Annotated in this window: 53 protein-coding genes and 1 tRNA gene (2 of these 54 cut by a window edge); 42 read left to right on the top strand and 12 right to left on the bottom strand. The window is 64.2% G+C overall.

The genetic code is table 11. The features are described from left to right. The 5 genes from CVM73_RS20960 to CVM73_RS20940 all read left to right on the top strand — a co-directional run. Window positions 1-110, top strand: the end of a protein-coding gene (locus tag CVM73_RS20960) for a lytic murein transglycosylase (protein ID WP_100233768.1). Its footprint begins 697 nt before the window's first position; only the last 110 of its 807 coding nucleotides appear in the window; its start codon lies off the left edge, out of view; the stop codon is at window positions 108-110. Window positions 111-503: 393 nt separating this feature from the next. Continuing rightward, on the top strand, window positions 504-878 hold the full coding sequence (locus CVM73_RS20955; protein ID WP_100233767.1) for a response regulator: 375 nt from the start codon (window positions 504-506) through the stop codon (window positions 876-878). Window positions 879-933: 55 nt separating this feature from the next. Next, the gene (locus CVM73_RS20950; RefSeq protein ID WP_100233766.1) at window positions 934-1545 is read left to right on the top strand and encodes a LysE family translocator; all 612 of its coding nucleotides are present in this window, start codon (window positions 934-936) and stop codon (window positions 1543-1545) included. Between the two features lie 793 nt (window positions 1546-2338). Then, entirely contained in the window at window positions 2339-3541 is a 1203-nt protein-coding gene (locus CVM73_RS20945; protein ID WP_167406962.1) for a GGDEF domain-containing protein, read from the top strand. Between the two features lie 33 nt (window positions 3542-3574). After that, the gene (locus CVM73_RS20940) at window positions 3575-4201 is read left to right on the top strand and encodes a peptidoglycan recognition protein family protein (protein WP_100233765.1); all 627 of its coding nucleotides are present in this window, start codon (window positions 3575-3577) and stop codon (window positions 4199-4201) included. 382 nt (window positions 4202-4583) lie between these two features. Here CVM73_RS20940 and rpoH read toward each other — a convergent pair whose 3' ends face one another. Together rpoH and CVM73_RS20925 are read right to left on the bottom strand one after the other, a co-directional pair. After that, on the bottom strand, window positions 4584-5483 hold the full coding sequence (gene rpoH / locus CVM73_RS20930; protein WP_100233763.1) for an RNA polymerase sigma factor RpoH: 900 nt from the start codon (window positions 5481-5483) through the stop codon (window positions 4584-4586). A gap of 218 nt (window positions 5484-5701) precedes the next feature. Further along, window positions 5702-6709 carry an RluA family pseudouridine synthase gene (locus CVM73_RS20925; protein ID WP_100233762.1) on the bottom strand — a complete coding sequence of 336 codons (1008 nt, stop codon included), beginning with the start codon at window positions 6707-6709 and terminating at the stop codon, window positions 5702-5704. Between CVM73_RS20925 and CVM73_RS20920 the strand changes: the two genes are divergently transcribed. Then, the gene (locus CVM73_RS20920; RefSeq protein ID WP_100233761.1) at window positions 6708-7052 is read left to right on the top strand and encodes a hypothetical protein; all 345 of its coding nucleotides are present in this window, start codon (window positions 6708-6710) and stop codon (window positions 7050-7052) included. The genes CVM73_RS20925 and CVM73_RS20920 overlap by 2 nt on opposite strands. Before the next feature lie 161 nt (window positions 7053-7213). Continuing rightward, window positions 7214-7288, top strand: a tRNA-Glu gene (locus CVM73_RS20915). 170 nt (window positions 7289-7458) lie between these two features. On the opposite strand, the gene CVM73_RS20910 is transcribed toward CVM73_RS20915, so the two are convergent. Together CVM73_RS20910 and CVM73_RS20905 are read right to left on the bottom strand one after the other, a co-directional pair. Next, entirely contained in the window at window positions 7459-8388 is a 930-nt protein-coding gene (locus CVM73_RS20910; RefSeq protein WP_245452384.1) for a hypothetical protein, read from the bottom strand. 99 nt (window positions 8389-8487) lie between these two features. Then, window positions 8488-11349: a penicillin-binding protein 1A gene (locus CVM73_RS20905; RefSeq protein ID WP_100233759.1), complete on the bottom strand. Its 2862-nt coding sequence runs from the start codon at window positions 11347-11349 to the stop codon at window positions 8488-8490. Between the two features lie 195 nt (window positions 11350-11544). Between CVM73_RS20905 and CVM73_RS20900 the strand changes: the two genes are divergently transcribed. Further along, window positions 11545-12123, top strand: coding sequence for a hypothetical protein (locus tag CVM73_RS20900; RefSeq protein WP_100233758.1), 579 nt, complete (start codon window positions 11545-11547; stop codon window positions 12121-12123). A 330-nt stretch (window positions 12124-12453) separates the two neighbouring features. Here CVM73_RS20900 and CVM73_RS20895 read toward each other — a convergent pair whose 3' ends face one another. From CVM73_RS20895 to CVM73_RS20870, 6 genes are all read right to left on the bottom strand, one after another. Then, a complete protein-coding gene (locus CVM73_RS20895) occupies window positions 12454-12711 on the bottom strand; it encodes a hypothetical protein (protein WP_100233757.1) in 258 nt (85 codons plus the stop codon). 58 nt (window positions 12712-12769) lie between these two features. Continuing rightward, window positions 12770-14800, bottom strand: coding sequence for an acetate--CoA ligase (acs, locus tag CVM73_RS20890; protein ID WP_100233756.1), 2031 nt, complete (start codon window positions 14798-14800; stop codon window positions 12770-12772). A gap of 768 nt (window positions 14801-15568) precedes the next feature. Beyond that, on the bottom strand, window positions 15569-16384 hold the full coding sequence (locus tag CVM73_RS20885; protein ID WP_100233755.1) for an IclR family transcriptional regulator: 816 nt from the start codon (window positions 16382-16384) through the stop codon (window positions 15569-15571). Window positions 16385-16498: 114 nt separating this feature from the next. After that, a complete protein-coding gene (locus CVM73_RS20880; protein WP_100233754.1) occupies window positions 16499-17587 on the bottom strand; it encodes an extracellular solute-binding protein in 1089 nt (362 codons plus the stop codon). Between the two features lie 32 nt (window positions 17588-17619). Beyond that, window positions 17620-19410, bottom strand: coding sequence for an ABC transporter permease subunit (locus CVM73_RS20875; RefSeq protein ID WP_100233753.1), 1791 nt, complete (start codon window positions 19408-19410; stop codon window positions 17620-17622). Beyond that, on the bottom strand, window positions 19407-20561 hold the full coding sequence (locus CVM73_RS20870) for an ABC transporter ATP-binding protein (protein ID WP_100233752.1): 1155 nt from the start codon (window positions 20559-20561) through the stop codon (window positions 19407-19409). Before CVM73_RS20870 ends, CVM73_RS20875 begins: the two co-directional genes overlap by 4 nt. 246 nt (window positions 20562-20807) lie before the next feature. Here CVM73_RS20870 and CVM73_RS20865 point away from each other — a divergent pair, with 246 nt between their 5' ends. Genes CVM73_RS20865 through CVM73_RS20830 form a run of 8 tightly spaced genes read left to right on the top strand, consistent with a single transcriptional unit; the run spans window position 20808 to window position 28560 of the window. Continuing rightward, a complete protein-coding gene (locus CVM73_RS20865; RefSeq protein ID WP_208639232.1) occupies window positions 20808-21617 on the top strand; it encodes a CoA transferase subunit A in 810 nt (269 codons plus the stop codon). Further along, the gene (locus CVM73_RS20860; protein ID WP_100233751.1) at window positions 21617-22375 is read left to right on the top strand and encodes a CoA transferase; all 759 of its coding nucleotides are present in this window, start codon (window positions 21617-21619) and stop codon (window positions 22373-22375) included. Before CVM73_RS20865 ends, CVM73_RS20860 begins: the two co-directional genes overlap by 1 nt. Beyond that, entirely contained in the window at window positions 22372-24684 is a 2313-nt protein-coding gene (locus CVM73_RS20855) for a molybdopterin-dependent oxidoreductase (protein WP_100233750.1), read from the top strand. The genes CVM73_RS20860 and CVM73_RS20855 overlap by 4 nt, the downstream gene beginning before the upstream one ends. 14 nt (window positions 24685-24698) lie before the next feature. Continuing rightward, window positions 24699-25268, top strand: a complete 570-nt coding sequence (locus CVM73_RS20850) for a peroxidase-related enzyme (RefSeq protein ID WP_100233749.1) — start codon at window positions 24699-24701, stop codon at window positions 25266-25268. A 21-nt stretch (window positions 25269-25289) separates the two neighbouring features. After that, window positions 25290-26054 carry a hotdog family protein gene (locus CVM73_RS20845; RefSeq protein WP_100233748.1) on the top strand — a complete coding sequence of 255 codons (765 nt, stop codon included), beginning with the start codon at window positions 25290-25292 and terminating at the stop codon, window positions 26052-26054. A 19-nt stretch (window positions 26055-26073) separates the two neighbouring features. Next, on the top strand, window positions 26074-26766 hold the full coding sequence (locus CVM73_RS20840) for an L-fuculose-phosphate aldolase (protein ID WP_100233747.1): 693 nt from the start codon (window positions 26074-26076) through the stop codon (window positions 26764-26766). A gap of 32 nt (window positions 26767-26798) precedes the next feature. Further along, window positions 26799-27761, top strand: a complete 963-nt coding sequence (locus tag CVM73_RS20835; protein WP_100233746.1) for a carbohydrate kinase family protein — start codon at window positions 26799-26801, stop codon at window positions 27759-27761. A 52-nt stretch (window positions 27762-27813) separates the two neighbouring features. After that, entirely contained in the window at window positions 27814-28560 is a 747-nt protein-coding gene (locus tag CVM73_RS20830) for an SDR family NAD(P)-dependent oxidoreductase (protein WP_100233745.1), read from the top strand. Between the two features lie 470 nt (window positions 28561-29030). On the opposite strand, the gene CVM73_RS20825 is transcribed toward CVM73_RS20830, so the two are convergent. Continuing rightward, the gene (locus CVM73_RS20825) at window positions 29031-29867 is read right to left on the bottom strand and encodes a xanthine dehydrogenase (RefSeq protein WP_100233744.1); all 837 of its coding nucleotides are present in this window, start codon (window positions 29865-29867) and stop codon (window positions 29031-29033) included. A 323-nt stretch (window positions 29868-30190) separates the two neighbouring features. Here CVM73_RS20825 and CVM73_RS20820 point away from each other — a divergent pair, with 323 nt between their 5' ends. Further along, a complete protein-coding gene (locus tag CVM73_RS20820) occupies window positions 30191-31030 on the top strand; it encodes an SDR family NAD(P)-dependent oxidoreductase (protein WP_100233743.1) in 840 nt (279 codons plus the stop codon). An 86-nt stretch (window positions 31031-31116) separates the two neighbouring features. Here CVM73_RS20820 and CVM73_RS40715 read toward each other — a convergent pair whose 3' ends face one another. After that, window positions 31117-31356 (bottom strand): hypothetical protein, encoded by a 240-nt coding sequence (locus CVM73_RS40715; protein WP_208639230.1) that lies wholly within the window; start codon window positions 31354-31356, stop codon window positions 31117-31119. Between the two features lie 234 nt (window positions 31357-31590). On the opposite strand from CVM73_RS40715, the gene modD reads away from it, so the two are divergent. From modD to CVM73_RS20690, 25 genes are all read left to right on the top strand, one after another. After that, complete coding sequence (modD, locus tag CVM73_RS20810) at window positions 31591-32505, top strand: ModD protein (RefSeq protein WP_167406955.1); 915 nt, start codon at window positions 31591-31593, stop codon at window positions 32503-32505. A 250-nt stretch (window positions 32506-32755) separates the two neighbouring features. Next, on the top strand, window positions 32756-33859 hold the full coding sequence (locus CVM73_RS20805) for a HoxN/HupN/NixA family nickel/cobalt transporter (protein ID WP_245452387.1): 1104 nt from the start codon (window positions 32756-32758) through the stop codon (window positions 33857-33859). A 238-nt stretch (window positions 33860-34097) separates the two neighbouring features. Then, complete coding sequence (locus CVM73_RS20800; protein WP_100233740.1) at window positions 34098-35420, top strand: DUF3422 domain-containing protein; 1323 nt, start codon at window positions 34098-34100, stop codon at window positions 35418-35420. A 66-nt stretch (window positions 35421-35486) separates the two neighbouring features. Then, on the top strand, window positions 35487-36503 hold the full coding sequence (locus CVM73_RS20795; protein ID WP_100233739.1) for an NADH-quinone oxidoreductase subunit B family protein: 1017 nt from the start codon (window positions 35487-35489) through the stop codon (window positions 36501-36503). After that, the gene (locus CVM73_RS20790; protein WP_100233738.1) at window positions 36500-37939 is read left to right on the top strand and encodes a nickel-dependent hydrogenase large subunit; all 1440 of its coding nucleotides are present in this window, start codon (window positions 36500-36502) and stop codon (window positions 37937-37939) included. Before CVM73_RS20795 ends, CVM73_RS20790 begins: the two co-directional genes overlap by 4 nt. A gap of 196 nt (window positions 37940-38135) precedes the next feature. After that, window positions 38136-39227 carry a hydrogenase small subunit gene (locus CVM73_RS20785; protein WP_100233737.1) on the top strand — a complete coding sequence of 364 codons (1092 nt, stop codon included), beginning with the start codon at window positions 38136-38138 and terminating at the stop codon, window positions 39225-39227. Between the two features lie 29 nt (window positions 39228-39256). Next, a complete protein-coding gene (locus tag CVM73_RS20780) occupies window positions 39257-41047 on the top strand; it encodes a nickel-dependent hydrogenase large subunit (RefSeq protein WP_100233736.1) in 1791 nt (596 codons plus the stop codon). Window positions 41048-41056: 9 nt separating this feature from the next. After that, window positions 41057-41800 (top strand): Ni/Fe-hydrogenase, b-type cytochrome subunit, encoded by a 744-nt coding sequence (gene cybH / locus CVM73_RS20775; RefSeq protein WP_100233735.1) that lies wholly within the window; start codon window positions 41057-41059, stop codon window positions 41798-41800. Between the two features lie 14 nt (window positions 41801-41814). After that, a complete protein-coding gene (locus CVM73_RS20770; RefSeq protein ID WP_100233734.1) occupies window positions 41815-42393 on the top strand; it encodes a HyaD/HybD family hydrogenase maturation endopeptidase in 579 nt (192 codons plus the stop codon). Window positions 42394-42420: 27 nt separating this feature from the next. Next, window positions 42421-42717 (top strand): HypC/HybG/HupF family hydrogenase formation chaperone, encoded by a 297-nt coding sequence (locus tag CVM73_RS20765; protein WP_100233733.1) that lies wholly within the window; start codon window positions 42421-42423, stop codon window positions 42715-42717. Window positions 42718-42989: 272 nt separating this feature from the next. Continuing rightward, window positions 42990-43436, top strand: a complete 447-nt coding sequence (locus CVM73_RS20760; RefSeq protein WP_100233732.1) for a thioredoxin domain-containing protein — start codon at window positions 42990-42992, stop codon at window positions 43434-43436. Next, window positions 43433-44296, top strand: coding sequence for a hydrogenase expression/formation protein (locus CVM73_RS20755; protein WP_100233731.1), 864 nt, complete (start codon window positions 43433-43435; stop codon window positions 44294-44296). The genes CVM73_RS20760 and CVM73_RS20755 overlap by 4 nt, the downstream gene beginning before the upstream one ends. After that, window positions 44293-44502, top strand: coding sequence for a rubredoxin (locus tag CVM73_RS20750; RefSeq protein WP_100233730.1), 210 nt, complete (start codon window positions 44293-44295; stop codon window positions 44500-44502). Before CVM73_RS20755 ends, CVM73_RS20750 begins: the two co-directional genes overlap by 4 nt. Then, window positions 44499-45011: a [NiFe]-hydrogenase assembly chaperone HybE gene (hybE, locus tag CVM73_RS20745; RefSeq protein WP_100233729.1), complete on the top strand. Its 513-nt coding sequence runs from the start codon at window positions 44499-44501 to the stop codon at window positions 45009-45011. Before CVM73_RS20750 ends, hybE begins: the two co-directional genes overlap by 4 nt. Beyond that, a complete protein-coding gene (locus tag CVM73_RS20740) occupies window positions 45008-46090 on the top strand; it encodes a nickel-dependent hydrogenase large subunit (protein ID WP_100233728.1) in 1083 nt (360 codons plus the stop codon). The genes hybE and CVM73_RS20740 overlap by 4 nt, the downstream gene beginning before the upstream one ends. Next, window positions 46083-46424: a hydrogenase maturation nickel metallochaperone HypA gene (hypA, locus tag CVM73_RS20735; RefSeq protein WP_100233727.1), complete on the top strand. Its 342-nt coding sequence runs from the start codon at window positions 46083-46085 to the stop codon at window positions 46422-46424. The genes CVM73_RS20740 and hypA overlap by 8 nt, the downstream gene beginning before the upstream one ends. Beyond that, a complete protein-coding gene (hypB, locus tag CVM73_RS20730; protein ID WP_100233726.1) occupies window positions 46424-47305 on the top strand; it encodes a hydrogenase nickel incorporation protein HypB in 882 nt (293 codons plus the stop codon). The genes hypA and hypB overlap by 1 nt, the downstream gene beginning before the upstream one ends. Window positions 47306-47307: 2 nt before the next feature. After that, window positions 47308-49563 carry a carbamoyltransferase HypF gene (gene hypF, locus CVM73_RS20725; protein ID WP_167406954.1) on the top strand — a complete coding sequence of 752 codons (2256 nt, stop codon included), beginning with the start codon at window positions 47308-47310 and terminating at the stop codon, window positions 49561-49563. Further along, on the top strand, window positions 49563-49799 hold the full coding sequence (locus CVM73_RS20720; protein WP_100233724.1) for a HypC/HybG/HupF family hydrogenase formation chaperone: 237 nt from the start codon (window positions 49563-49565) through the stop codon (window positions 49797-49799). Before hypF ends, CVM73_RS20720 begins: the two co-directional genes overlap by 1 nt. Continuing rightward, complete coding sequence (gene hypD, locus CVM73_RS20715) at window positions 49796-50938, top strand: hydrogenase formation protein HypD (RefSeq protein WP_100233723.1); 1143 nt, start codon at window positions 49796-49798, stop codon at window positions 50936-50938. The genes CVM73_RS20720 and hypD overlap by 4 nt, the downstream gene beginning before the upstream one ends. Beyond that, on the top strand, window positions 50935-51975 hold the full coding sequence (gene hypE / locus CVM73_RS20710; RefSeq protein WP_100233722.1) for a hydrogenase expression/formation protein HypE: 1041 nt from the start codon (window positions 50935-50937) through the stop codon (window positions 51973-51975). Before hypD ends, hypE begins: the two co-directional genes overlap by 4 nt. 5 nt (window positions 51976-51980) lie before the next feature. After that, complete coding sequence (locus CVM73_RS20705; RefSeq protein ID WP_347338466.1) at window positions 51981-53684, top strand: hydrogenase maturation protein; 1704 nt, start codon at window positions 51981-51983, stop codon at window positions 53682-53684. Continuing rightward, on the top strand, window positions 53681-55135 hold the full coding sequence (locus CVM73_RS20700) for a sigma-54-dependent transcriptional regulator (RefSeq protein ID WP_100233721.1): 1455 nt from the start codon (window positions 53681-53683) through the stop codon (window positions 55133-55135). Before CVM73_RS20705 ends, CVM73_RS20700 begins: the two co-directional genes overlap by 4 nt. Next, window positions 55110-56477: a sensor histidine kinase gene (locus CVM73_RS20695; protein WP_100233720.1), complete on the top strand. Its 1368-nt coding sequence runs from the start codon at window positions 55110-55112 to the stop codon at window positions 56475-56477. Before CVM73_RS20700 ends, CVM73_RS20695 begins: the two co-directional genes overlap by 26 nt. Before the next feature lie 275 nt (window positions 56478-56752). After that, window positions 56753-57134, top strand: the 5' end (the start) of a protein-coding gene (locus CVM73_RS20690; RefSeq protein ID WP_100233719.1) for a UvrD-helicase domain-containing protein. It continues 1436 nt past the right edge of the window; 382 of the gene's 1818 nt are visible here — the first part of the coding sequence; the start codon lies at window positions 56753-56755; the stop codon falls past the right edge of the window.

Raw genomic sequence — 57134 nt, 5'->3', positions numbered from 1 at the left:
AGCCCTATGGCGAGGGCACCGCCAATTTCGAGGCGATGCGCGAGTGGAACAGGGCGGTGGTCTATCGCAAGACGATCGGGTATTTCGCGGATCGGCTGATGGGGCAGTGACTTCACCCTCCCCTGGAGGGCAGGGCGATCGCATATGCTTTCGCGGGGACTGTCCGCGGGCTTGCTCCGCCTCTCCCGCTTGCGGGAGAGGCCGACGCGCTCGCAGAGCGCGGCGGGTGAGGGCTCTCACCGCGCAGGGACATCCTCGGCAAATTCTCAGCAACTCCAACCGCAAGCGGGGGAGGGAGCCCGGTGCCGATGCCGCCGCATCGTGCACGCCATATGCGATCGCCAGGCGCAGCGCGACATCCGTTGGCGAGGCCTTCGCCGCGTTATCGAACCGCTCGACCTCCAATCGTGGAACCATGGATTACATTTTTTTGAAATGAAACCGAACCGTTGCCGGCCTCGGTTTTTAACATGTGTTAGGGAGCCATGCATTGGGAACCGCCGATGGGACAAGCAAAGCCATTTCGCGCGACGGCGCTGATCGTTGAGGACGACGTCATGCAGCGGGAGATGCTTTGCGTCCTCTTGGAAGAGAGCGGCTACCAAGTGTTCCAGTGCGAAAGTGCCGAGGCGGCCGAGCGCATCCTCGACGAGATTGCCGGCATGCTCTGTCTGATGTTGACCGACGTCCAGCTCGCCGGCCCCATGAACGGCGTCGAGCTCGCCCACGTCGCCAAGCACCGCAACCCGAAGCTCGACGTCGTCGTCACCTCCGGCCGTCCCTTGAAGCAGCCCTTGCCGGATGGTGTGAAATTCTGGGCCAAGCCCTGGGCGCCGCTCGACGTGCTGCGCGAGGCCGAGCTCGCGCAGATATCCTGACGGGTATCCGGCGGGCACGGTTTCTCGGCGCGAGCGGCGGTGATAAGGTCCGCCCATGACCTGGTCCTTCCTGCTCACCTCGCTCATCGTCGTCGCATCGCCCGGCACCGGCGTGCTTTACACGCTGGCGGCGGCGCTGACCCGCGGCTCGCGGGCCAGCATGGCCGCCGCCTTCGGCTGCACGCTCGGAATCCTGCCGCACATGGTGGCGGCGATGCTCGGCCTTGCCGCCGTGCTCCACACCAGTGCACTTGCCTTCGCCGTGCTGAAATGGTGCGGGGTCGCCTATCTGCTCTACATGTCCTGGCAGGCGCTGCGCGAGCGAGGTGCATTGGCGGTCGAGGGCGAGATCCGCGAGCGATCGAGCGGCCGCGTCATCGTCACCGGCTTCCTGATCAACATCCTCAATCCAAAGCTGTCGATCTTCTTCCTCGCCTTCCTGCCGCAGTTCATCGCGGCGGACGAGGCCCATGTGATGGCGCGCATGCTGGAATTGAGCGGCGCTTTCATGGCGATGACCTTCGCTGTGTTCGTCCTCTACGGCCTCTGCGCCGCCGCGGTGCGCGAGCGCGTCATCTCGCAGCCCGGCGTCATGGCCTGGCTGCGCCGCAGCTTTGCCGCCGGCTTCGCCGCACTCGGCGCCAAGCTGGCGTTTGCAGAGCGGTAGCTTCTTCCTCACCTCTCCCCGCTTGCGGGGAGAGGTCGGATCGCCCTTGCGATCCGGGTGAGGGGGTACAGGTCCATCGACAGTCGCACGTGAGAAAAGAGGCCCCTCACCCCGACCCTCTCCCCACATCCGCCTTCGCCAGAAGGCGGGCTTCGGCGGACAAGAGAGCGGGGCGAGGGAGCGATAGAGCGGAGCGAATTCAACCCAATAAAAAAGCGGGCCCGTTGCCCGCCATCGTCAAACCCGATCGATGCTACCCGACGCCCGGGCGGAGCGAGACCCCACCCGGGCAAAGAAACAGAAGTCTCGTTACTTCTTCTTCGCCTTCTTGGCCTTTTTCGCCTTCTTCTTCGCCGCCTTCTTCGCTTTCTTAGCCATAGTATCCTCTTAGGGGTTAATGGTGGAACGCGACACGAGGGATGCTCGGCGGAGGGCCAGCCTCGCAACATCCTCGACGACAAACTCAGCAGATTCGGAGCCGGCTGCCCCGCGCTGTCATATCTCCGTCATCGCGTTATCCACAGCTCAGATGCATTTTCGGGTGATTTTGCGTCGCGAATCCGCATCGAGCGCGTCGCGACACGGGTGCGCGGGACGGTGGCGACATGCCTAACGATCCGACAACGCGCAAGCGCCGTTCATGAATCCAAAACCAAAGGCGCGCTTTGAAGGATCGCAGTGAGATTCCGTTAAGCGCAGCCCGCGCATGGTGCCCCGTAAGAAGACGGGGATGGGTCATGGACGGACGGCTGCCAGGAATGGGGGACGCGACGCTGCGCGCGCCGCGCTCGCCATGCTGAGCGTACCGACACTCTGGACGGTCTTCGTCGTCAACTTCCTCGCGCTCGGCCTGATCTGGGCGTACGTGACGCGCTCCTATCCGAAATTCGCGGCCGCGCGGTTCTGGATGGCATCGGCCTTCGTCGGTGCGGCAGGCGCGGTCGCGGCTCTGATCGGCCTGTTCGTGATGTCTGCCGTGCCGCTCCTGATCGGAGGCGCCGGCATTATCGCGGCGAGCTGCTTCGCCGCGATGGGCATCCAACGCTTCTATGATCGTCCGGTGTCCTGGCGGTTCATGGTCGCAGCGAGCGCCCTGAGCCTGAGCGCAGTCGCTTTCTTCAAGTTCGGCTTCGACCACATGCCGCTGCGGATGCTTTGCTACACGCTCGGGCAGTCCCTGCCGCTGTTGCGCTCGCTGAATCTGTTGCTGTCGCCGCCGGAAGGGCGAGCTAGCCCGGGAGCCCGGCTGTCCGGCATCGTCATCATCGCCATGGTCGCGACGTTCTGCTCGCGCATCGTGGGCAACCTGCTCGGTTATGATCTCTCGGCCGTCGCGGGCGGTCAGAACCATGCCGTCATGGTGCTGGGCCTCCTGTTCCTGTCGATGACGCTCAATTTCGGCTTCCTGCTGATGGCGATGGACCGGCTGCGCAACGAAGTCGCCGACCTTGCGCTGCTCGACGATCTCACCGGTGTCGCCAACCGGCGGCATCTGCTGCAGCGCCTGACCGAAGAGTGTGCCCGTTCGGGGCGTAGCGGCGCGCCGTTCTCGCTGCTGCTGATCGATCTCGACGGCTTCAAGACCATCAACGACACCCATGGCCATGCCGCCGGGGATGCCTGTCTCAAGCACTTCACCCTGATGGCGCAGACGCGGCTCCGGCCCGGCGACATGCTCGCCCGCACCGGCGGCGACGAGTTCTGCATCGTGCTGCCGTCCTCGTCCCTGCGCGAGGCTGCCGCGATCGCCCGCCGCGTGCTCGAGGTCTGCCGTCAGGATGCCGCCGGCTGCACCGGCAGCGACATTCCGATCGCGATCTCGATCGGGGTGGCGCAGTGGGACCGCGACATCGGGGAATTCCCCGACCGCCTGATGGCCAATGCCGACCATGCTCTCTATGCCGCCAAGAAGAACGGCAAGAACGACTTCGCGGTTTATGATCCCGCTCCGCCGCTTTCGCCCGAAACGGTCGAGACGATGCGGAAATTCGCGTAAAGCCGGCTAGGCTTGGGTCGCATGGGGCCTCGCATGATGATGTTTCGCCGGCCGGCGGCCGTTTTCGCCGCTCTCCTTCTGGTCACCCCCGCGGCCGCCACGGACACCGAGCTCGCAAACCTCGCGCGCGCCTCCGGCATGCCCGACATCCCCGGCTTGAAGATGGTCTGGCTGGCGCCATGGGGCGATGTCCGCAACGCAAGACCCTGGCGCAACATCATCGTGCACCAGACCGAGGGACCTGCGGGCTCGGCGCGCGGCGGCGCGCAAGCGCAGGCGAAGAACCCGACGCGGCGCGGCGTCACGGTCTGGGTCGAGACCGACGGCACGGTCTATTGGGCGGTCGCCGAAAACCTGGTGCCGACCCACGGCGACGGCGCCAACCGCAACGACAACAAATACATCGACAACAGGCCGACCTATCGCCAGGTCGTGCGCGACAATTCGATCGGCGTCGAGTTCGCCGGCAACTATCCGGACGTGACGACGGGCCCGACCGAGGCACAGGTCGCGGCGTGGAAGATCCTCGTCAAGGTGCTGCGCGCGCGCTACGACATCCCGGCTGATCGCGTCTTTGCGCACAATTGGATCGACTACAAGGACGCGCGCTATTGCGAAGGCTGCTCGCTCGCGACACTGGCAAGGGAGTGGGGGGAGTAGTTCTCCCTGGCCGGTTTGCGGCGCCGCTATCGCATATGGTTTTGCGCGACTGACGCCTCATCCTTCGAGACGATCGCGTTCCTCGGTCTCCTCGGGATGAGGCTAAGCTGCATGAGCGCCCGTTGATACTGTTTCCTTTCCGCACACTCGGCCCTCATCCTGAGCCCCCAGCGCCGAAAGCGGGCGCTGCACATGGAACCATGAACCACCTGCCAGACGTCGTCTGACAGGTGGTTCATGGAGAGGGCCCGCCAGCGGCGGGCGTCTCGAAGGATGCGCCGCGAAACCCTGTCTCACAGCATCATCGCAACAAAAAAGCCGGCGTTGCCGCCGGCTTTTCGTCTCTTTCGATCCGCCAATCTCTGGTGCTGAACCGCCCCGCTTAGTGCGCGGCTTCCAGCGCAGCCTGTTCCTGCCTTGCGATCGTGCCCTTGACCGCGGACTGCACCTTCTCGAAGGCGCGGACCTCGATCTGGCGGACGCGTTCGCGCGACACGCCGAACTCGGCGGCAAGGTCTTCCAGCGTCATCGGCTCATCGGCGAGGCGGCGGGCCTCGAAGATGCGGCGTTCGCGCGGGTTGAGCACGCCCATGGCGCCGTTCAGCGCGTTACGGCGGTGATCATACTCCTCGTGCTCCGCCATCAAGGCTTCCTGGTTGGGCGTGTTGTCGACCAGCCAGTCCTGCCATTCGCCGGCTTCGCCGTCGTCGCGGATCGGCGCGTTGAGCGACGCGTCGCCACCGAGACGGCGGTTCATGTCGATCACGTCCTGATCGGTGACGCCGAGGCGCTTGGCAATCATCTGCACTTGGTCGGGGCGGAGATCGCCTTCGTCCAGCGCGTTGATCTTGCTCTTCGCCTTGCGCAGGTTGAAGAACAGCTTCTTCTGGTTCGCGGTGGTGCCCATCTTCACGAGCGACCAGGAACGCAGGATGTACTCTTGAATCGACGCCTTGATCCACCACATGGCGTAGGTGGCGAGACGGAACCCCTTCTCGGGTTCGAAACGCTTGACCGCCTGCATCAGGCCGACATTGCCTTCCGAGACGACCTCGGAGATCGGCAGGCCGTAGCCGCGATAGCCCATGGCGATCTTGGCCACGAGACGGAGGTGGCTGGTGACGAGTTGATGTGCCGCGTCGCGATCGTCATGCTCGCGCCAACGCTTGGCGAGCATGTATTCCTGCTGGGGTTCCAGCATCGGAAACTTGCGGATTTCGGCGAGGTAGCGAGAAAGGCCGGATTCTCCATTGAGGACCGGCAAAGCAGCGGTACGGGCCATAGTGCGCCCTCCAAAGGTTCAGGCCCCCGATAGCGGCGGGCCAGGCAGACGACCGCTGTGTTAAAGCCGGCCGTAGCTGCGATGTTCCGCGCTGGTCATTTCCAACGCACGCGCAATATACCCCATCGGGGGTCAAAAAGGGAAGGATTGCTGACGTCACGTCCCCGTGTGGCAGCTATAACTTTTTGTAATGTAACGCTTTTCTCAAAGGGCCTGCGTCATAGCGCCGCTTTGAGGGCGCTTTGAAGGAGAAGCAAATCCTCCGGCAGAGGCGCCTCCCAGTGCAGAAGTTCTCCCGTCCTCGGGTGCTCGAATACCAGCAGGTAAGCATGTAAGGCTTGCCGCCCAAGCGCCGCCAAAACGGCCTGCGCCTCAGGACCGAGCTGGTTGGACTTGGTCTTGAAATGCGGTCCATAGACGGCATCGCCCATCAGCGGGTGGCCGATATGGGCGAGGTGGACGCGGATCTGATGGGTGCGGCCGGTCTCGAGCTCGCAGGCGAGCAGGGCGGCCACCGGCTTGCCGTCGCGCCCGTTAAAACTCTCCAGGATTTCCCAATGCGTCACCGCCTCGCGGCCGCCCTGGCGCACCGCCATCTTCTCCCGCGCATGCGGATGGCGGTCGATCGGCGCGTCCACCGTGCCGCGATGGCGGTTCGGCACGCCCCAGGCAAAGGCCATGTAGCCGCGCCGCATCGCGCCGGTGCGGCCGTGGTCGGCGAATTGGGCGGTCAGCGAGGCATGGGCGAGGTCGTTCTTGGCGACCACCATCAGCCCGGTGGTGTCCTTGTCGAGCCGGTGCACGATGCCGGGCCGGCGCACCCCGCCGATGCCCGAGAGCGAAGCGCCGCAATGGGCGATCAGCGCGTTCACCAGCGTGCCGGTCTCGTGCCCGGCCGCGGGGTGCACCACCAGCCCCTTGGGCTTGTTGAGGACGACGATGTCGTCGTCCTCAAACACGATATCGAGGGCGATATCCTCGCCCTTGGGCTCGGCGGGCGCCGCCTCCGGCACGTCGATTATGATCGTATCGCCGGATGCGACGTGATAAGCGGGGTCGCGGATCTCGGCCGCCTTCAGGTGGACTGCGCCCGCCAAAATCAGGGCTTTGAGCCGCGATCGCGACAGGTCGGTGAGGTGCGCCGCCAGCACGCGGTCGAGCCGGGACGAACCCTCGTCGCCGGCGACCACGACCTCCAACCTTTGCGCTGACCCAGAGCTTTCCATGACGACGTCTGATACCGCTGTTCCCGAACCGACCCCCGAGCAGGCCGCGCTGTTCGCGCGGGTGCGGCGGATGATGCTGATCGCGGGGTTGACCACGGCGCTGGCGATCTGCGCCGTGCTGATCGCGGTGGGCTACCGCCTTTTCAAGTCCGAGGGAAGGGCGCCCGAGGCGGTGGGCGACGTCACCGCCACCCTGCCGAAGGGCGCCAGGATCGTCTCGACCGGGGTCGCCGGCGACCGCCTCGTGATCACGCTGGATGTCGGCGGCGTCATCGAAATCCGCACCTTCGACGCCCACACGCTGAAGCCGGCCGGAAAGCTGAAATTTGCCAATGAGCCGTGAGGTGGTCAATTCGCTCGATTGGCGGCCCCGATTTGCCTTGACCACGACCATTCGGGGGCAATGAGTCCGTTTTCGCGGCGACGACGGCGCAGAAGGGACGTATGAAACCCTCAATCGCAGCTTGCCGCCGGCGGAATTCGCGGCTATGTCCTCTCCCTCACGCTCCCTTCGTCTAGCGGTTAGGACGCGGCCCTCTCAAGGCTGAAACAGGGGTTCGATTCCCCTAGGGAGCGCCAGTTACGATATTCCGCGATATTTTGCGATGGAGTCCCGATCGGGAATGCCATCCCCTTGATCGAGTGATCTTGCACGCGGTGGTGGGTAGGAGTCTTGCCCCTACCTGGGTGACTGTTTGCCAGTTCGCGGGTTTTTCGACGCCTATCGACTGCGAACGCGATCTGTCCATCTAATGGCGTCCATCCCGCTCCATCATGTTGGCGATCGCCTTGATGCGGCTTCTGGCGTATTTCGGCAGGCCGGCACTCAGTGAATCGCCGCTGTTGAAGGAGCTGTTGCCCATGAGCAGTTGCGCGGGCACGAGATTCCGCAGCATGGGTGTATTGCTGTACTCCCTTTGCTTGTTCAGCACGTCGTTCCTGACCGCAACCAGGATGAAGACCGTCGCGATGGCGGCTTCCCGCTCGGTCGGATGCTGTTGCAGAATCGCAAGCAGCTTGCCGAACTGGATAACCTGGTTGACCCAAAAGATGTTCTGCTCGAGTGCGCCGGTGACTGTGGAGTCGAGCCCTGTCAGCATCGGCAGCTCGGCGAGGTGCGGCTGCGTGACCAACGTTATCTCACTCTGGAACTCGATGAAATCCGGAATCGGCTTTTTGGTTTCCTCGCGCAGCTTGTTGGCAAGCTGAATGCCCTGCGGAATTTTCCCTTCGAACCTGTAACGGGACTGCGCGCAGATCGCCTTCGCGTCCTCGCACCAGCGGCGATCCGGCGGACGGTTGTGCGCGGCGCCCGCGTCCTTGTTGGGAACAGCATCGGCCGCCGTGATCGTCCAGTGCTTGATCGCCGGATCGATCTGCTCGAGGAGCGCGATATTCGTATACCGCGACAGATCCAATGCGGCTGCCGGTCTTGGAAGTCGAAACCGCGCTTCCGCCTGGTAGACCGAAAGCTTCAGCTTCGTTTGTTGGTTGAGCGCGGGCTCAACGAAGCCCGGGAAGGGCGAGAGGAAGCGCCGCTGAACCGGGCGTGAGCGGGCCCAATCGTCGAAAGGGATGAGCCCGGTCGAGGGGTCGGCGAGCTTGTCGTTGCGTTGGTCGGCGAAGATGACGGTGCGCGGTTTGATCTGTGCGATCGGAACGCTGGCGGCTGCGGGCACGTCCTCGAGCTGGAATTCCTGCGCGGCCGCGCCCGTGCAAGCGGCCACCCAGGCGGCGATGAGGACAGCGGCACGGTGGAGTCTCATGGACGTCAATGCTCAATTCAGCCGTCGCCAGAAATAATCGGGATCGACTCGGGACGGCGGTCGCGGGAGGCGGTCCTCGTCATCGGGATATCCGCGCCAGGAGGGATATTCGCGCGGACCATGACGCCAAGTCGGGAATGGAAAGGGCGGCCGAGCATCGCCGTAAAGGCGGTTGTCGTTCGACCACTGCTGGAATGGCCCGTCGTCTTCGTCATAACCGCCACGATAGGCGTGGCTTTCTCCACGCGAGACGATCCGAAATTGCGTATCATCGATTCTACCCGACGGATCCCTCTTGAGGTACTCGGTGAAAGCGCGCCCGGAGCCGGCCGGTGCAGGATTGCCGGTATAGGGATCGATCGACAGAGCAACGAGTTGACGCATGGCTTCGCGCGAAGGGCCGTTCAATGCCGTCTTGGGAGCGTGCAGCCCCCAGGCTGCCTGCACGATCGGCTCGAACATCGGCAGCGCCACTTTCGCTCCGGTCTGGCCTTGCCCGAGGGTACGGCGTCCGCCGTCGCCGTTGTCGTAGCCGACCCAGATGGCGACGGTGACGTCATTTGTGAAACCGACGAACCAGGCATCGGCCCAATTATCAGTGGTGCCAGTCTTGCCGCCGACATAGGGCGAGAGATGCTTGACCGCGTGTGCGGTTCCGCGCGCGAGCACGCCCTGCAGCATTGATTTCAATTGGTAAAACGATGCTCGGTCGGCGGAGCCGATCCAGTCCACCGCATGCGGATCGTGCCGGTAGATTGCGCGGCCGTCTTGTTCGATCGTTTCGATCGCATGGGGCTGGGGCCGTGCGCCTTCGTTGGCGATCGCTGCATAGAACGCCGCAAGGTCGACCAGGCGCACAGTTTGGGCGCCGAGCACGAACGGGTAGTAGCGCATGCATTCTTTGTAGAGCTGCGCTTCCATCGCGAGCTCGCAGACCCGGTCGAGGCCTCGCTCGGCGCTGTCGTCGAGACCGGTCGCGAGCAGTTGCGCGGTGGCGAGATTCCGGGAGTTTTCCAGCGCACGCCGCAGCGTAATAGCGCCCGAAGCGCCGCCGTCGTAGTTCCTCGGCGACCAGAAACCGCGCTGCGCGGAGACCGTCGTGCCGATCGGCGCCAGCGTAATGGGTTCATCCATCACCAGCGTGTTGGGCTGCAATCCTTTCCGAAGGGCGGCGAGGTAGGTCAGCGGCTTCAAAGTGGAGCCGGGTTGCCGCAGGCTCTGGGCGACGCGATTGAGCTGGCTTGCCGGATACGAAAACCCGCCCGCCATCGCGAGAACGCGGCCGGTTTCGTTCTCGAGTACGAGCGCCGCTCCCTGCACGGTCGGTCGAACGCGCAGATCGGCACCCGCCGCTTGCTTGCCTTTGGCTTCTCGCACCTGCACGTAGACCACGTCATACGGCTTGAGGCCGCGCCGGATCGTGGCGTTCCAGGTGTTCAGCGGCAGGATGCTTCCGTCGGCCAGACCGACCTTGATCGCATCGCCGCGCTTGCCACGCGTATACTCCAGGACGACCGCCGATTCCCAGTGAACGTCATAGAGAGGTAGCCGCGTCGCCTTCAACGCCACCAACCACACCGGTTCCGTGGCTCTCAGGTCTGCCCCAATTTGACGGACAGCATCGGAAATGTTCGCCTCGGGTCCCTCAAATTTGTAACGACCGGTGTTCAGCTCGTACCGCGCGAGCCCCTCCTGCAATGTTGCCTCGACTACGCGCTGCAAGGCCGAGTTGACGGTCGAGCGCACCGTGTAGGAGGAATCGGTGAGAGTATCGAGGCCGGCGACCGCCTTTGCCTCGCGGGCGATGTGATCGACGAAGTGAAAGCCGAAGTCGCGTCGCGTCGGCCGGTACTCGACGAGTTGCGGCAATACTGCTTGCCCCGCGGCGGCGTCGATCATGGCGCCGTCCTGCATGCGGCCCAGCACGTAGGCAAGGCGCTCGCGCGCGCGCTCAGGGTGGTGGTCGGGGTTGAAGTAGTTCGGTCCCTTGGCGAGCCCGGCGAGCAGCGCGCCCTCGACGGCGGAGAGCGCCTTGGCTGGCTTGCCGAAATAGCTGCGCGCCGCCATCTCGATGCCCCAGGCGCCGCGACCGAGATAAATCGAGTTGAGATAGAGCTCGAGGATTTCCGCCTTGGTCAGGACGCGCTCCATCCGCGAGGCAACGATCATTTCGCGCAGTTTTCTTTCGTAAGTGATGTCGTTTCCCACGAGCAGGTTCTTGGCGACCTGCTGCGTAATGGTCGAGCCGCCCTGCGGCCGGCCAGGATGGGCGAAGTTGCCGATGAAGGCGCGGACCAGCCCGCGCTCGTCAATGCCGGCGTGTTGGAAGAAACGCTTGTCCTCGGCGGCGATGAATGCGTTGCGCACCGCCTCTGGGATATCCGCAAGCTTGACCCAGATGCGGCGATTGTTCGGCAGGTAAATCTCAGCAACACGCTCGCTCTTGCTGTCGAGGACCACGCTGGTGCCAGGAAGCCTGAGGTGCTTAAGCTGCACGGCGTCGGGCAGATCCTTGACCGCGTTGTTGTAGAAGTCGATGACCTGACCAAGATCGACCGGAGATTCTTCGATTTTTTCGACCTTGCAGAACTGCCTGTAGGCCACGTGGAGGTCGGCCAAATTCAGTCCTTTGAGTGCTTTGATCTCGCTGCTCAACGCCTCCTTGTCGTCCATGGCAGTGGCAATCAGATCATCCAGGTTGATGTCCTCAATATCGAAAGCCTTGCGCATGTGGGCGCAGCCCGCACTCAAAAGCTCCGCCACCTCGGAGCGGTCACGCACCGCATCAAACTCCGTCTTAACCCCATCCGGCCGGGTGGTGACCTGGCTGAAGGCAAGTGCCGTGGCGAAGATCTTGATGAAAATCGAGTCCATGACCTGCCGCCGGTCAAAAACCGCTCCGTGAGGTCCCTTCTTGTAAAACAATGTTAAACAAGGCTGTTTCGAGGAAAAAGTTCCCGAGCTGCCCCGTCGCTTCGCCAGGCCTTCAGCACCGCTCCGACCTGGCCGCGCCTCGGAACCAACGCTTCGGTCAGTGCGTTTTGGAAACACCGAATTGGCAGCGCACCCATGAACGCCCCTTTTCCAATTGTGCTTGCCGCGGCGCTCCTCAGCGCCGCCATCGCCACGATGCCTGCGGATGCTGCTTCCCGAAAAAAGAACACCCGGGCACTTGCCGCGGTGCCCCCTGCAGCTAGCGCCGCTCAACCCCCTGCGGACAGATTCCTGACCTGCGACGTCCGGGTGCGAGACTATCTTCGCGAAGGCGGAGCGGCGATACGGGTGACCAAGATCGAAGTGGACGATGCCCGACTGCAGTTGAACATTCATCACGAGTATGGAGAGGCGGGAAAGTCGTCTCGAAAATACCTCCGCGGGGACACTGAAGAAGAAATGCGCAAGAATCTGCGCGGAATATTGGATGAGTTCGCTGCGGCGGCGAAGGCCGCAGCGGCTGGTCGCGCTTGGTATGTGATCGCCGCTCGCAAGGTCATGCCGGAGTTCCGCGACAGTTCGGGCGAGACCACGAGTCCGTGGACGGCCATCGTCCTCGCGGATTTCGACGGAAAATGCAGACCCATCACGTTCTATCAGTCTGTCGATCGGAACAAGCTCAATCCTGAACTGAGCCAGAAATTGGATGAATGAAGTTTTGCGTTTGCAGTCGTAGCGACGGCGCCTGGATGCCATGAGAGGGGCGCGGATCACATGAGGTGGAAGATATCTTCGAAGTTATATAGCAATTTCAATTGCATAAGAGTTCGCAGTTTTATTCTGACTGGCGCGCCATTCTGCGATTTTCCGCGATTTCTTACGACATCGTACGATCCCGCCCCCGGCAGGCAGCGCTATGTTGCTCGATACCCGCGTTGCGGTTTCCCACAACCCGCTTCTCCTGAAGCGTGCCAGCAGCCGTCCGCCGGACACTCAGTCTCGCCGTCCGCGACTGCTGCGCGCTCCGCGCCTCGCAGGAGTCGACTACCGCGGCTGATATCCCTCAACGCGCGTCAGCAGTTCTTCTTCCAGGGCAGCCCGGCGCTTCTCAAGCCACTCAATTTCCGCCTCCTGATCAGCTCCCGCCTGGTAAACCTTGAGGAGATCAGCGACGCGGCCGTATTGGTGGCAAAGTGCGTCGAAGGTTCCATCTGTCGTCACTAAGCGGCGCACGACCTCTTCATCCTCGGAGAACCTTGCGAGCAACGGCCGGATGCACTCAATGATTTCGTTCGTTTCCATCGATCTCCTCCGTGTTCTGTCTGACGCATTTCGCGGGACAAGCCGCGAAGACCGCGTGCTAGGATTTCATCTTTCGAATCTCATCGACGATCTCGGGATTGGCCAGCGTCGAGATGTCGCCCGCATCCTCGTTGTTCGAAATCGCCCCGAGAACGCGGCGCATGATCTTTCCGGAACGGGTCTTCGGCATGTCGGGGACGATCACGACACGGCGCGGGCGAGCGATCGCTCCGATCTCACGGATCACGGAGTCTTCCACTCGCTTGCGGATGTCTTCGCTGGGGGCGAGCCCGGGCTTTAGGGATACGTAGAGATCAGGGACCTTGCCTTTGATTTCGTCCCTGGCGGGAACCACTGCCGCCTCGGCGATCTCCTCGACAAGGAGGCTCGCGGACTCGATCTCCTTGGTCCCAAGCCTATGCCCGGCCACGTTGATGACATCGTCGATTCGACCCAGGATGCGATAATAGCCATCGGCCGCCTGCAGAGCGCCGTCGCCGGCCATGTACGGCCAATCGCGCCAGTCGCGGCTCGTTCGGTCCTTGCAGTAGCGCGCGTAATACTGTTGGACGAAGCGATCGGGGTCTTTCCAGATCGTCTGAAATGAGCCCGGCCAGGGATTCTGGATGCAGATGTTTCCGGCACGGCCGGAGCGCGGTGGAATCTCCGCGCCGGCCTCGTCATAGATGATCGGGTGAATGCCGGGCACGCCCGGCCCCGCGCTTCCCGGCTTCATGAGATGAAGAGCCGGCACCGTGCTGCACAGAAAACCGCCGTTCTCCGTTTGCCACCAGGTGTCGACAATGACCGCCTCGCCCTTGCCAACGACCTCGTGGTACCACTTCCACACTGCCGGTTCGATGGGCTCGCCCACGGTGGTCATATGCTTGAAGTGGTGATTGTACTTCAGCGGCTCGTCCGGCCCGGCGCGCCGAAGCGCGCGTATCGCTGTCGGCGAGGTGTGAAAGATGTTGACGTCGAGCTCTTCGGCGATGCGCCACGGACGCCCCGCGTCGGGATAGGTCGGAAGCCCCTCGTACACCACCGACGACGCGGCGAGCGCCAGCGGCCCATAGACGATGTAGGAATGACCCGTGATCCAGCCAATATCGGCCATGCACCAGTAGACATCCTCCGGATGGATGTCCTGAATGTACTTCGACGTTCCCGCCACGTAAGACAGGTATCCGCCGGTAGAGTGCTGACATCCCTTCGGCCTCCCGGTGGTGCCGCTGGTGTACATCAGGAACAGCGGATCTTCCGCACGCATTTCCACGGGGTCGACCCGGAGCCGCCGATACGCCGACAACATCTCGTTCATGACGAAATCGCGCCCCCCAACCAGCGGCGTTTTGCTTGAATATCGCCCCGGGTATCTCTGCCACACGAGCACCTTCTCGACCTTGACGCCTTCCTTCAACGCCTCGCTGACTGCGACGTCGGCTTTCTCCTTGTGATCGAGAAGCTGGCCGCCACGGCAATAGGCGTCCATTGTGATCAGCAGACGGCTTTCGGAATCGACGATGCGATCTGCCGTGGCCTTCCCGCTGAAGCCGCTAAAGACTTGCGAGTGAATGACCCCGAGCCTGGCGCAGGCGAGCATCGTGATCGGAAGCTCCGGCACCATGGGCATGTGCAACGTCACCCGGTCGCCCGTCTTAAGACCGCAGCCATCTCGCAACAACGCGGCGACCTCGTTCACGCGCACATAGAGTTCCTGGTAGGTGACGTGCTGGATCGCTTCGTGCTCCGGCTCGGGGACGAAGTGGATCGCCGTCTTGTTCTTGTATTTGGCGAGATGGCGGTCGACGCAGTTGTAACTGGCGTTGATCCTGCCGCCGACGAACCATCGCCAGAACGGCGGATTGCTCGTATCAAGCGTGATGTCCCAGGGCCGGTACCAGTGAAGAAGATCGGCGTACTCCTTGAAGCAGTCCGGGACGTTATCGAGACTGAATCGATCGAAGACCGTTTTGTCTTTAAGGTTGGCCTGCGCGACAAATCTCTCTGGCTGGTTGACGTAGTTCTCTTCCTGCCAGTGGACCGCGATCTCGGCTTCCGACACTTCTGCTGTTGTTCTATCTGACATACGCTGTCTCCCAAGTCATCGCGCAGCCTCGAAATCAGGTGGGCCGCGTGGCGCTCTCGCACAGACGCGCACTGGCGGCGCTCGCAGCGCGCGGCCGCCTCAAGAATGCATGTCGAAGAAATTCAATCATCCGGCACTCCCTAAGCCGTGGTGGGAGCGCAATTCATGCCAAACGCCCAGCAGGGGCATTACAGCTGACACCAAGTTTAGATCGTTTCAGTCGCCTTGGCGAGGCTTGCTCCCTCTGTCCTCGCACATGTGAGGTGGGGCTTATTGCGATGCAGCGCCCTCAAAGCCGCAATCAGCGGGCGCAGCAGAGAGCCAGAAGGCATCACGGTGCTGAGGATCTTGGCAAGGATCCTAACCGCGCCCTCGACGGCCTCTCACACAGACCGCTCCCGGCGAATAGCCTAGCTTGTGTGATCGAACCTGCCGGCCCCGCAACGGACCCCCTATGGAAATTCGCGCTGCAGGATTATGTCGGTACTTCAATGACATAGGAGTTCGCAGTTTTGCTCTGAATGGCGCGCCATGCTGCGATGTTCCGCGGTCTTGTACGATCTGCTCTAAGGCGCGGGCCGCGGGTCGCTCCCTCTCAGTCGTCCATTCGCTGCGCGGAGAAAGCATCCTCCTCAACGCAATACTTGATCGCTCGCCTTTCGGCGTTGGACGCTCACCGGTTCGCGCACAACATCTGGTCGGCATTGCCGGCGCCAGCCGCTGAGTCGGTACTGCCGGAGCCTGCCGTGGACGTCGTGGCCGGCCAGATCAAGGGGCGCGCCGCGATTGATGTGAAGGCGCAGGATCGCTTCGCATGGCAGGATATGGCGGCGGTCTGTTGGAATAGCCCAGGGCAGCGCCGATGGTCCGGGCTGCCTCCATGACGTGAACCGAGTACTCCTTGATCTGCTTGCGCTTGACGCGCGTATCGGGCCCGGACATGCCGATCGCTCCAACGAGTTCACCGGAGCGGCCGAGGATCGCGCAGGCGCAGGCTGCAATGCCCTCTCGCCACTCGCCATGCAGCACGGAGGAGTAGCCCTGCGCGCGTGCCAGCTCGATGTCCTCGCGCAGCTCCTCTATCGTTGTCCGCGTCGTTTCCGTGTAGCGCCTGAGATGCGGCCGGAAACGTTCCAGGTAGTCATCGGGCATATGTGCGAGCATCGCCTTCCCTGTCGCCATGGTGAAAGCGGGTGCGCGCATTCCCACGCTTGTATGGGCGCGGATATGGTGCGCGCTTTCGATCTTGTCGACGTAGACGACGTCGGTATCTTCGAGCACGGACAGATGAATGGTTTCGCCGGTGATCTCGGCAAGCTTCGTCATTGCCGGCCGCGCGACGTTGATGAGATCCATCCGATGGATGACATGGCTGCCGAGCGCCCAGATCTTGGTCGTGAGCTCGTAGGTGCTGTGCGGGGGAATCTGGCGCACATAGCCCTGGGACTGCAAAGTCGTCAGCAACCGATGCACGTTGCTTTTGGTGAGCTTCAGCTCGCTCGCAAGGTCCGTGACCCCGCGGGGCTGCTCGCTTAGAGCAAGTGCTTCCAGGAGGCGCAGTCCCTTGGTAAAAGCCTTATCCATCCACCAGCCAAAATGGAATGATCTTTCACTTGATCTAGCATGGCCGCGCGATCAGCAATAGCCCGCGTTTGGGATCAGCCCCGATCCCTCCGGGATCGAGGCTGATCAGCCAGCCTATTGGGCCAGCAAGGCGTTGAGCTTCTCCTGCCCGTACTCTTCGTTGGTGGAGTTTCCGGCCGGCGAAGCTGCGCCCCAATAATCCGGGCTCCATTCGATTGCTTTCGAGACGTTGTCCGGGTTGTTGGCCCAATAGCGGGCGAGCTTCTTGTCGGTTGCTGCCGCGAACACGACCGAGGAGGGAAGGGCGACCGGGAAGGTCGAGGTGAGCTGCGCCGCACGCTTGGGCTCGAGCCGCCAGGAAAGTAGCTTCAGCGCGTTGTCGTGGTTCGGCGCTCCCTTGGGTATCGAGAAGAAGTCGTAGTAGACGAAGCCCTGATTGAAGGTCAGCTCGATCGGGGCGCCCTCCAGGGCGAGCTTGCTCATCGAGCCGGTGTAGGCCATGCACATGTCGGCCTCGCCATCGAGCAGGAGTTGCGGCGGCTGTGCGGCCGTCGTCCACCATTTGGCGATATGTGGCTTGATCTCCTTGACCTTCTTCAGCGCCCGCTCCACGTCGATCGGGTAGAGCTTGCTCTTCTCCACGCCGTCGGCCATCAGCGCCGCCTCGAACACGAAACGCGGCCAGGCCGGCATGCAGCGCCGGCCGGGGAATTTCTTCACGTCCCAGAAGTCGGCCCAACTCGTCGGTACGTTTTCCCCCTTGTACTTGTCCTTGTTGTAGACGAGGCCGACGCCGATCACCTGCAATGCGACGCCCTTCTTGCGCTTCAGATTGTCCGGCATCGCCGCCAGCGTTTGTTTCGCGGCCTCGGAAAGCTTGGAATAGTCGATATCGGCCAGACAGCAGTCGCCGAGCAGCTTCGTCTCCTGGTCGAAGATGAAGGTCAGGTCCCATTGCGCTTTGCCGGCTTCGGCTTGCGCCTTGATGCGCGGGCCGCTGCGGGCTTCCTGGACGGTGACGACCTTGATGCCGGTCTCCTTCTCGAACGGGTCGTACATGACCTTGCGCAATGCATCGCCATATCCGCCGCCCGGATCCTGCATGATCACGACGTTGTTCTGCGCTTGAGCCAGACCCGTCGCGACGAACAGCGCCGAGGCCAATACGGAAGCCGATAGTCGCCAGCGTTTCATTCCCAGCATTTTCTCTTTCCTCCAGTTGAAATTGGTCTGTGTCACGTTGCCCTCCGCGACGTGGCGAGAACGGGTCGTGCAAGGACGAGCCCGGCGATCACCAGCAGCACCTCCAGCGTCGAGACCACGGCCAGCACCGGATTGAGCCGATAATTGATGTCGCCCCACAACATGAGTGGAAGCGTCTTCAGCTGCGCGCTCGACAGGAACAGCGTCAGCACCAACTCGTCGAACGAGTGCAGGAAGGCGAAGAACGTCGCTGCCGCGAGGCCCGGCATGATGGCCGGCAGCGTCACCAGGCGGAACACCGTCAGAGAGGATGCGCCATGGACGGCGGCCGCCTGCTCGAGCCTGGTATCGACGCCTTGAAGCGAGGCGGACAGGATCACCACGACGATGGGAAGGCCGCCGATCGCATGCGCCGCGGCGAGGCCGAAGGTGGAGCCGACGAGATCGAAACGCAGGAACAGGCTGTAGAGCGACAGGCCGAGCACGACCGGGGGCACGATGATCGGACTTACGAGAAGCAGCATGATGGCGGATTTGCCGCGAATGCTGCTCCTGACGATGCCGAGCGCCGCCGACGCGCCCAGCACGATCGCGATACCGGCCGACATCGCCGCGACGACCAGGGATGTCCAGAACGCCCGCATCCAGTTCGAATCGGAAAAGAACTGCTCGTACCAGCGCAGTGAGAAGCCCGGCGGCGGGAAGGTCAGATAGCTTGCGCTGCTGAAGGATATGATCATCACCACGATGATCGGCAGGATGAGAATGGCAATGACCAGGCCGCCCATGAGGCGAACGGTCCAGGTCCCACAGCTCGCCGGCAGGCGCCCGAACAGCCTCAGCAACGGCCAACCGAAGAGGTCGGCAAGCGAGGCGCCGAAGCTGCGGCGGCCGACATCGGCGGCATGACGGTCAGTCGCTCTTGGCGCGGCCTCCGTCAGCTTGCGACCGCCCCAAATGAACTCGAATCCGAGGAAGCGTCCGGCCACCGCGACCACCGCCAATGTGATCGTGAGCAGCACCACGCCCAAGGCTTGCAGGAATCCCTCCGACGTGACCGAGTCCGCCTGCTGGGTGATATGCATAGCAAACATCTGGTCACCGGGCCCTCCGAGCAGGGTTGGCGTAATGAAGAAGCCGATGGCGGCGACGAAGACCAGCAGGAAGCCGGCGCCCATTCCGGGCAAGGTCAGCGGCAGCAACACGCGCCAGAAAGCCGCAATGGGCCCGGCGCCGCTGGCCAGCGCCGCGCGGGTCAGGCTTTGATCAAGGCGCGCCACGCTCGAATAGATCGTCAGCACCATCAGCGGCAGAAGCACCGCGGTCATGCCGAGAAGCACCGTGCCGCGATTGAAGAGAAGCTGCACCGGCTCGCTCAATATGCCGATCGAAACCAGCAGCTTGTTGACCGGCCCGTTGCGGCCGAGCAGGACCATCCAGGCGTAGGTCCGGATCAGGATGGCAATAAAATAGGGCAGCACGATCGCGGTCGCGATCAGCACCTGGGCAATGCCGCGACTGCGGTGAATGAGCAGCGCAGTCGGATATCCGAACAGCAGGCACAGGCCCGCGACGGTGACCGAGATCTGCATCGTGCGGACCAGCGAATCCCAATAGAGCGGTATCGCGAAGACCCGTGCAAAATACGACGACCACGATGGCCCGCTCACGCTGATACGGATGAGATCGATCAGCGGGAGGAGATAGATGAAGGCCAGGAAGGCAAGCGCGGGCAGGAGCAGCAGCGCCGGATCCTTCAACCTCCTGACGAGATCGAGCTCGGCAGGACGGTCCGCATGGACGCCGATCGATGCCGAGGTCATGCAAGCACCCAGCAGTCCGCGGCGCCCCAGCTCACGTGGAGGCGATCCCCGACGGCGGGCAGGGGCCGGTCGGCCATATCGGTACACCTGATCAGGAGCGGCTCTCCGCCCTCCATTTGCGCCTCGATCCGCAGGATCTCGCCGAGGAAGATTGCAGACGTGACGCTGACGGGCGTGGAATTCGCATTTGGTTCGTTCGACACCGCAATGCGTTCCGGGCGCACGAGGACGGTTGCGCGCCCGACGTCGATTGTGTCCCGGCTCTCAGCGCTGAACACGTATCCCGCGCGGTTCTTCATTGTCAGCGTCGATCCGCGCTTCTGCAGAATCTCCGCCTCGATCAGATTGCTCTCGCCGACGAACGAGGCGACGAAGCGGTCGGTCGGATGTCGATAGATGTCCAGCGGCCGTCCGATTTGAACGATCTTGCCGGCGTTCAGCACCGCAATGCGGTCGCTCATGGTCAGGGCTTCGCCCTGATCATGCGTGACGAACAGGATCGTGCTGCCGATGGTTTGATGAAGGTCGCGAATCTCGATCTGGATCGACTCGCGCAGCCGCCTGTCCAGAGCACTGAGGGGTTCGTCCATCAGCACGACCCTGGGCCTCCTGACGATGGCGCGGGCGATCGCGACGCGCTGCTGCTGCCCGCCCGACATCTGCGACGGAGATTTCGCCGCATGCTCCGTCAGCCGCATGATCTCCAGCGTTTCGGCGACGCGCCGCTCCGCGGTCGCCCGGTCGACGCCCGCCATGCGAAGCGGAAACGCGACGTTCTGACTCACCGTCATGTTCGGAAACAGCGCGTAGCTCTGAAACACCATGCCGAAGCCGCGCTTGTGGGTGGGCACGTTGTGGACGGGCTTGCCGTCGACGAGGATTTCGCCGCTGTCGAGGCTCTGGAATCCGGCCACGAGGTTGAGCAGCGTCGTCTTTCCGCTGCCGGAAGGGCCGAGAAGCGTGATGAATTCGCCTGGCTCGATGTCGATGCTGATGCGGTCGACCGCGTGAAAGCTGCCGTATCGTTTCACCGCGTCGCGGACGGCGATGCTCGATCCGATGGCGTCGCGTTCCCGGAGGCGGCCGGTCGGCGACGTCCGAACGTTCACATCGCTGGAGCGCGTTGCGCGCAGAGCCGCGGGCTCACCCATCTCTTCCTCCCAGTTGTTCTATATTATAGAACATTATTCCAATTATTCTTGGCGCGGCGCGCCGCCTTGTCAAGTCGAGCTGTCCGATGACGGCGCAATGGCACGCTACAGCGATCGGTTGCACGAGCGTGAACCTCTGCAAACAAAGGTCTCGCCGACCAAGCCGGATTGACAGTGCCGTCCAAACCCGCCTAACATAATTTGGAATAGTGTTCTACAATATAGAACACACGCAGGGGGAGGATGATGGTGTTGAGCGAGCCTCGCGCAATGGCGAAGCACATCGAGCCGGGCATGCGCGTGGCGCTGCCGGTCGATTACGCCGGCGTCTCCATGGCCATGACACGGCCAATCATCGAGCATGGCGCGGGCGATCTCGATCTCGTCTGCGTGCCAACCGGCGGATTGCAGGTCGACCAGCTTGTCGGCGCAGGTCTGGTCCGGACGGTGGAGACCAGCGCCGTCTCGCTGGGCGAAGCGGGTGGAGCGCCCCGGTTCAACGCGGCCGTCAAGGAAGGCGCGGTTCGATTGAAGGACGCGACGTGTCCCGCCATCCATGCGGGCCTCATGGCGGCGCAGAAGGGCAGTCCCTTCATGCCGCTTCGCGGGCTGATCGGAACGGATCTGCTGCGCCATCGCGACGATTGGCGCGTCGTCGACAATCCGCTGGCGGACGGAGGTGATCCGATCGTGCTGATTCCCGCCATCAAGCCCGACGTCGCGATCTTCCACGTGCCCATGGCGGATCGCTTCGGCAATGTCTGGATCGGGCGGCGCCGCGAGCTTGCCGCCATGGCCTACGCTTCGCGCACCGTTCTGGTCACGGTGGAACGAATAGTCGAGGAAAATCTGCTCGCCGACGAGTTGAGCGCTGCCGGCGTGCTGCCGGCGCTCTACGTCACGGCAGTCGCGCGCGCTCCGCAGGGGGCATGGCCCTATGGTCTGTGGGGCGAGTATCCGGCCGACGGCGCGGAGATCGCACGCTATGCGAAGGCCGCGCGAACGGCCGACGGTTTCTCCGCCTATATGGCCGAGGCGCAGATGGAGCCCGCGTGATGGCCGGAGTTCTCCCTCGCGAAGTGCTGATTTGCACGATCGCGCGGCTGCTCGACGGCGTCAGGCACGTCGCCGTCGGGGCGTCCTCCCCGATTCCCGCCGCCGGCGCGATGCTGCTGCGTGCAATGAAGGAGGCCGGCGGTACCATCGGCCCACGCATCTCCATCCTCGGCTCTGTCGAGCACAATTTCTTCACCAACGGTTCGGCGGAGCTGTTCGATTGCGCGGGGCAAGGCCGGATCGATGCGTTCTTCCTCGGCGGCGGCCAGATCGACGGCTTCGGTAACGTGAACCTCGTCGGGACTGGTGATTATCCGCGTTCGAGCGTGCGCTGGCCTGGCTCGTTCGGATCGGCCTATCTCTACTTCGTCGTGCCGCGCGTCATCCTGTTCCGTGAGGAGCATACGCCGCGCGTCTTGGTCGAGAAGGTGGACTTCATCAGTGCCCCGGGCGTCAGCCAGGACGGAGTTTTCCGGAGCGGCGGCCCCATCGCGCTGCTGACCGGAAAGGGACTCTTTCGATTCGACAAGACGCGACCGGGATTCCATCTGGAGAGTGTCCATCCCGGGCACGATCTTGCGGAAATCAGGCAAGCGACCGGCTTTCGGTTCGAGCATGACGCCGAGCCGCGGCAGACAGCGCTGCCGGATCGAGCGACACTCGACCTGCTCCGCGGCCGCGTGTTCGACGAGCTCGCCGAGACCTATCCCGAATTCGCCGCGCAGATGCAGCGCGATCTTGGGACGGTTGACGCATGAGAAGGATCAAGCGGGTACCGCACTGCAGCCATTGGGGTGCGTACACGATCCTCGTCGAGGGGCAGCGTATCGTGGGCGTGCAGCCGTTCGAGCACGATCCGGCACCTTCCCCGATCATCCATTCGATCGCCGAATGGGCGAACCCGGAGCGCCGCGTGCTGCGACCGATGGTTCGTTCCGGCTGGCTGGACAAGCGCGAGAAGAGCGATCGTCGGGGCCGCGGCCGGGAAAAGTTCGTGCCAGTCAGCTGGGACGAGGCAACGACGCTGGTTGCGGATGAAATCCGCCGCGTGGCCGGCAGCTTCGGCAATGCGTCGATATTCGCGGGCTCGTATGGCTGGACAAACTCGGGCCGCTTGCACCATGCCTCATCGCTTCTGAAGCGCATGCTCAACCTGGTTGGCGGCTTCACCAGGCATGTCGACACATATTCCATCGCGGCAGGTCCCGTGATCTTGCGGCACACGCTGGGCAGCGACGACGCCTGCGGCGGTCGCGCCAATACGCTCGACACCATCGCGCAACACACCGAAACGCTGGTGGTGTTCGGTGCCCTGTCGCCTCGAACCGCGCAAAACGAAGCCGGAGGAATCGGCAGCCACCGGCTTGAAACCTATCTCAGAAAAATCGTTGAACGCGGCGTCAAGGTCATTCATGTCTCGCCGCTGAAGGACGATCTGCCCGACTGGGTCAATGCCGAATGGTGGCCGATCCGGCCGAACACGGACACGGCGCTGATGCTCGGCCTTGCCGGCGAGATCGTGAAAGCGGGCCGGCACGACACGGATTTCCTCGCGCGCTGCACCAGCGGTTCGGATCGCCTGCTTGGCTATCTCGGAGGCAAGGCGGATGGCGAACGCAAGGACGCCGCATGGGCAGCGAGCATCTGCGGGCTCGATGCGGGGCAGATCGCTGAGCTCGCCACGCGCCTGGTTGACACCCGCAGCATGCTGACCGTGAGCTGGAGCCTCCAGCGTGCCCATCACGGCGAACAGCCGTTCTGGGCGGCGCTCGGACTTGCATCGGTTGTGGGCCAGATCGGATTGCCTGGCGGCGGCGTCGGCTACGGCTACGCTTCCCTGGGGGGCGTGGGGGCCCCACTCAACCTCGGCAGGTCTCCAGCTATTTCACAGCTGACCAGGCCGATCGACAGCTTCATCCCGGTGGCGCGGATCAGCGACATGCTGCTCAATCCCGGCAGGCCATTCAGCTATGAAGGCGGGATCCGGACCTATCCGGATACGCGGCTGGTCTATTGGGCGGGCGGCAATCCCTACCATCATCATCAGGACCTCAATCGTCTGTCGGAAGCCTGGACGAGGCCCGAAACGATCATCGTACAGGACCCGATGTTCACGGCGACAGCCCAGCGCGCCGACATCGTGCTGCCGGCAACCACGTCGATCGAGCGCAACGATCTTGCCGGCAACAGGCGCTCCGACTTCATCCTGGCGATGAAGAAGGCGATCGAGCCGCTGGGCGAATCCCGTTCCGACTTCGAGATATTCAACGCGATTGCAGGCAAGCTCGGTGTGGCAGATCGCTTCAACGAAGGCCGAGACGAAATGGGCTGGGTCCGGTATCTCTACGAAGCCTGCCGCAGCGACGCCTCGGAGCACTTCGGCTTCGCGATGCCGGATTTCGATGCGTTCTGGGAAGCCGGCTATGCCCGCTGCCCGGTCAAGACGGAGCATACGTTCCTGGCCGACTTCCGCAACGAGCCGGAGCAGCATGCGCTCAAGACCGAAAGCGGAAAGATCGTGCTCGGCAGTGAGACCCTGGCCAGGTTGGATTATGCCGACTGCCGCCCGCATCCCGCGTGGATCGAGCCGGCTGAATGGCTCGGCAATGCCGCCGACGCCGGTCAAATGCACCTCATCTCGCACCAGCCGACCGGTCGTCTTCACAGTCAGCTCGAGACCGGCGCATCGAGCCGGGCCATGAAACGCAATGGCCGTGAACAGGCTCGCCTTCATACCGACGACGCGGCTGCTCTCGGCCTCGCCGACGGCCAGACGATCCGCATCTGGAACGGGCGCGGGGAGTGCCTTGCGACGGCAGAGGTCACCGACAAGGTCCGTCGGGGCGTGCTGGTGCTTCCGACCGGGGCCTGGTTCACGCCGACGGGCAATAGCGGGCTCGAGGTCGCCGGCAATCCGAACGTGCTCACGCTCGACATCGGCACGTCTCAATTCGGCCAGGGCTGCTCGGCCCATACCTGCCTCGTGCGAGTCGAGCCCTACGCCGTCGATCGGCGCGACGCGTTCGAGGCCTATCAGGAAACGCTCGTCGCGCTCGCGGCGGTCTAACAGGAGCTTGCAACATGTCTGCGCCCGCCATCAGCCGCTTTCCCGTCCCCGACATCGCGACACTCCCCGAGGATATCCGCTCGCGGATCGAGGCGGTTCAGGAGAAGTCCGGCTTCGTCCCCAACGTCTTCCTGACGCTGGCGCATCGTCCTGACGAGTTCCGGGCGTTCTTCGCCTATCACGACGCTCTGATGGACAAGCCCGGGCCGATCACCAAGGCCGAGCGCGAGATGATCGTTGTCGCGACCAGCAGCGCCAATCAATGCCAGTATTGCGTCGTCGCACACGGCGCCATCCTGCGCGTACGGGCGAAGAATCCGCAGATCGCGGACCAGGTCGCCGTCAACTATCGCAAGGCCGACATCACCGCGCGGCAAAGGGCGATGCTCGATTTCGCGATGAAGGTCTCGGCGCGAGCCTATGAGGTGGACGACTCCGACGTCCAGGATCTCAAGGGACACGGATTCACGGAGGAGGACGTCTGGGACATTGCGGCCATCGCTGCATTCTTCGGCATGTCGAACCGCCTCGCCAACGTCACCAGCATGCGTCCGAATGACGAGTTCTTCGCGATGGGACGCTGAACGCCTCGGACGCAGATCGCAATGGTATCGCTGGTCATCGACAGACGCTTCCGGGGCCCGCCCAACTCCGGCAACGGAGGCTATGTTTGCGGATGTCTCGCAAGGCACGTTGCGGGAAACGCCGAAGTCACATTGCGCGCGCCGCCGCCGCTGGAGCGGCCGCTCGACGTCCTGACGGGGGCCGAGGGCGGGATCGACTTGCGCGAGAACGGCAGGCTGCTCGCGACAGCGCGTGTGGCGGGCGTCGATGTGCCGGACATTCCCAGGGTGAGCTACGAGGCGGCCGAAGCTGCGGTCGGCAGGACACCCTACGACGAGCAGACCCACAACCTCCCGACGTGCTTCGTCTGCGGCCCCGCGCGCGGCCATGGCGACGGTCTCCGGATCTTCGCAGGTCCGTTGCAGGCGGGGGAAGTGCCGTGCAAGCCCGTCGTGTTCGCGGCCTCTTGGGTACCTCATGGCAGTCTGTCCGGCGAGGACGGCTATGTCGCGCCCGAATTCGTCTGGGCCGCTCTCGATTGCCCGACCGGCTACTGCAGCGTGGCAGCACGTCACCTGGGATTGAACGGTGACGAGACGGCCCTGCTCGGACGCATGGCAGCACGGATCGATCGCCGGCCGCGTCCCGGAGATCGAGGTGTGGTGGTGGCGTGGCCGACCGGGCGGGAGGGCCGCAAGCTCTTTGCCGAGAGCGCTCTGCTGAGTTCGGAGCAGGAAGTGTTGGCGATAGCGCGAACCACGTGGCTGCTGGTCGACCGGCAGGTTCAGCTCGGAGCAATGGCATGAACGAGCGTGGAGGCAGCGAATGACCGGCCGTCAGGCAGAGCTCGAGCTTCGTCAGTCCATCATCGACGCGTGTCGCGAGATGGCGGCGCAAGGCATCAACCAGGGGACCTCCGGGAACATCAGCGTCCGAACCGAGGGCGGCATCCTGCTCACGCCGTCCGGTCTTCCATACGACCGCATGAAGCCGGAGGACATCGTCGCGATGAAGTGGGATGGCTCATGGACCGCGTCGGCCGGCAACGTCCCGTCGACGGAATGGCGTTTTCACCTCGACATCCTGAGATCGAAGCCGGAGGTTGGCGCCGTCGTTCACGCGCACCCGATCTTCTGCACCATCATCGCGATCATGAATCGCCCGATCCCCGCCATTCACTACATGATCGCCGCGGCCGGCGGCAACGATATTCCCTGCGCGCCTTACGCTCAATACGGCACTGCGGAGCTGTCGCAGGCGGCCTTGCACGCGCTTCGCTATCGCCGCGCCTGCCTGCTCGCACATCACGGGTTGATCGCCATCGGTCCCAACCTGCGCAAGGCCATGTGGCTCGCGGTGGAGGTCGAGGTGCTCGCCAAGCAATATCACGGCTGTCTTCAACTTGGCTCTCCCCCGCTGCTGCCGGATAAGGAGATCGACAGCATCCTGAAGCGATGGGGACAGTACGGGCTGCGCGACAACGACGGCACGCCCAAGACTCCCCAGCGGTCAAGCTAGATCACGATCAAACCACTGTCCTGCGAGAGCTCATGGCCTACACTCACGACGTCAGCGTCTGCGGCACTTATATTCTGGATATTTTGGGCGTCCCGGTGACCGAGATTCCGCCCGGCGGCGGCCGCTTGCTGATCGAAGAAATTCGGCTCGCGGTCGCAGGCACCGCCGGCGGAACGGTCGTCCCTTGCGCCCGTCTCGGGCTGAACGCGCTCGCGGTCGGCGCCGTCGGCTCCGACGAGAAGGCCGACTGGATGCTGAACGCGCTCGAGCGTGAAGGCATCGACATCTCCCTGATGGAACGGATGGCCGACAGTCCGACCTCGGCCACGATCCTACCGATCCGGCCCGACGGCTCGCGTCCGGTCATGCATGCAAGGGGCGCCTCCGCCCGCTGGCGTATCGCACCCGAAACGCAGAAGGCCGCCTGCCGGAGCAGGATTCTGCATCTCGGCGGGGTCGGCTCCCTGCTCGCGATGGATGGGGCGCCTTCCGTCGCCTTGCTGCGCGACGCGAAGGCGGCCGGATGCACGACGACGCTCGATCTGATCCAGGCACGGCGTGAAACGCTGGCGCTGGTCGAGCCGCTGCTGCCCCATGTCGACTTCTTCATGCCGAGCATCGATGAGACCAATGCCATGGTCGGAACCGACGATCCCGTCGCGTGCGCGCGGTTCTTCATCGAGAAAGGAGCGGGGGCCTGCGCGATCTCTCTCGGTGCCGATGGCTCGTTCGTGATGACGCGCGACGGACGTCAGTTCACGGTGCCGGCGTTCGAGGTCGCGGTCCGCGATACTTCGGGATGCGGCGATTCCTACACGGGCGGCTTCATCGCGGGCCTCGCCCGCGACTGGGACCTGCTCGACTGCGCCAAGCTCGCGACCGCGACGGCCGCGATCGTCGCGACGGGGCTGGGCTCGGGCGCCAATCTCGTATCCTTCGAGGAGACCGTGAAGGCCATGAACGCGCTCCCGGTGCGCAAGCCAGCTCGCGCTTGAATCCTTTCATGCCATCAAGAGAATTCATCTGAACAACAGGGGAGAACGCAACATGGCCCGACATGCGATCGTGACGGGAGCGAGCCGCGGAATTGGCCGCGCGATAGCCCTTGGCCTTGCAAGGCGCGGCTACGATCTCGCGCTGACCGACATCGCCGCCCAGGAGAAGGTCCTTCTCGAGACCGTTGCAGAGGTCAGGGAGCTTGGCGGCCGCTGCATCCCCGTGCTGGGCGATGTCAGCGATATCGGCGATTGCAGGCGGGCCGTGGCTGAAGCCGTGCGGGGCCTCGGGCACATCGATGTCCTCGTCAACAACGCGGGGATACTCAGGCTGGCGACCATTGACGAATTGACGACCGATACATGGGATCAGACCTTCGCCGTCAACACGCGCGGCGTCTTCCAAATGACCCAGGCCGTGGTGGCACATATGAAGGAGCGCAAATACGGGCGCATCGTCAACATCGCCTCGCTGGCGGCACGAACGGGCGGTCCGGGACAGTCCCACTACGCCGCATCGAAGTCGGCCGTGGTCGGCTTCACCCGGGTTTCGTCCATGGAGTTCGGAGGCTACGGCATCACGGTCAATGCCGTATGCCCGGGCATCATCGTGACTGAGATGGGGATGAACAATCTCCGCGATCCCGAGCGGGTCGCCTATTTCGAGAAGGTCACGGACCTGCACCGGCTCGGGCAGCCGGAGGACGTCGTCGGCCCCGTGGCGTTCTTCGCATCTGATGATTCTGCGTTTGTGACCGGTCAAGCCCTTAATGTGGACGGAGGTATCTTCTACAGCTAGCAGCGCGGTCGAGCACCCAAGAACTGGGTATCGCGATGTAGCGGACCTCCGCTACCAATTTCCCATTCGTCTCAGCCAATCCAAATCGATGACTTGTTGGCGTTTGCGCTGAGTGCTCGGCCCGTAGCTGACTTTTAACCAGCGGGTCCCAGGTTCGAGCCCTGGTGTGCCCACCATTTCCAGGCCCTCTTGATGCAGGGCTTTTTCATTCCTGGCATCAGAATAAAACGCGCCTCGTGCGACGTTTTTTTATGGTCGGACGTCGTACGGCTATGGCTCCGAGATCCTCGAATATCGTATGCCGCGAGCCGGCCGCTCCTCGAGAATTCGCTTAACGGAATGCGTGCACAGCCCGCATCTGACGGTGCATCCGAGGCAGCCGTAGACCTGCGCGGTCGAGCAGAGTTCGTCGTCGCTCGACGCGACACCCCTGATGTCGTGATCGCTGATGACGTTGCAGGAACAGACGATCATGCCGGATTCCGTTGTGTGGAGCGTCGGATGGCGTTGAGCCTGACGGCTGCCATCGTTGCATCGGCAATTGTGCGCCCGCGATCGTCGATTCCGGTCCACTGGGCGTCGCGCCCGCGCGGATCGACCTCCAGCAGCTTGACGCCGGCCGGAACCTCGCTGCCGTCGCGCGCGATGCCGCGCAGGATGCCGTCGCGGGGCGCGAGCACCGGAACTCCTGAGAGATGGCCGAGCACGAAATCCTTGTAGACGCGGGTGCCGATTTCGATCGGTGTGTGCCAGCGGCCCGCGAACTGCGCGTAGACGAAACGTTCGGCACCGACATCACCCAGCGAACTTGCGATGCCATCGGCGGCGTCGGTCCAGCGCTTGTCCGTGACCAGCCCGATCTTGCCGGGACGGGTCTCCACCGCGGCGTCGCAATTGAAGTTCGACGAAAAGCCCGGGCCCAGCCCGATGGTCAGCAGGGCCAGCCGCCTGAGGTCGGGGGTGATCCGGCGCTTCTGGAGGCGCGCATCGATCAGCAGGTCGATCTGGCGGACCGGGAGCAGATCGAGCAGGCCGAGCCAGGTCACCAGAATCCGTGGCGGCCGACGCAGGGATTGATAGACCTGCATGCCGTCGTCGACGCGTTCGGCGACGATATCCTCGAGCCGCGCCGTATCGGTGAACAGAGCATCGTGGAAGGCCATCTTGCGCCGGATCACCGGCGGATCCGGATCGTGCGACAGCACCACGCAATGTCCGGCGCGTACGAGCTGGATGCCGATCGCAGAGGCGATCTCATTGGTGCCGAGGATAACAGTAAAAAGGCGTTGGTCGTTCGGCTGGGGCATTTGAAACCACGTTTGCGGACGAGGCGCGGCACGCCCGGACGCGTGCGAACCTGAAATCGGAAGAGCAAGAGCCGGGCCATTTGGAACGATTGAAAATCAGCGCTCAACCACCGGCTATCATTCAGGAACGGGTTCCGACCGGTGACTGCCCTCCTTGGTTCAAAAGCCAACGCGCTCTTGTTGCAAACCCTGCAACGTGTCGCGAAGCCGACATTCGACCGCGAAAATCGCAGCGATCGGTCGGTGTGGCGTGGCCCAAATCCTGCAAAGTTGCTCGGTGTGCAATTGGCAGGCGTCCGGCCTGGACGCAGTGAGGAGCTCGTGTGACGCTCGATCTACTGGACCATGATGGTGCGACGGATCGTGCGTCGGCGTCTGATGTCGCGCTCTGTCCGTTTCATGGCGACAAGTCGCGGGCGCAACACGGTGAACGGAAGACGCTCGTGCTGACCGGCGCATCGCGGGGGATCGGCCATGCGACGGGGAAGCTGTTCTCCGAAGCAGGTTGGCGGATCATCACCTGCTCGCGGCAACCGTTCGATGGCGACCGATGTCCCTGGGACTCGGGAACGGACAACCACGTGCAGGTCGAATTGAGCGATCATCGCGCGCTGCCGCGCGCGGTCGCCGAGATCAGGGAGCGGCTCGGTGGCGGGCCTCTGCACGCACTGATCAACAATGCCGGCATATCGCCCAAAGCCGCCGACGGTACGAGATTGAATTCACTGACGACGCCGGTCGAAACGTGGATGAGCGTGTTCCACGTCAACCTGCTCGCGCCGGTGCTGTTTGCGCAGGGCCTGGTCGACGAGCTGAAGCGGGCCGCCGGCTCGATCGTCAACGTCACCTCGATCGTGGGCTCACGGGTGCATCCGTTTGCCGGCACCGCCTATGCGACGTCGAAAGCCGCGCTCGCCTGCCTGACCCGCGAGATGGCGCATGACTACGCGCCGTTCGGAATTCGCGTCAATGCCATCGCGCCAGGCGAGATCAAGACCGACATCCTGTCGCCGGAGACGGAGGCTCAGCTTGCGCCGATCATACCGCTGCATCGCGTCGGTACGCCGGACGAGGTCGCCAAGGTGATTTTCTTCCTGTGCTCGGAGGCGGCCAGCTACGTCACAGGTGCGGAAGTACCGATCAACGGAGGGCAGCACGTGTGATGCAACGGTCGTTGCCAGTCGCCAAAGAAAAATTGCCGATTTGCGCTGGATCAATGCGGAGACTCCGCTTTCGAGCATGTCGCGCATTACGACCGTAAATTCCGTAAATCGGATGACAAAGCGTGCAAGCGTGATGGAATCTTTTTGCAGCGTTGCCGACAAGTTGAGCGCGACTCGTGTCCGGTCCTCTGCTTGAAGATGGCGGCGATCTCCTTGGCGGCGTCGGTGAAATTGGCGGCGACGGCAACGGTGGTCTGCGCGGCCCGCGCAGGCGCGCATGCGAGCACCAATCCTGCGGCAAGGGTGATCGAGCGAAGCAGCTTCATGATGAACTCCAGCGGACGGCAATTGCTTCCACGCAGCCCGATTGCTGCAAGGCGCCGGCCAGAAGGGTCTCAGCAATCGGCGTGCCGGATGAGCGGCCGCAGGCTGGTGCGCGCCTTGCAGGACTAGCGTCAAAAACGGGGGCTTCCCGCCTCTTGCGGCGGCGGGACCGATGATCCGTGTCGGATGTCCGACATTGTCGTCGGCAAGCCGACACCAATGAAGGAAAGCACGACATGGCAACCGTCGCATCGCGCGCCGAGCTCGAACGCCTGCTGGAGGACGACGTCCCTTACGGCGATCTCACCACCGAGGCGCTTGGGATCGGCGGGACCATCGGCGTCATGCAGTTCGCCGCGCGCGCGCCGATGATACTGGCCCTTGCCGAGGATGCGGCCGAGATCATCACGCTCGCCGGTTGCGAGGTGGAACTGTTCGCCGCATCCGGCGCGGCGCTGGAGCAGGGCGCCCCGATCCTTCAGGCGCGCGGTCCGGCCGCGGGCCTGCTGCGGAGCTGGAAGGTGGCCCAGACGTTGGTCGAGATCTGGTCGGGCGTGGCCAGCGAAACCCGCGCCATCGTCGATGCGGCGCGGGCGGTCGTGCCAGGGATCCCGGTCGCCTGCACGCGCAAGAACGTGCCGGGCACCAAGCGGTTTGCGGTGGCGGCCGTGAAGGCGGGCGGCGCCGTGATGCACCGGCTCGGCCTGTCCGAGACCGTGCTGGTGTTTCCTGAGCACCGCACCTTTCTCGGCGAGCTGCCGCTGTTTCAAGCGGTCGAGCGATTGCGCCGGGCTGCGCCGGAGAAGAAGCTCGTGATCGAGGTGAAGACCGCCGATGCCGCACTTGCCGCGGCAGTCGCCGGTTTCGACGTGATTCAGGCCGAGAAGTTCTCGCCAGCCGAGATAGCTGCACTGGTCAAGCGCATGGCATCGATGGCCTATACCCGCGCTCCTCCGATCATCGCCGCTGCCGGCGGAGTCAACGCGGCGAATGCTGCGGCCTATGCGGAGGCCGGCGCTGATATCCTGGTGACGTCATCGCCCTATCTTGCAAGACCGAAGGATGTACAGGTGAGGATCGTGGCGGCTGGAAGGGCTCGATCTCCCGACGGGCTCTCGTTGCGCGATGCTGCATGCGAAAGGACCGCTTAGCGGATGCCTGTGATGCCAGTCGTTCGCTCCGAGTGTCAAACTATGTTTGCGTTACTGGCTACTTGGTTTCCGGGGCGCGCATTGCAGCGTTAAGAGGTCAAGAACACGGCTGAGACCGTTTCTTCTTTGAAGACATTAGCTTGCGACCAGTCGCGAAGCGCGCCTGCGGGGATTTGCTGTCTGGCCCGAATGTTGCCCTTCAGTATGACGGGCTTGGAGAAAGATCATACGAGGGGAGTGAGTGTTGTTGTTGGCCAATGCGCATCGCCCGAGGGAGCGGCCTCGGACTGCTTCCAGCACCGGTCCCGCTGTTCTCTTCGGTGGGCTTATCATCGCCAATGTCGCCGCCTGGGCCTGGGCTTTGGCCGTGTTCGCCGACCGGCCGGCGGTCATGGCGACCGCGGGGCTCGCCTGGGTGTTCGGCCTGCGCCACGCCGTAGACGCTGACCACATCGCGGCGATCGACAACGTCGTGCGCAAGCTGATGCATGCCGGCGATGCGCCGCGGAGCACGGGCCTCTATTTCGCGCTCGGCCATTCCACCGTCGTCGTGGTCGCGACCCTGCTGCTGGCCGCGGGTGTGGTAAGCTTTGGCGGCGACAGCCTGCTCAAGAGCATCGGCGGCCTGGTCGGCACGTCGGTCTCGGCGATCTTCCTGCTGCTGATCGCCGTGCTCAACCTTGTGATCTTCGTCGTCCTGTGGCGCACCCTACGTGCGATGCGCGAGCGCGGCGTCCATGATGCGGAGCAGCTCGACGTGCTGCTGGCCGGCCGCGGCTTGCTCGCGCGGCTGCTCGCGCCGATGTTCCGCATGGTGACGAAGTCCTGGCATATGTATCCGCTGGGCTTCCTGTTCGGGCTCGGTTTCGACACCGCCACCGAGATCGGCCTGCTCGGCATCTCCGCCACGGGAGCTGCGCGCGGCCTGTCGCTGTCACATGTGCTGGTCTTTCCGGCGCTGTTTGCCGCCGGCATGGCGCTGGTCGACACTGCCGATTCCGCATTGATGGTCAGTGCCTATCGCTGGGCCTTTGTCGATCCCATGCGAAAGCTCTGGTACAATCTGACGATCACCGGTGCCTCCGTCGCGGTCGCGCTGTTCATCGGCGGTGTCGAAGCGGTCGGCCTCGTTGGCGAGCAGCTCGGACTGTCCGGCGGGCTCTGGACGCTGGTCGATCGCCTCAACGACTCCCTCGCCAGTTTCGGCTTCGCGGGGATCGCGCTGTTCGCGGTCGCCTGGCTCGTCTCCTTCGTGCTCTATCGTACTGCGTTCAAGGCCGACCGCTGGTCGCGCGCCTTCGCCCGCGCCGAGCCCGATGTGTTGGAGTGCGCCGATGCGATCGAGGTGGCCTAGGGCTGCCGCGCTCGGCGGGCAATGCGGCAAGGCTTTGGCGCTCGGCGGCTGCGCCCCGCTGACCCATGGCGAGCGCGGCCTTGCGCATGACGGCGATCACACCAATGGCCAACGTGGCAGCGGCATGAGGTGGGCGTATCCTGCGAAGGGGTGATTGCACCGGTGTGGGTGTGTTGTGGTAGTGAACGGCGGGGTTCGCGGAACGTCGCGGCCTGGGAGCGCTACCAAGGGACGTCAGATGAACAGTGACCTCGATCTCACCGGCTTTGAGCTGCATCCGCAGCGTGGTGCGGTGCTGGGCGAGGTGCATGCCCGCCCGTTCACGCGACTGACGGCGCCGCTCACCGTGCTGCGCTTTGCCTTTCTAGCCCAGGGCGAGGTCGCCGCGGCCGATCGGCAAGAGTTCGTGGCATTCTGTACCTCGCATGGACAGACGCCGCCGGACGCGGGGATCAAGCATCATCAGGTCACGATCGGCGCAACCCAGCTCCGCTGGGAGCAGCACTCGGAATTCACCACCTTCACCTGGATCCTCGGCAACACGGATATGTCCGCGCGCCGGTTCGGCGAGGTCGGCGATGAGACCGCCGCGCTGATCCGCTCTCTGCGCCAGTCCGGGCAATTGCTCGTCGCGGTCAAGCTCGCCGTCGAGCAGACCTCGGCGGCACTGGAGCGTGCCCAGGAACTCTTCGAGCGAGGCAGCCTCGCCGTTGCTGCGGTCCGCAGCGGACCGGCCGTGGTCGCATCCGACTTTCGCGCCGACGACCAGGGTTTTGTTCGCATCCTCGTCTGCAACGACGGTCTGTCGCCGGGCCGGCTCGGCGCGCTGGTGCAGCGGGTCCTTGAAATCGAGACCTATCGCACGCTGGCGCTGCTCGGCCTGCCCGCCGCACTCGAGCTTGCGCCCTCCGTCGATCACATCGGACGGCGGCTCGTCGAAGTGCTCGAGGAGATGCAGGGCGCCGAGGACCTCAAGCTCAACAATCATCTGCTGACGGAACTGACCGCATTGGCCGCTTCGCTGGAAAGGGGAGCTGCCGGCAGCCTGTTCCGTTTCGGCGCCAGCCGCGCCTACTACGAGATCGTGCAGGCCCGCCTCGGCGTGATCGAGGGCGGCGAGATCGCGGGCTACCCGACCTGGTCCTCCTTTCTCGCTCGCCGCATGGCGCCGGCGATGCGCACCTGCGCCACGATGGAGGACCGGCAGGCCAATCTGTCGATCAAGCTCGCGCGCGCGGCCGATCTGTTGCGTACGCGCGTCGACGTCGAGCTCGAGGAGCAGAACCGCGACCTGTTGCGCTCGATGGACGAGCGCACCAAACTGCAATTGCGGCTCCAGAGCACGGTGGAAGGATTGTCGGTTGCGGCGATCGGCTACTACGTCGTCAGCCTGTTCGGCTATCTCGCCAAGGGCGCGCATGACAGCGGCCTGCATGTGGAACCATCGCTGGCGACCGCGCTGTTCGTGCCGATCGCCGTGGCCGTGGTGTGGATCGTGACCCGCAATATCCGCAAGCGGCACCTGAAGCACGACGGCGAAATGTCGGGCGCCCGCGACTGAGTGCGCGAACGAGCCTCTTGCGCTTCGCAGGCGAGCGGTTGAAGCTGGGCGACCGGGAGACGTAACATGAGCCGATCCGACGGAATGACCAATGTGCTCTGGCTGCAGGGCGCCAGTTGCGGCGGCTGCACCATGTCGATTCTCGAAAGCGGCGCCTCCGGCTGGTTCGACGAGCTCAGGCAGTTCGGCATAAACCTGCTGTGGCATCCGTCGGTCAGCGAGGAGACCGGCGAGGAGGCGGTCGAGGTGCTGCAATCTGTGCTCGACGGCAAGGTGCGGCTCGACATGCTCTTGCTGGAAGGCTCCGTCGCCCGCGGCCCGAACGATACCGGACGCTTCAATATGCTCGCGGGTACGGGCCGCTCGATCTATCGCTGGATGCTCGATCTCGCGCCGCGCGCCGATTATGTGATCGCGGTCGGAAGCTGCGCCGCCTATGGCGGCGTGCCGGCCGCCGGATCGAACCCGACCGACGCTGTCGGGCTTCAGTTCGAGGGGGCCGACAGCGGCGGAGCGTTGGGCGCGGGCTTCCGTTCGCGGCTCGGTCTGCCCGTCATCAACGTTGCCGGGTGCGCGCCGCATCCGGGCTGGATGATGGAAACCATCTTGGCGCTGACCACCAAGGATATTGCCGCGACCGATCTCGACGCTTACGGGCGGCCAAAGTTCATCGCCAACCACCTCGCGCATCACGGCTGCTCGCGCAACGAGTTCTACGAGTTCAAGGCCAGCGCGGAGACCATGTCGGAGCGCGGCTGCCTGATGGAGCATCTCGGCTGCAAGGCGACGCAGGCGGTCGGCGACTGCAACCAGCGCTCCTGGAACGGCGGCGGCTCCTGCACCAAGGGCGGCTATGCTTGCATCGCCTGCACCTCTCCGGGGTTTGAAGGCGCGCAGAACTTTTTGGAGACCGCCAAACTCGCCGGCATCCCGGTCGGTCTGCCGACCGACATGCCAAAAGCCTGGTTCGTTGCGCTCGCGGCATTGTCGAAGTCGGCGACGCCGCGGCGGGTGCGGTTGAACGCAACCGCCGACCACGTGGTCGTTCCGCCCGGCCGTACGGCGACCAAGGGCAAGCCATGACGCGGATCACGATCGGCCCGTTCAACCGTGTTGAGGGCGATCTCGAAGTCCGCCTCGACGTCGAGAGCGGCCGCGTCATGCGCGCGGAGGTGACCGCGCCGCTCTATCGCGGCTTCGAGCAGATCCTCGAGGGCCGGCCGCCGCTCGACGCGCTGGCGCTGGCGCCGCGGATCTGCGGCATCTGCTCGGTCTCGCAATCGGTTGCGGCGGCTGCTGCGTTGCGCGACGCCATGTCGATCGAGGCGGCACCGAACGGATTGCTCGCCACCAACATCGCGCATGCAGCGGAGAACGCGGCCGATCACCTGACCCATTTCTACATCTTCTTCATGCCGGACTTTGCCCGCGAGGCCTATGCCGCGCAGGACTGGCACGAACAGACCCGCGAGCGCTTTGCGGCAACGCGCGGCAGCGCGGCGCGCGACGTCCTGCCGGCGCGGGCGCGGCTGCTCGAGACCATGGGCATCATCGCCGGAAAATGGCCGCACAGCCTCGCATTCCAGCCCGGCGGCACCACGCGCGCCATCGATCTCGGCGAGCGCGTTCGGTTGCTGTCGATCACGACGGCCTTTCGAAGCTTCCTCGAGCGTATCGTGTTTGCGGATACGCTGGAGAATGTGCTGGCGATATCAACCGCGGACGAGCTCGACCAATGGCGCGACGGCCGCGGCGGCGATTTCGCGCATTTCCTGCGGCTTGCCGATAATCTCGCGCTCACCGGGCTCGGCAAGGGCACGGGCTTGATGATGAGCTACGGCGCCTATCACGGTCCAGACGGCGAGCTGTTTCCGCGCGGCCTGTTCGGCCCGCGCGCGGCGATCGAGCCCTTGCCGCTGACGCAGATCACAGAGGATGTCTCGCATGCCTGGATGCGCGACTCCTCCGCCGATCCCGCCCATAGCAGCACGGTCCCCGACCCCGACAAGCCGGCCGCCTATAGCTGGTGCAAGGCGCCGCGGCTCTCCGGCCAGCCGATCGAGGTCGGCGCGATCGCGCGCCAGACCGTGGCGGGCCAGGCGCTGGTCACGGATCTTGTTTCCAGGCACGGCGCCAACGTGCGCAACCGCGTCATCGCACGATTGATCGAGACCGCGCGCATCGCGCTCGCCATGGAGCAGTGGACGCGTGCGCTGCGGCTGTCGGAGCCGTTCTGTCACAATTCGCGCGGGATCCCGAACGGCAGCTATGTCGGGCTGGTCGAGGCTGCGCGTGGTAGCCTCGGGCACTGGATGGCGGTACGCGACGGTAGGATCGAGCGCTACCAAATTATCGCGCCGACCACCTGGAATTTCTCGCCGCGCGATGCCTTCGACGTCGGCGGCCCGCTGGAGCAGGCGCTGGTTGGTACCGATGTTGGCGACGCCGGCGCGCGCGCGGTTGCCATCCAGCACATCGTGCGCTCGTTCGATCCCTGCATGGTGTGCACGGCGCATTGACCGGAAACTTCGTTGCCGAGTGAAAATCGAGTTGTTTCCGCTTCTCCTGCTCTCAGCACCGTCGCGTCCCACCCCGTTGAGCAATTCAACACGCAAGGTTTTGGAATCTCTCTACTTTTGAATCGCTCCAAGTCGTTGGCCTGCTTCTTGCTGTCTTTGGCGTCATCGAAAAGTCAAAGCCGAAGCGGGAGGAAATATGGGCGCGGCGACGGAGACGTTTTACAGCGTGATCAGGCGGCAAGGGATCACGCGTCGAAGCTTTCACAAATTCTGTAGCCTGACGGCGACGAGCCTCGGGCTCGGCCCGCTGGCGGCGAGCCGCATTGCCAATGCGCTCGAAACCAAGCCGCGCGTGCCTGTCATCTGGATGCACGGCCTTGAATGCACCTGCTGCTCCGAGAGCTTCATCCGCTCCGCGCATCCGCTGGTGAAGGATGCGGTGCTGTCGATGATCTCGCTCGACTACGACGATACCATCATGGCCGCCGCCGGCCACCAGGCCGAAGCCATCCTCGATGAGACCCGCGCCAAGCACAAGGGACAGTACATCCTCGCGGTGGAGGGCAATCCGCCGCTGAACGAAGGCGGCATGTTCTGCATCGACGGCGGCAAGCCGTTCGTCGAGAAGCTGAAGATGATGGCCGAGGACGCCATGGCGATCATCGCCTGGGGCGCCTGCGCGTCCTGGGGCTGCGTGCAGGCCGCCAAGCCCAACCCGACACAGGCCACGCCGATCGACAAGGTCATCACCAACAAGCCGATCATCAAGGTGCCGGGATGCCCCCCGATCGCCGAGGTGATGACCGGCGTCGTCACCTTCATCACCACCTTCGGCAAGCTGCCCGAGCTCGACCGCCAGGGCCGGCCGAAAATGTTCTACTCGCAGCGCATCCACGACAAGTGCTACCGGCGCCCGCATTTCGACGCCGGCCAGTTCGTCGAGGAATGGGACGACGAGGCCGCGCGCAAAGGCTACTGCCTCTACAAGATGGGCTGCAAGGGCCCGACCACCTACAACGCCTGCTCAACCGTGCGCTGGAACGGCGGTGTCTCGTTCCCGATCCAGTCGGGCCACGGCTGCATCGGCTGCTCGGAGGACGGCTTCTGGGACAAGGGCTCGTTCTACGATCGCCTCACCAACATCAAGCAGTTCGGCATCGAGAAGAACGCCGATCAGATCGGCATGGTGGCGGCCGGCGCCGTCGGCGCGGCTGTGGCGGCGCATGCGGCGGTGACCGCGGTGAAGCGGCTCGCGACCAAGCGCGAAGACGCCGACCACAACAGCTGAGCGAAAAGACACATTAGGGTAGGAACACCATGGGTATCCAGACTCCCAACGGCTTCAATCTCGACAATTCCGGCAAGCGCATCGTCGTCGATCCGGTGACCCGTATCGAAGGTCACATGCGGGTCGAGGTCAATGTCGACGCCGACAACGTCATCCGCAACGCGGTCTCCACCGGCACGATGTGGCGCGGGATCGAGGTGATCCTGAAGAACCGCGATCCGCGCGACGCCTGGGCGTTCACGGAGCGGATCTGCGGCGTCTGCACCGGCACGCACGCGCTGACGTCGGTGCGCGCGGTGGAGAACGCGCTCGGGATCACCATCCCGGAGAACGCCAACTCGATCCGCAACCTGATGCAGCTTGCACTGCAAGTGCACGACCACATCGTGCATTTCTATCATTTACATGCGCTGGACTGGGTCGACGTCGTCTCGGCGCTGTCGGCGGACCCGCGGGCGACCTCGACGCTGGCGCAGTCGATCTCGAGCTGGCCGCTGTCCTCGCCCGGCTACTTCAAGGACCTCCAGACCCGTCTTAAGAAGTTCGTCGAGTCCGGACAGTTGGGGCCGTTCAAGAACGGCTACTGGGGCAGCAAGGCCTACAAGCTGCCGCCCGAGGCCAATTTGATGGCGGTGGCACATTATCTGGAGGCGCTCGATTTCCAGAAGGAGATCGTCAAGATCCACACCATCTTCGGCGGCAAGAATCCGCATCCGAACTGGCTCGTCGGCGGCGTGCCCTGTCCGATCAATGTCGACGGTACCGGCGCGGTCGGTGCCATCAATATGGAAAGATTGAACCTGATCTCATCGATCATCGACCGATTGATCGAGTTCAACGAGCAGGTCTACCTGCCCGACGTGGCGGCGATCGGATCCTTCTACAAGGACTGGCTCTATGGCGGCGGCCTCTCCGGCAAGAGCGTGCTCGCCTATGGCGACGTGCCCGAGCGTGCCAACGACTATTCCGCCAAGAGCCTGAAGCTGCCGCGTGGCGCCATCATCAACGGAAATCTGTCCGAGGTGTTTCCGGTTGATCACGCCAATCCCGACGAGATCCAGGAGTTCGTGGTGCACTCCTGGTACAGATATCCCGACGAGACCAAGGGGCTCCATCCCTGGGACGGCGTCACCGAGCCGAACTACGTGCTCGGGCCCAATGCAAAGGGCACCAAGACCGCGATCGAGCAGCTCGACGAGGGCGGCAAGTATTCGTGGATCAAGGCGCCGCGCTGGAAGGGCCACGCCATGGAGGTCGGTCCGCTAGCGCGCTGGGTGGTCGGTTATGCGCAGAACAAGGCCGAGTTCAAAGATCCCGTCGACAAGTTCCTCAAGGATTTGAACCTGCCGACTTCCGCGCTGTTCTCGACGCTCGGTCGCACCGCGGCGCGCGCGCTCGAGTCGGTCTGGGCCGGACGCGAAATGCGCTACTTCCAGGACAAGCTCGTCGCCAACATCAAGGCCGGCGACAGCTCGACTGCCAATGTCGACAAGTGGAAGCCGGAGAGCTGGCCGAAAGAGGCCAAGGGCGTCGGCTTCACCGAGGCGCCGCGCGGCGCGCTCGCGCACTGGATCAAGATCAAGGATACCAAGATCGACAACTACCAGTGCGTGGTGCCGACCACCTGGAACGGTTCGCCCAGGGATCCCAAGGGCAACATCGGCGCCTTCGAGGCGTCGTTGATGAACACGCCGATGGTCAATCCCGAGCAGCCGCTCGAGATTTTGCGCACGATCCACTCCTTCGATCCGTGCCTGGCCTGCTCGACGCATGTCATGAGCCCGGACGGCCAGGAGCTTGCCAAGGTCAAGGTCAGGTAGGAGGGGATCATGATGGATGCAGTTGCTCCCGCCTCGGATACAAGGCCCGACCTTGCGGCAATCGCGGCCGACGCTTCCGGAGAACGGGCGGTGGGGCGACCCACCGTCTATGTCTATGAAGCACCGGTGCGGATCTGCCACTGGGTGAATGCGTTCTCGATCATCATCCTGATGGTGACCGGCTATCTGATCGGGACGCCGCTGCCGACGGTCGAGGGCGAGGCGTCTGCCAATTTCGTGATGGGCTACATCCGCTTTGCCCATTTCGCGGCCGGACAGGTGCTCGCGGTGTTCTTCTTTGCGCGCATCCTGTGGGCCTTCGTCGGCAATCACCACTCCCGGCAGATCTTCTATCTGCCGGTGCATCGCAGGCAGTTCTGGAAGGAGGTGCTGCATGAGATCCGCTGGTACGCCTTCCTGGAACGCGAGCCGAAGATGTATGTCGGCCACAATCCGTTGGCACAGACCGCGATGTTCACGGGATTCACGCTGTTCGTGGCGTTCATGATCGTCACCGGTTTTGCGCTCTATTCGGAAGGCGCGGGCATCGATAGCTGGCAGCACAAGCTGTTCGGCTGGGTGTTTGCGATCTGGCCGAACAGCCAGGACGTCCACACCTGGCATCATCTCGGCATGTGGGCGCTGGTCGTGTTCGTGATGGTGCACATCTACGCCGCGGTGCGCGAAGACATCATGTCGCGCCAGAGCATCATCTCCTCGATGATCTCGGGCGAGCGGCAATTCCGCGACTGAAGGGAACGTTGCCGATGCCGACATCCTCGCAACACAATCGCATCCTGGTGCTCGGCATCGGCAATATCCTGTGGGCCGACGAAGGCTTTGGCGTGCGCGCGGTGGAGGAGTTCCACCGCCGCTACGCCGTGCCTGACAACGTCACCATCCTCGACGGCGGCACGCAGGGGCTCTATCTCGTGAACTTTCTCGAAGAGGCCGACCGGTTGATCGTGTTCGACGCCATCGACTACGGCCTCGAGCCCGGCCGGTTGAAGCTCGTGCGCGACGACGAGGTGCCGCGCTTCACCGGCGCCAAGAAGATGAGCCTGCACCAGACCGGTTTCCAGGAGGTGATCAGCGCCGCCGACCTGCTCGGCCGCTGCCCAAAACATCTCGTGCTGATCGGCTGCCAGCCGCTCGATCTCGAAGACTGGGGCGGGCCGTTGACGCCGCCGGTGCGCGACCAGATCGCGCCCGCGATCGATCTCGCCTGCCAGATCCTGGTCGAGTGGGGCGTCACGGCCAGCCGCCGCGGTGCGCCGTTGGCGGAATCGGAGCGGCTGCTTGCGAACGACATCGACCACGCCAGTTACGAGATGCGGCCGGCCTGAACGGCCCGGCCTCCAGGAGCAAGTGCGATGTGCCTCGGCCTGCCGATGACGATTGTCGAGACTGACGGAATGTCGGCGCTGTGCGAGTTTCGCGGTGAGCAGCGCCGCGTCTCCATGATGTTGCTCGACAACCCGCCGATCGGTGCCCAGGTGCTGGTCTATATCGACAGCGCGATCCGGCTTCTCGATGAGGACGAGGCGCGCCTGATTGGCGCGGCGATCGACGGTCTTGGTGCCGCACTCGACGGAGAGGATTGTGACCGCTTCTTCGCCGACCTCATTGACCGCGAGCCCCAACTGCCCGCGCACCTGCGGTCCGAATAAGCCGGCCTTCAAGCCCTGTGGGATCACCGCCTCCGCGGACGGATCGGCACGCGAGAGCGCCGCAGGCCGCCTGGAAGGCATTTTTCTATCTGCAAAGATAACTTTCATCTAAATTGGAAAGTATCTTATCAGCGAAGCGCGTGTCGTCTCGCGTGTCCGAAATACATGATCTAAATCAAAGAGATAAATCCGGAAAGCCGCTACCGCATCCTGGCACATGGCTTGCTAATCCCTATCCCGAGCGAAATCATAAGCTTGCCAGGGGAGGTCTGATGGAATTCCAGGTGGGGAAGCATGATCTGACGCGGCACGGCCTGCCTGAGGTCGACGCCACGACGGTCGATCAATTTCTGGGCGGGGCCGACGAGGCCGGCGCGATCGCCGTGCTGCTGTCGGCGGGCGACCCCAACCGCTTTCCGGAGGCGATCGATGTCGCCGTGGTGCTGCCGGAGCTGATCGCCGCCTTCGGCGGCCGGCTGCGCGGCGCGGTCATCGCGCGCAACGATGAGAGTGCGCTCGGCCAGCGCTTTGGCGTGCGGGTGCAGCCGACGCTGATCTTGGTCGCCAAGGGCGAGACGCTGGGCCTGATCGCAAAAATCCAGGACTGGTCGGTCTATGTCGACCGCATCACGAAGCTGATCGACCGTCCGCGCGGGCAAAGCGCCGCGGTCGCCGCCACCATCGTTCCCCGGCATCGCGCACAAGGTATCGAGCTATGAAGGTCGGCTTCTGGGATGCGCCCGAAGGCGCCGAGCAACCGGTCAACGTGTTCCCGATCGGCGAAGAGAGTCTCAATGCATCGAAGGGCAGCCTGACGGCGGCCGGTGCGCTGGCAAGGCTGGCGACGCTCGATAGCGCCGAGCTCGCCAAGAGCTGCCCGAACGCGGTCGCACTGCTGTCGAAGGTCGCGGACGCCATCGCGGACCAGAAGGCGGATGCACCGTCGCAACTGTTCCGGCTCGGCAATCTCAACGAGCTCGAGAGCAAGCTCATCGCCGACGTGCTCGGCGAAGGCGAGGTCGGCGGCGTCGTCGTGCTTCCGGACGGATCGCTGGCGCAGATCCAGGAATCGGTGCTGGCGGGCATCTGGCGCGTGCGACTCGAGACCGACGCCACCTCCGAATATCTCGAGATCGGCGCGATCCCGGAGATCGTCAAGCGCGCGGCCGCCGACCTCACGGCCACCGATTTCGAAATCGGGCCGGTGCCGGAAGGCGCCATGAACGTGCTGCCGGTGCTCGCCGAAATTCGCGAGCGGGCGCTGGCCTGGCGGCCCGGCATCCGCTCGCAGATCATCAATTTCACGCTGCTGCCGATGAGTCCGGTCGACATGAGCTTTCTGCAGGACACGATCCGCAACGGACCGATCCAGCTCGTGTCGCGCGGTTATGGCACCTGCCGGGTGCTGTCGACCGGCATCCGCAATGTCTGGTCGGTGCAGTTCTTCAACGCCATGGACACCATCATCCTCGACACGCTCGAAGTCGGCGGCGTGCCGACCGTAGCGCTTGCTGCGGACGAGGATTTCGAGGACTCCGCCGAACGGCTGCAGGAAATCATCGAGGCCTATTTCAAATGAGCGTCTTCGAGAATTTCGGCGTGCGTCAGGACGTCACCGACGCCACGCGGCTGGAATGCGGCATCTGCTGGACCGTCTACGATCCGGCCGATGGCGACGACGTCGCGCAGATCCCGCCCGGCACGCCGTTCGCGGCGCTGCCGGAGGAATGGCACTGCCCGAACTGCGACGCCCCCAAATCCAAATTCATGGCGATCGAAGCATGACCGGGAGCGCGCCAAATCCTGCCGGCGACGCCGACGCGGTGGCGTGGGGTGAGCATCTGGCCGGAAGCTATCGGCAGATCGGCGAGCGTGCGATGCGCGATCTGCCGATCTACAACGATGCGCTCGAAGTCGAGGCGGTCGGCTTCCGCCGCTTCAACGGCACGATCGTGGGTATCATGGTCACGCCGTGGTTCATGAACGTGATGATGCCGGCGAGCGCGGCGGGGCAGTCGTCGGGCGCGCCCCTGCGCATCCGCTTTCCCGCGGGCGATATCGAATTCACGCTCAGCGAGGTCGGACAGGTGGGCCGGATCGCGAGCTGCTCGCTGTTCTCGCCGATGTCCGAGTTCGCGGACATGGCAGCCGCGCGGGCGACGGCCGAAGCGGCGCTCGCCGAACTGATGCTGCCAGCGGACAGCGAGGAGGCGGTCCGCCGTCGCGAGCCCGCGACAAGTCAGATCGATCGGCGTAACTTCCTGCGCGGTACCCTGACGGAGCGGCGCGGATGAGCCTTCCCTTCCGCAACGAGATCGATATCACGGTGTGGCTGTCCGCCGGCACGATCGCCGACGTCGCGATCCAGCCGCGCAGCCGCCCGCCATTGACGCGGCTGTTTGCGGGAAAGCCGGCGGCGTCGCTGCTCCCGGTGCTGCCGCGGTTGTTCTCGCTCTGCTCGGTTGCCCATCAGGTGACGTTTTTGTCGGCGGTCGAGGCCGCGCAAGGGCAGGAGGCGACACAAGCCACGGTGCGGCGTCGCGTCATGGCGGTCGTTGCCGAGCGGCTGACCGAACTGCTGCGCGGCCTGTTCGTCGGACGGCTCGCGCTCGACGGCGCGAGCGCTGCGGCCGTGCGCGCCATGATGCAGGCGAGCACGGGGCTCGGAGGCGCTAGCGATGCCGTGCCGGAAGCCTTGCGGCGCGAGGCGGTCGCGCAAATCAAGGCCGCGCTTCGCGCACTGGGAATCGCCGAAGGCCAGGCCCTTGCGCCGGGCAGCGCGCTCGCCGCCTATGTCGCGCGCTGCGACGGCGAGGTGTCGTGGCAGCCATTGGGCGAGCAATCGTTCCTGACGGCGGCTGATGATCTCGACATCGTCACGCGTCTGCTCGCGGATGGTGCGGCCTATTCCGATGCGCCGGAGCTTTGCGGCAAGATCCCGGAAACCGGCGTCTGGGCGCGCAGGGCACAGCGCGAGCCGGTCTCGTCGGCCGGTCCGGCCGCGCGCTTCAAGGCGCGCATCGCCGAGGCCGCACGGCTCTGCGCCTGGCTCGATGACGGCGGCGAGGATCCCGAGGACGGCGTCGTCGCGAGTTACCGTCTTGGCGCAGGCAAGGGCGCAGCGGCCGTCGAATGCGCGCGCGGCCGGCTCTATCACGCCGTCGCGCTCGACGACGAGGATCGTATCGTCAGCTTCGAATTTCTGGCGCCGACCGAATGGAATTTTCATGCCCGCGGACCGCTGGTCCGGAGCCTCAAGGGCGCGATGCTCGCGGCCGGCCGGCAGGGACAGGAGGCGGTTCGCACGCTGGTCGGCTCGTTCGACCCCTGCGTCGGCTTCAGCCTCAGCTTTCGCGAGGCCGGCCATGCATGAGATGGCGCTGTGCGAAGGCATCATCGGCATCGTCGAGGAGGAAGCGCGCAAGCGCGGTTTCGCCAAAGTGAACGTCGTCTGCCTCGAGATCGGCGCACTCAGTCATGTCGCTCCGGAGGCGATGAAATTCTGCTTCGAGGCCGTCGCGGCGCGGACCGTTGCGCAAGGCGCAAAACTCGAGATCGTCGAGACGCCGGGAGTGGCCTGGTGCATGGCCTGTTCCAAGAGCGTCGAGATCAAGCAGCGTTACGAGCCGTGCCCGTCCTGCGGCGGCTATCAATTGCAGGTCACGGGCGGCGAAGAGATGCGCGTAAGGGAACTGGAGGTCGACTGATGTGCACGGTCTGCGGCTGCAGCGACGGCAAGGCGTCCATCGAACATGCCCATGATCATCATCATGATCATGGCGGACATCATCATCACCACCATCACGGTCATGATCACCACCATCACCATGATCACGCCCCCGGTGACGCCGGGCTGCTCGACTGCGGCGCCAATCCGGCGGGCCAAAGGATCGCCGGCATGAGCAGCGACCGCATCATCCAGGTCGAGCGCGACATCCTCGGCAAGAACGACCGGCTCGCCGCCGACAACCGCGCGCGCTTCCGCGCCGATGACGTGCTCGCCTTCAACCTGGTCTCGAGCCCCGGCGCCGGCAAGACCTCGCTGCTGGTTCGCGCCGTCTCCGAGCTGAAGGGCAGTTTTGCGATCGGCGTGATCGAAGGCGACCAGCAGACCTCCAACGATGCCGAGCGCATTCGCGCGACCGGTGTGCCCGCGATCCAGGTCAACACCGGCAAGGGCTGTCACCTCGATGCCGCCATGGTCGCTGACGCCTATGACCGGCTGCCCTGGCTGAACGGCGGCCTCCTCTTCATCGAGAATGTCGGCAACCTCGTGTGTCCGGCGGCATTCGATCTCGGCGAAGCCTGCAAGATCGTGGTGTTCTCGACCACGGAGGGCGAGGACAAGCCGCTGAAATATCCCGACATGTTCGCGGCCTCATCCCTGATGCTGATCAACAAGATCGATCTCGCGCCGGTGCTCGATTTCGATCTCGCCAAGACGATCGAATATGCGCGGCGGGTCAATCCGAACATCGAGGTGCTGACGGTGTCGGCGCGCACCGGCGAGGGGTTTGCGGCGTTCTATGCCTGGATCCGCAAGCGCGCTGTGGCGATGAAGCCGGCGACAATGACGGCGGCGGAGTGACGATGGGCGGCAAGGCCACAGCTTTGGACGGACGGCGGCTGCGCCTGCATGTGCGCGGCGCGGTGCAGGGTGTCGGCTTTCGCCCCTATGTCTACGGCCTTGCCACGCGCTATCGCCTCGGCGGCTTCGTCGCCAACGATCCCCACGGCGTCATCATCGAGGTCGAGGGCGAGCGCGCCTCCGACTTCGTCGCGGCGCTGCCGCGCGAAAAGCCGCCGCTCGCCCGGATCGACGAGATTTCTGTGCAGCCGGTCGGCGCGGTCGAAACCGCTGAGTTCTGCATCCGCGCCAGCGAGCAGGGCAGGGTGTCGACGCGCATCGTCGCCGATGCGGCGACCTGCAAGGAATGCCTGAACGAGCTGTTCGATCGGACCAGCCGCTTTTTTCGCTACCCCTTCGTCAACTGCACCCATTGCGGCCCGCGCTACACCATCGCCGAGCGGCTGCCCTACGATCGGCCGACCACGGCCATGAAGCGCTTTGCGATGTGCAAAGCCTGTGTGGACGATTACGCCGATCCCAGGAGCCGGCGTTTCCACGCCGAGGCGGTTGCCTGCCCGCAATGCGGCCCGAAGCTCAGCCACGAGATCGAGGATATTGCGGCTGCGATTGCCGGACGCAAGATCGTCGCGATCAAGGGGCTCGGCGGCTTTCAGCTTCTCTGCGACGCGCGTGACGATGCGGTCGTGCGGCGCCTGCGGCAGCGCAAGCAGCGCGACCAAAAGCCCTTTGCCGTCATGGTTGGTTCGGTAGAGGCGGTCGCTGAGATCGCCGAGGCCGATGCCGGCGAGCTTGCCTTGCTCGAAACGTTGCCGCGGCCGATCGTGCTGATGAATTCGCGCCAGCTGCTCGCGCCCGCGATCGCGCCGGGACTTTCGCGGATCGGCGTCGTGCTACCGGTTGCCCCGCTCCATCACCTGATCCTCGATGCGTTGAATGCAGCGCATAAGCGAGGCGGCGAGAGCTGGGCGATCGTCGCCACCAGCGCCAATCCCGGCGGCGAGCCGCTCCTGATCGATAACAGCGAGGCAGAGCGGCGTCTTGCTGGCATCGCCGACCTCGTCGTCACCCATGATCGCGACATCGTCACCCGTGCCGACGACTCCGTGGCGGCGGTCGTCGCAGGCCAGACGCAGTTCATTCGCCGCGCCCGCGGCTACGTGCCCGAGCCCGTCCGCCTCGCGCGCGCCGTGCCGCCGTTCCTCAGCGTCGGCGGCGCGCTGAAATCGACCGTCACGATCACACGTGGCAACGAAGCGTTCGTTTCCCAGCACATCGGCGATCTCGACAGCGCGGAAGGCATCCGCTTCTTCGAGGAGACGGTGCATCACCTGCTTTCGACGCTCGACGTCGAGCCGGTCGTCATCGCCCATGATTTGCATCCGAACATGGCCTCGACGCGCTTTGCCGAGGCGAGCGGGACGCGGCTGATCGCGGTCCAGCACCATCATGCCCATGCGGCCTCGGTGATGGCGGAACATGGCGTCGCGGGACCGGCGCTCGCGCTGGTGCTCGACGGCTTTGGTCATGGCAGCGACGGTGGTAATTGGGGCGGCGAACTGCTCTCATGCGAGGGCGCGCACTTCCAGCGGCTCGGGCATCTCGCGCCGATGAAGATGCCGGGCGGCGATCGTGCCGCGCGCGAGCCCTGGCGCATGGCTGCCGGCGTGCTGCATGCCCTCCAGCGCGGCGAGACGATTGCGACGCGCTTTGCCGCACAGCCGCAGGCCGCGCGTCTCTCCGTTTTGCTCGAGCAGTCAGGCGTGCCGGTGACGACCAGCGCCGGCCGGCTGTTCGATGCGGCGGCGGGGCTGCTCGGACTCTGCCCGGTGCAGAGTTATGAGGGTGAAGCCGCGATGAAGCTGGAAGCGCTGGTACGCGCGCCGTGTATCGCGCAAGACGGCTGGACGATCGAAAACGGCATGCTGTCGCTCGACCCGTTGCTGGAGCGCATTGCGACCGGGAGGATAGATCCAGTCGTCGGCGCCGAGCTGTTCCACGGCACATTTGCGGCCGCCTGCATCGACTGGATCGGTCGCGCGGCGCGCGAGACCGGCATCACGACCGTCACTCTCAGCGGCGGCTGCTTCCTCAATGCGATCCTTGCGCGCGACATTGAACGCGGCTGCGTTGCCGCAAAACTCTCGCCGTTGCTGCCGCGCCAGGTGCCGCCTAATGACGGCGGCCTCAGCCTGGGTCAAGCCTGGATCGCCGCGCAAAAACTCCTCGGACAGCAAGGCCTGGAAGGAGCCGCCTGATGTGTCTCGCGATACCCGCTGAGGTCACAAGACTTCTGCCCGATGCGATGGCCGTCGTCACCATCGACGGCGTCAGCAAGGAGATTTCGGTCGCATTGATCGAAGACCTCGCCGTCGGCGACTATGTGATCATCCATGTCGGCTATGCCCTCACCAAGATCGATCCGGAGGAGGCGCGGCGGACGCTCGAATTGCTGCGCGAGCTGAGCATCGAGGGACAGGGGGCCGCGCCATGAAATATGCCGACGAGTTTCGTGACAAGGAGATCGCGCTCGGGCTCGCCAAGGCGATCCGCGCGGAGACCCATCCCGAAAAACCCTATCGCTTCATGGAATTCTGCGGCGGCCATACACATGCGATCTCGCGCTACGGCCTGGAAGACATGCTGCCGAAGAACGTGCGCATGATCCACGGTCCCGGCTGCCCGGTCTGCGTGCTGCCGGCCGGGCGCATCGACATGGCGATCCGGCTCGCGGAGCGGCCGGACATCATTCTGTGCGTCTATGGCGATCTGATGCGCGTTCCGGGCTCGCAGGGCGCCTCGCTCCTGAAGGCGAAGGCGCGCGGCGCCGACATCCGCATGGTCTATTCCACGATCGATGCTGTCAGGATCGCCGAAGAGAATCCCGAGCGCGAGGTCGTGTTCTTCGCCATCGGCTTCGAGACCACGACGCCGCCGACCGCGGTCATGATCCGCCTGGCCGAGAAGAAGCAGCTCGGAAACTTCAGCGTGTTCTGCAACCACGTGCTGACGCCGCCGGCGATGCAGAACATCCTGGAGAGCCCCGACATCCGCAACATCGGCCGTGTCGAGATCGATGGTTTTGTCGGACCCGCCCACGTCTCGACCATCATCGGCACGGCGCCTTACGAATTCTTCGCGGAAGAATTCGGCAAGCCGGTGGTGATCTCGGGCTTCGAGCCGCTCGACATGATGCAGGCGATCTTGATGCTGGTGCGGCAGGTCAACGAACACAGGCACGAGGTCGAAAACCAGTACCGCCGCGCCGTGACCCGCGACGGCAATCTGCGTGCCAAGGAGGAGGTCTCCGACATCTTTGAGCTGCGCGACCAGTTCGAATGGCGAGGGCTCGGGCAGGTGCCCTACAGCGGGCTGAAGCTGAAGCGTGCTTACGCGAAGTACGACGCAGAAATTCGCTTCGACATGAACGAGCTGCTCGTCGACGACAATCCCGCCTGCGAATGCGGCGCGATTTTGCGCGGGGTGAAGAAGCCGGTCGACTGCAAGCTGTTCGGCACCGTCTGCACGCCGGAGACGCCGATGGGCTCCTGCATGGTCTCCTCCGAAGGCGCCTGCGCTGCACACTGGACCTATGGCCGTTTCCGCGACTATCAGCAGAGGCGGGCGTCATGAAGGCCTATCAGCGCAAGCTCGATATCAAGAACGGCTGCGTCGACCTGTCTCACGGCTCAGGCGGCCGCGCCATGGCGCAGTTGATCTCGGGCCTGTTCCATGAAGCCTTCGGCAATGAATGGCTGGCGCGCGGCAACGACCAGTCGGCGTTCGAGGTCGGCGCCGGGCGCATGGTGATGACGACCGACGGCTATGTGGTCTCGCCGCTGTTTTTCCCCGGCGGGAATATCGGCTCGCTCGCGGTGCACGGCACCGTCAACGACATCGCCATGGCCGGAGCCAAACCGCTCTATCTCTCGGCGAGCTTCATCATCGAGGAAGGCTTTCGGTTCGCCGACCTCAAGATGATCGCTGAATCCATGGGGCAGGCGGCGCGCGACGCCGGCGTCTACATCATCACCGGTGACACCAAAGTGGTCGAACGCGGCAAGGCCGACGGGTTGTTCATCTCGACCGCCGGCGTCGGTGTCGTGCCTGACGGGCTCGATCTCTCGGCCGAGAACGCGCGCGTCGGCGATCGCGTCCTGATCTCCGGCACGCTCGGCGATCACGGCGTTGCCATCATGTCCAGGCGGCAGAATCTCGCCTTCGAGACCGAGGTCATCTCGGACTCGGCGTCGCTGAACGATCTCGTCGCGAGGATGGTGGAGGCCGGCGGCCGCGGCATTCGCCTGATGCGCGATCCCACGCGCGGCGGCCTCGCCGCCACGCTGAACGAGATCGCTCAGCAGTCCGACCTCGGTTTCCGTCTCCAGGAGGAGGCGATCCCGGTGAAGCCGGGCGTGGCGGCGGCCTGCGAGCTGCTCGGGCTCGATCCGCTCCACGTCGCCAATGAGGGCAAGCTGGTCGCGATCGTGGCGCCGGAGGTTGCCAACACCGTGCTGGCCGCGATGCGGGCACATCCGCTCGGCCGCGACGCTGCCGACATCGGCGAGGCCGTTGCCGACGATCATCATTTCGTACAGATGGCGACGAGCTTTGGCGGCGGTCGAATCGTCGACTGGCTGTCGGGCGAGCAACTGCCCAGGATCTGCTGAGGACGATGATGCGCATCCTGCTGCTATCGCATTCCTTCAACAGCCTGACGCAGCGGCTCCATGTCGAGCTCAGGGAGCGGGGCCATGAGGTCTCGGTCGAGCTCGATATCCACGCCGATGTCACGCGCGAGAGCTTGGCGCTGCATCGGCCCGATCTGGTGATTGCGCCGTTCCTGAAGCGGGCGATCCCTGACGACGTTTGGCGGAGCGTGCGGTGCCTGATCGTGCATCCCGGCCCGCCCGGCGACCGCGGGCCGGCCGCGCTCGACTGGGCCATTCTCGAAGGCGCCAGCGAGTGGGGCGTCACGGTGCTCCAGGCGGACGGTGAGTTCGATGCCGGCCCGGTCTGGGCTTTCCGCACCTTCCCGATGCGGCGCGCCGCAAAATCCAGCATCTACCGCAGCGAGGTGACGTCGTGCGCCGTCGCGGCGGTGCTTGAAGCCGTTGACGCCATCGAATCCGGACGAGCGACGCCGCAGCCGATGCGTGCGGGCGATCCGCGCATTCGCGTGCGCGGGCCCTGTCGCCAAGCGGACCGGACGATCGACTGGCAGCACGACACGACCGAAACCGTCCTGCGCAAGATCAACAGTGCCGACGGCATGCCCGGCCTCGTCGACAGCCTGTTCTTCGAGGATGTCAGGTTGCTCGACGCGCACGAGGCGCACGAGATTTTTGGCGTGCCCGGCACCATCGTCGCGCAGTGCGACGGTGCACTTGCGCGTGCCACCGTCGACGGCGCGGTCTGGATCGGCCACGTCAAACGCCTCGCGCCGAAGAGCCTGAAACTGCCGGCAGCAAAAGTCTTCGCCACGGAAGCCGCGCAGCTGCCGCACCGGCCCGGCTGCGGCTACGCGCCGATCCAATATCGCGAGCATGGCGAGATCGGCGAGCTGCAATTCTCCTTCTACAACGGCGCGATGAGCTCCGGCGACTGCGAAGCCTTGCTCGAGGCCTATCGCGCTGCGCTGGCGCGCCCGACCAGGGTGCTGCTGCTGACCGGCGGCCGCGACTATTGGTCGAACGGCATTCATCTTGCCGAGATCGAGGCGGCCGACAGCGCTGCGGACGAGTCCTGGCGCAACATCAATGCGATCGACGATCTTGCCCGCGCGATCATCGAGACCACCGATCGTCTCGTCGTCTCGGTTATCAGAGGCAATGCGGGGGCGGGCGGCGTGTTCCTGAGTCTTGCCGCCGACGAAGTCTGGGCGAGCGACCAGATCGTCCTCAATCCGCATTACAAGGATATGGGCAATCTCTACGGCTCGGAATACTGGACCTATCTGCTGCCGCGCCGTGCGGGAGCCGCGAACGCGACCCGGATCACGCAGTGCCGGCTGCCGATGGGGGTGGCGGAGGCGCAGCGTCTCGGCATCGTCGACCGCGTGCTGTCGGGCGCGGAGCTCGCGGACGCTGATCTCGTGGCACGCGGTGCCGCCATGGCGGCGGACAATGGTTTTGCCGCACGCCTTGCCGACAAGCAGCGACGTCGCGCGGCCGACGAGGCCGAAAAGCCGTTGCAGGCCTATCGCGACGAGGAGCTGCGGCGGATGCGGCTCAATTTCTACGGATTCGATCCGAGCTACCACGTCGCCCGCTACAACTTCATTCACAAGGTGCCGAAATCGCGCACGCCGCTGACCATCGCCAATCACCGGTCGCGGCGGACGCCTGTCCAGTCCACCCGCATGACGGTGCGATCATGAGCGTGCAGGGAACCATTCTGGTCGTCGACGACGAAGTCCGCTCGCAGGAGGCGCTGCGGCGCGTCCTCCACGACGATTTCGAGGTGCTCTGCGCCGGTAGCGCGGCGGACGCGGAAAAGCTCCTGGAGGGCGAGATCGTCCACGCCATTCTCTGCGACCAGCGCATGCCGCATGAGTCCGGCGTCAGCTTCCTCAAGCGCGTCCGGGAGCTCTGGCCCGATCCGGTGCGGATGATCATCTCCGGCTATTCGGACTCCGAGGACATCATCGCCGGTCTCAACGAGGCGGGCATCTATCAATACATCACAAAGCCCTGGCAGCCCGATCGTCTGATCGACATCGTCAAGGAGGCGGTCCAGCTCTACCGGCTGCAGAAGGAGACGGAGACCGCCGGCGTCGACGTCAAGGCGACGCCCGAGCACATCAAGAAGGTCGTCTCGGTCAAGCGCGGCGCCGCCAAGCAACTCTACGATTTCAACCGCATCGTGCATTCCCCTGACAGTCCGATGCATGGCGTCATCGAGCTCGGCCGGCGCGCCGCCGAATACGACATCTCCGTGCTGATCACCGGCGAGTCCGGAACGGGCAAGGAGCTCTTGGCGCGCGCGATCCATTACGGCTCGGCGCGGGCCAGCAAGGCCTTTGTGGTCGAGAATTGCGGCGCGCTGCCCGACGAGCTCCTCGAAAGCGAATTGTTCGGCTGCAAGAAGGGCGCCTTCACCGGCGCCTATCAGGATCGCATCGGCCTGTTCGAGGTCGCCGACGGCGGCACCATCTTCCTCGACGAGATCGGCGAGACGTCGCCGGCGTTCCAGGTCAAACTGTTGCGGGTGCTGCAAGAGAGCGAGATCCGCCCGCTCGGCGCGCAGCGGGTGCGCAAGGTCGACGTCCGGGTGGTGGCCGCCACCAACAGGGATCTCGAGGCCGAGGTCGAGGCGGGCCGCTTCCGGCGCGATCTCTACTATCGTCTGGCGGCGTTTCCCGTCCACATGCCGGCGCTGCGCGAGCGCCCGATGGACATTCCCCTGATCGCCGAAGGGGTGCTATCGTCGGTCAAGACGTCCTTCAACCGGCCGAGCCTGCGCTTTGCGGCTTCCGCTCTGGAGGCGTTCGCCAAGTACCACTGGCCCGGCAATGTGCGCGAGCTGCAGAACGAGATCCAGCGCATGGCGGTTCTGGCGGACGCCGACGAATTGCGCACTCCCCCGCTGCTCGGCCGGCGCAACGGAAGGCAGCCGGCCATGACGGTCCAGGGCAAGCTGAACGGCTCGGCGACCCTCAAGGACAAGGTGGAGGATCTCGAGAAGTCGGTTATCATCAGCTATCTGGAGCGGTACGAAGGCAATATCAGCCGGGTCGCGAGCGAGCTTGGGCTGTCGCGCGTCGGCCTCAGGAACAAGCTGTCCAGGTATGATTTGAGAAAAAATGCCAAAGGCGACGCATTTTCCTGAAGCCGGCGAAACCGAATCGCTGCTCAAGTTGATCACCAATCGCGGCGCGATCGAGTTCGATCACGAGCGCGAGGGCGCCTGGATCGAAGTCATCCGGAAGATGGACGAGGTTTATTCCGACCTCCTTCGTTACGAGGTTGACCTCGAGCACAAGAATGCGGAGCTTGAGGAAGCCCAGGCCTTCGTCACCAACGTCATCGAATCCGTCTCCGACATCCTCATCGTCTGCGACGCGAAAGGACTGGTGCAGCAGGTCAATTCCGCGTTCCAGCATACGCTCGGCCGCGGTGTGGCCGACATCGTCGGCAAGAACATCGCCGACGTCATCGACGATGCTGACAATACCAGGCTGGTGCCGCTCCTGAAGCCACGGAGCGCCTCCGACGTGGTGGACGGCGAGCTGCGGTTTTCCAGTGAAGGCGGCAGCTCCGATCTGTTCGCCATCAACAGCTCGCCCCGCCACGATCATCGCGGCCGTTTCATCGGTGTGGTGCTGACGGGACGGCCGATCGGCGAGCTTCGCCGCGCTTACGAGGCTTTGCACAAGGCCCATCATGAGTTGCAGCGCGCCCAGCGCCAATTGGTCGAGCAGGAGAAGATGGCAAGCCTCGGCCGGCTCGTCGCCGGCGTCGCGCACGAGCTGAACAACCCGATCAGCTTCGTCTACGGCAACATCCACACCCTCATGCGCTATCGCACGGCGATCGTCGCCTATCTCGACGCGGTCCACGGCAAGGGCAAGGCGGGTGACCTCGCGGTGCAAAGGAAGAGTCTGCGCATCGACGAGATTCTCGAGGATTTCGGCCCGTTGATCGAAGGCACCATGGAGGGCGCGGTCCGCATCAGCGAGATCGTGAAGAATTTGCGCCGGCTGTCCTTCAGCAAGCTCGGCGAGGTCGAGCGCGTCAACATCGAGCGGCTGATCAACACCGCGGTGCTGTGGGCCGTGCGCACCAAGCAAGTCCGCATCGATTTGCAGATAGAGGTCGAGCCGGAGCTCTGGATCTCCGGCAATGAAGGGCAATTGCACCAGGTGATCGTCAACCTGGTGGAGAATGCGATCGACGCGATGCGTGGCACCGAATTGCCTCGGCTGGTCGTCTCGGCGGTGCGCAAGGGCAGCGAAATCCTGTTCAGGATTTCGGACAACGGGCCGGGAATCGACAAGGATCACATCAGCCACATCTTCGAGCCGTTCTTCACCACGAAGCGCGTTGGCGAGGGGACAGGCCTGGGCCTGTGGATCAGCTACGGCATCGTGCGCGAGCACGGAGGCGAACTCTCGGCAACCAACGGGGCAGATGGGGGAGCGACGTTCTCCTTTACCCTCCCGGTGGCCTAGAACGTTCAAGGAGGTGCAGCTCGGCTGGAACGAGCAAGCTCGCGCCGGCTCTGTTCCCAGGACGCGGACGCTGTGTTAAGGGCGTCGGAACGGAAGAAATCATATAGAGATCTCAATTACATAAGGGTTTTCGGTTATATTCTGAATGGCGCGCCAGACAAATCCTAAACCATTGAAAACCTGCACACTCTAGGCAACCATGTGAGCCTGGAGAGACCGCCCTGCTATGCACGTAGCCTCACAAGGTGGTCCGCAATGGCACTCGCGGTCGTAACATGGCAGTTCTGATCCCCAGCCTGGGCTTCGCGCGCTTCGACAGCCGTGGGGAGCTGCGGCTGGCGGAACGACTCAAGGACTTCCTCGAAGACAACGCTGTCGTTTGGCACAACCTCCCTGTTGGCCCTCTCAACCGGCATCCGGATTTCATCATCGTTCATCCCGCGAACGGCCTGCTCGTGCTCGAGGTGAAGGACTGGCGCCTGGAGACGATCGTTTCGGCGGACAAGACCAAGGTCGAGCTGCTGACAACTCGCGGTGTCGTACGGGAGAGCAATCCGCTCGAGCAGGCCCGCAAGTATACGTTCGAGGTCGTGCGCACGCTGGAGCGCGACGGGCAATTGTTGTTTCCGCCCGGTCATCGCTTCGCGGGCCGGCCCT

Origin of the sequence: Bradyrhizobium forestalis (genome assembly GCF_002795245.1) — a bacterium.
GTDB lineage: Bacteria > Pseudomonadota > Alphaproteobacteria > Rhizobiales > Xanthobacteraceae > Bradyrhizobium > Bradyrhizobium forestalis.
Note: the sequence above shows the minus strand (reverse complement) of the source record. Positions and strands in the feature narration are given on the sequence as shown.

Excerpts from the sequence above, each read along its gene's own strand:
- CVM73_RS20945 (WP_167406962.1), top strand. The coding sequence starts at position 2,339 with ATGCTGAGCGTACCGACACTCTGGACGGTCTTCGTCGTCAACTTCCTC.
- CVM73_RS20850 (WP_100233749.1), top strand. The coding sequence starts at position 24,699 with ATGTCTGCGCCCGCCATCAGCCGCTTTCCCGTCCCCGACATCGCGACA.
- CVM73_RS20835 (WP_100233746.1), top strand. The coding sequence starts at position 26,799 with ATGGCCTACACTCACGACGTCAGCGTCTGCGGCACTTATATTCTGGAT.
- CVM73_RS20700 (WP_100233721.1), top strand. The coding sequence starts at position 53,681 with ATGAGCGTGCAGGGAACCATTCTGGTCGTCGACGACGAAGTCCGCTCG.
- CVM73_RS20800 (WP_100233740.1), top strand. The coding sequence starts at position 34,098 with ATGAACAGTGACCTCGATCTCACCGGCTTTGAGCTGCATCCGCAGCGT.
- CVM73_RS20765 (WP_100233733.1), top strand. The coding sequence starts at position 42,421 with ATGTGCCTCGGCCTGCCGATGACGATTGTCGAGACTGACGGAATGTCG.
- CVM73_RS20905 (WP_100233759.1), bottom strand. The coding sequence starts at position 11,349 with ATGGACTCGATTTTCATCAAGATCTTCGCCACGGCACTTGCCTTCAGC.
- CVM73_RS20760 (WP_100233732.1), top strand. The coding sequence starts at position 42,990 with ATGGAATTCCAGGTGGGGAAGCATGATCTGACGCGGCACGGCCTGCCT.
- hypF (WP_167406954.1), top strand. The coding sequence starts at position 47,308 with ATGGGCGGCAAGGCCACAGCTTTGGACGGACGGCGGCTGCGCCTGCAT.
- CVM73_RS20790 (WP_100233738.1), top strand. The coding sequence starts at position 36,500 with ATGACGCGGATCACGATCGGCCCGTTCAACCGTGTTGAGGGCGATCTC.
- CVM73_RS20825 (WP_100233744.1), bottom strand. The coding sequence starts at position 29,867 with ATGCCCCAGCCGAACGACCAACGCCTTTTTACTGTTATCCTCGGCACC.
- CVM73_RS20830 (WP_100233745.1), top strand. The coding sequence starts at position 27,814 with ATGGCCCGACATGCGATCGTGACGGGAGCGAGCCGCGGAATTGGCCGC.
- CVM73_RS20925 (WP_100233762.1), bottom strand. The coding sequence starts at position 6,709 with ATGGAAAGCTCTGGGTCAGCGCAAAGGTTGGAGGTCGTGGTCGCCGGC.
- CVM73_RS20750 (WP_100233730.1), top strand. The coding sequence starts at position 44,293 with ATGAGCGTCTTCGAGAATTTCGGCGTGCGTCAGGACGTCACCGACGCC.
- CVM73_RS20895 (WP_100233757.1), bottom strand. The coding sequence starts at position 12,711 with ATGGAAACGAACGAAATCATTGAGTGCATCCGGCCGTTGCTCGCAAGG.
- CVM73_RS20875 (WP_100233753.1), bottom strand. The coding sequence starts at position 19,410 with ATGACCTCGGCATCGATCGGCGTCCATGCGGACCGTCCTGCCGAGCTC.
- CVM73_RS20885 (WP_100233755.1), bottom strand. The coding sequence starts at position 16,384 with ATGGATAAGGCTTTTACCAAGGGACTGCGCCTCCTGGAAGCACTTGCT.
- CVM73_RS20940 (WP_100233765.1), top strand. The coding sequence starts at position 3,575 with ATGATGATGTTTCGCCGGCCGGCGGCCGTTTTCGCCGCTCTCCTTCTG.
- CVM73_RS20755 (WP_100233731.1), top strand. The coding sequence starts at position 43,433 with ATGAAGGTCGGCTTCTGGGATGCGCCCGAAGGCGCCGAGCAACCGGTC.
- modD (WP_167406955.1), top strand. The coding sequence starts at position 31,591 with ATGGCAACCGTCGCATCGCGCGCCGAGCTCGAACGCCTGCTGGAGGAC.
- CVM73_RS20795 (WP_100233739.1), top strand. The coding sequence starts at position 35,487 with ATGAGCCGATCCGACGGAATGACCAATGTGCTCTGGCTGCAGGGCGCC.
- CVM73_RS20785 (WP_100233737.1), top strand. The coding sequence starts at position 38,136 with ATGGGCGCGGCGACGGAGACGTTTTACAGCGTGATCAGGCGGCAAGGG.
- CVM73_RS20865 (WP_208639232.1), top strand. The coding sequence starts at position 20,808 with ATGGTGTTGAGCGAGCCTCGCGCAATGGCGAAGCACATCGAGCCGGGC.
- CVM73_RS20780 (WP_100233736.1), top strand. The coding sequence starts at position 39,257 with ATGGGTATCCAGACTCCCAACGGCTTCAATCTCGACAATTCCGGCAAG.
- CVM73_RS20900 (WP_100233758.1), top strand. The coding sequence starts at position 11,545 with ATGAACGCCCCTTTTCCAATTGTGCTTGCCGCGGCGCTCCTCAGCGCC.
- hypA (WP_100233727.1), top strand. The coding sequence starts at position 46,083 with ATGCATGAGATGGCGCTGTGCGAAGGCATCATCGGCATCGTCGAGGAG.
- CVM73_RS40715 (WP_208639230.1), bottom strand. The coding sequence starts at position 31,356 with ATGAAGCTGCTTCGCTCGATCACCCTTGCCGCAGGATTGGTGCTCGCA.
- hybE (WP_100233729.1), top strand. The coding sequence starts at position 44,499 with ATGACCGGGAGCGCGCCAAATCCTGCCGGCGACGCCGACGCGGTGGCG.
- hypD (WP_100233723.1), top strand. The coding sequence starts at position 49,796 with ATGAAATATGCCGACGAGTTTCGTGACAAGGAGATCGCGCTCGGGCTC.
- CVM73_RS20740 (WP_100233728.1), top strand. The coding sequence starts at position 45,008 with ATGAGCCTTCCCTTCCGCAACGAGATCGATATCACGGTGTGGCTGTCC.
- hypB (WP_100233726.1), top strand. The coding sequence starts at position 46,424 with ATGTGCACGGTCTGCGGCTGCAGCGACGGCAAGGCGTCCATCGAACAT.
- CVM73_RS20880 (WP_100233754.1), bottom strand. The coding sequence starts at position 17,587 with ATGCTGGGAATGAAACGCTGGCGACTATCGGCTTCCGTATTGGCCTCG.
- CVM73_RS20860 (WP_100233751.1), top strand. The coding sequence starts at position 21,617 with ATGGCCGGAGTTCTCCCTCGCGAAGTGCTGATTTGCACGATCGCGCGG.
- CVM73_RS20855 (WP_100233750.1), top strand. The coding sequence starts at position 22,372 with ATGAGAAGGATCAAGCGGGTACCGCACTGCAGCCATTGGGGTGCGTAC.
- CVM73_RS20920 (WP_100233761.1), top strand. The coding sequence starts at position 6,708 with ATGACGACGTCTGATACCGCTGTTCCCGAACCGACCCCCGAGCAGGCC.
- CVM73_RS20845 (WP_100233748.1), top strand. The coding sequence starts at position 25,290 with ATGGTATCGCTGGTCATCGACAGACGCTTCCGGGGCCCGCCCAACTCC.
- CVM73_RS20770 (WP_100233734.1), top strand. The coding sequence starts at position 41,815 with ATGCCGACATCCTCGCAACACAATCGCATCCTGGTGCTCGGCATCGGC.
- CVM73_RS20840 (WP_100233747.1), top strand. The coding sequence starts at position 26,074 with ATGACCGGCCGTCAGGCAGAGCTCGAGCTTCGTCAGTCCATCATCGAC.
- rpoH (WP_100233763.1), bottom strand. The coding sequence starts at position 5,483 with ATGGCCCGTACCGCTGCTTTGCCGGTCCTCAATGGAGAATCCGGCCTT.
- cybH (WP_100233735.1), top strand. The coding sequence starts at position 41,057 with ATGATGGATGCAGTTGCTCCCGCCTCGGATACAAGGCCCGACCTTGCG.
- CVM73_RS20950 (WP_100233766.1), top strand. The coding sequence starts at position 934 with ATGACCTGGTCCTTCCTGCTCACCTCGCTCATCGTCGTCGCATCGCCC.
- CVM73_RS20705 (WP_347338466.1), top strand. The coding sequence starts at position 51,981 with ATGATGCGCATCCTGCTGCTATCGCATTCCTTCAACAGCCTGACGCAG.
- CVM73_RS20695 (WP_100233720.1), top strand. The coding sequence starts at position 55,110 with ATGCCAAAGGCGACGCATTTTCCTGAAGCCGGCGAAACCGAATCGCTG.
- CVM73_RS20955 (WP_100233767.1), top strand. The coding sequence starts at position 504 with ATGGGACAAGCAAAGCCATTTCGCGCGACGGCGCTGATCGTTGAGGAC.
- CVM73_RS20720 (WP_100233724.1), top strand. The coding sequence starts at position 49,563 with ATGTGTCTCGCGATACCCGCTGAGGTCACAAGACTTCTGCCCGATGCG.
- hypE (WP_100233722.1), top strand. The coding sequence starts at position 50,935 with ATGAAGGCCTATCAGCGCAAGCTCGATATCAAGAACGGCTGCGTCGAC.
- acs (WP_100233756.1), bottom strand. The coding sequence starts at position 14,800 with ATGTCAGATAGAACAACAGCAGAAGTGTCGGAAGCCGAGATCGCGGTC.
- CVM73_RS20870 (WP_100233752.1), bottom strand. The coding sequence starts at position 20,561 with ATGGGTGAGCCCGCGGCTCTGCGCGCAACGCGCTCCAGCGATGTGAAC.